Origin of the sequence: Kitasatospora sp. NPDC058444, from assembly GCF_042721415.1 — a bacterium.
Classification (GTDB): Bacteria; Actinomycetota; Actinomycetes; order Streptomycetales; family Streptomycetaceae; genus Kitasatospora.
This window is the reverse complement of record NZ_JBHXLL010000022.1, coordinates 1-44,518: the sequence shown is the minus strand read 5'-3', so window position 1 is coordinate 44,518 and position 44,518 is coordinate 1. Positions and strand designations below refer to the sequence as shown.

The 44,518-nt window shown below is 73.8% G+C and carries 44 protein-coding genes and 1 tRNA gene; 24 read left to right on the top strand and 21 right to left on the bottom strand.

Annotated elements, in window-relative coordinates; all coding sequences use genetic code 11:
* Positions 1 to 170: 170 nt before the first annotated feature.
* On the bottom strand, positions 171 to 1,667 hold the full coding sequence (locus ACFWP2_RS22845) for a PP2C family protein-serine/threonine phosphatase (RefSeq protein WP_380454214.1): 1,497 nt from the start codon (positions 1,665 to 1,667) through the stop codon (positions 171 to 173).
* A gap of 235 nt (positions 1,668 to 1,902) precedes the next feature.
* Between ACFWP2_RS22845 and ACFWP2_RS22840 the strand changes: the two genes are divergently transcribed.
* Positions 1,903 to 2,466, top strand: a complete 564-nt coding sequence (locus ACFWP2_RS22840) for an O-acetyl-ADP-ribose deacetylase (RefSeq protein WP_380454212.1) — start codon at positions 1,903 to 1,905, stop codon at positions 2,464 to 2,466.
* A 270-nt stretch (positions 2,467 to 2,736) separates the two neighbouring features.
* On the opposite strand, the gene ACFWP2_RS22835 is transcribed toward ACFWP2_RS22840, so the two are convergent.
* Entirely contained in the window at positions 2,737 to 3,570 is an 834-nt protein-coding gene (locus ACFWP2_RS22835; RefSeq protein WP_380454210.1) for a class I SAM-dependent methyltransferase, read from the bottom strand.
* Between the two features lie 218 nt (positions 3,571 to 3,788).
* Between ACFWP2_RS22835 and mshA the strand changes: the two genes are divergently transcribed.
* Positions 3,789 to 5,159 carry a D-inositol-3-phosphate glycosyltransferase gene (mshA, locus tag ACFWP2_RS22830; RefSeq protein ID WP_380454378.1) on the top strand — a complete coding sequence of 457 codons (1,371 nt, stop codon included), beginning with the start codon at positions 3,789 to 3,791 and terminating at the stop codon, positions 5,157 to 5,159.
* Positions 5,160 to 5,262: 103 nt separating this feature from the next.
* A complete protein-coding gene (locus tag ACFWP2_RS22825; RefSeq protein WP_380454208.1) occupies positions 5,263 to 5,799 on the top strand; it encodes a YbjN domain-containing protein in 537 nt (178 codons plus the stop codon).
* 33 nt (positions 5,800 to 5,832) lie between these two features.
* Here ACFWP2_RS22825 and ACFWP2_RS22820 read toward each other — a convergent pair whose 3' ends face one another.
* Entirely contained in the window at positions 5,833 to 7,158 is a 1,326-nt protein-coding gene (locus ACFWP2_RS22820) for an MDR family MFS transporter (RefSeq protein ID WP_380454206.1), read from the bottom strand.
* 148 nt (positions 7,159 to 7,306) lie between these two features.
* Between ACFWP2_RS22820 and ACFWP2_RS22815 the strand changes: the two genes are divergently transcribed.
* Positions 7,307 to 8,065: a phosphoglyceromutase gene (locus tag ACFWP2_RS22815; protein WP_360343661.1), complete on the top strand. Its 759-nt coding sequence runs from the start codon at positions 7,307 to 7,309 to the stop codon at positions 8,063 to 8,065.
* A gap of 273 nt (positions 8,066 to 8,338) precedes the next feature.
* Positions 8,339 to 8,935 carry a lytic polysaccharide monooxygenase gene (locus ACFWP2_RS22810; protein ID WP_380454203.1) on the top strand — a complete coding sequence of 199 codons (597 nt, stop codon included), beginning with the start codon at positions 8,339 to 8,341 and terminating at the stop codon, positions 8,933 to 8,935.
* 100 nt (positions 8,936 to 9,035) lie between these two features.
* Here ACFWP2_RS22810 and ACFWP2_RS22805 read toward each other — a convergent pair whose 3' ends face one another.
* Both ACFWP2_RS22805 and phoU read right to left on the bottom strand, forming a co-directional pair.
* A complete protein-coding gene (locus tag ACFWP2_RS22805; RefSeq protein ID WP_380454201.1) occupies positions 9,036 to 9,215 on the bottom strand; it encodes a hypothetical protein in 180 nt (59 codons plus the stop codon).
* A gap of 246 nt (positions 9,216 to 9,461) precedes the next feature.
* Positions 9,462 to 10,151, bottom strand: a complete 690-nt coding sequence (gene phoU, locus ACFWP2_RS22800) for a phosphate signaling complex protein PhoU (protein ID WP_380454199.1) — start codon at positions 10,149 to 10,151, stop codon at positions 9,462 to 9,464.
* A gap of 314 nt (positions 10,152 to 10,465) precedes the next feature.
* Here phoU and ACFWP2_RS22795 point away from each other — a divergent pair, with 314 nt between their 5' ends.
* Both ACFWP2_RS22795 and ACFWP2_RS22790 read left to right on the top strand, forming a co-directional pair.
* The gene (locus ACFWP2_RS22795) at positions 10,466 to 11,962 is read left to right on the top strand and encodes a sensor histidine kinase (protein ID WP_380454197.1); all 1,497 of its coding nucleotides are present in this window, start codon (positions 10,466 to 10,468) and stop codon (positions 11,960 to 11,962) included.
* A gap of 2 nt (positions 11,963 to 11,964) precedes the next feature.
* The gene (locus ACFWP2_RS22790) at positions 11,965 to 12,660 is read left to right on the top strand and encodes a response regulator transcription factor (protein WP_031069385.1); all 696 of its coding nucleotides are present in this window, start codon (positions 11,965 to 11,967) and stop codon (positions 12,658 to 12,660) included.
* Positions 12,661 to 12,759: 99 nt separating this feature from the next.
* Here ACFWP2_RS22790 and ACFWP2_RS22785 read toward each other — a convergent pair whose 3' ends face one another.
* Entirely contained in the window at positions 12,760 to 13,425 is a 666-nt protein-coding gene (locus ACFWP2_RS22785) for a DUF461 domain-containing protein (RefSeq protein ID WP_380454194.1), read from the bottom strand.
* Between the two features lie 429 nt (positions 13,426 to 13,854).
* Here ACFWP2_RS22785 and ACFWP2_RS22780 point away from each other — a divergent pair, with 429 nt between their 5' ends.
* From ACFWP2_RS22780 to ACFWP2_RS22750, 7 genes are all read left to right on the top strand, one after another.
* Positions 13,855 to 14,337: a CarD family transcriptional regulator gene (locus ACFWP2_RS22780; protein ID WP_014136563.1), complete on the top strand. Its 483-nt coding sequence runs from the start codon at positions 13,855 to 13,857 to the stop codon at positions 14,335 to 14,337.
* A 297-nt stretch (positions 14,338 to 14,634) separates the two neighbouring features.
* Positions 14,635 to 15,390, top strand: coding sequence for a 2-C-methyl-D-erythritol 4-phosphate cytidylyltransferase (gene ispD, locus ACFWP2_RS22775; protein ID WP_380454376.1), 756 nt, complete (start codon positions 14,635 to 14,637; stop codon positions 15,388 to 15,390).
* Positions 15,380 to 15,907 (top strand): 2-C-methyl-D-erythritol 2,4-cyclodiphosphate synthase, encoded by a 528-nt coding sequence (gene ispF, locus ACFWP2_RS22770; protein ID WP_380454192.1) that lies wholly within the window; start codon positions 15,380 to 15,382, stop codon positions 15,905 to 15,907. Before ispD ends, ispF begins: the two co-directional genes overlap by 11 nt.
* Positions 15,908 to 16,106: 199 nt before the next feature.
* Complete coding sequence (locus ACFWP2_RS22765) at positions 16,107 to 16,499, top strand: PPOX class F420-dependent oxidoreductase (RefSeq protein ID WP_360343640.1); 393 nt, start codon at positions 16,107 to 16,109, stop codon at positions 16,497 to 16,499.
* Between the two features lie 97 nt (positions 16,500 to 16,596).
* Complete coding sequence (cysS, locus tag ACFWP2_RS22760) at positions 16,597 to 17,991, top strand: cysteine--tRNA ligase (protein ID WP_380454190.1); 1,395 nt, start codon at positions 16,597 to 16,599, stop codon at positions 17,989 to 17,991.
* Between the two features lie 137 nt (positions 17,992 to 18,128).
* Positions 18,129 to 19,121, top strand: a complete 993-nt coding sequence (gene rlmB, locus ACFWP2_RS22755; protein ID WP_380454188.1) for a 23S rRNA (guanosine(2251)-2'-O)-methyltransferase RlmB — start codon at positions 18,129 to 18,131, stop codon at positions 19,119 to 19,121.
* 246 nt (positions 19,122 to 19,367) lie between these two features.
* On the top strand, positions 19,368 to 21,032 hold the full coding sequence (locus tag ACFWP2_RS22750; RefSeq protein ID WP_380454186.1) for a DoxX family membrane protein: 1,665 nt from the start codon (positions 19,368 to 19,370) through the stop codon (positions 21,030 to 21,032).
* A gap of 143 nt (positions 21,033 to 21,175) precedes the next feature.
* On the opposite strand, the gene ACFWP2_RS22745 is transcribed toward ACFWP2_RS22750, so the two are convergent.
* The 3 genes from ACFWP2_RS22745 to ACFWP2_RS22735 form a co-directional block, all read right to left on the bottom strand.
* Positions 21,176 to 21,976 carry an NDP-sugar synthase gene (locus ACFWP2_RS22745; RefSeq protein WP_380454184.1) on the bottom strand — a complete coding sequence of 267 codons (801 nt, stop codon included), beginning with the start codon at positions 21,974 to 21,976 and terminating at the stop codon, positions 21,176 to 21,178.
* 142 nt (positions 21,977 to 22,118) lie between these two features.
* Positions 22,119 to 22,574 carry a hypothetical protein gene (locus ACFWP2_RS22740; RefSeq protein ID WP_380454182.1) on the bottom strand — a complete coding sequence of 152 codons (456 nt, stop codon included), beginning with the start codon at positions 22,572 to 22,574 and terminating at the stop codon, positions 22,119 to 22,121.
* A 159-nt stretch (positions 22,575 to 22,733) separates the two neighbouring features.
* Entirely contained in the window at positions 22,734 to 23,825 is a 1,092-nt protein-coding gene (locus ACFWP2_RS22735; protein ID WP_380454180.1) for an ABC transporter ATP-binding protein, read from the bottom strand.
* A 283-nt stretch (positions 23,826 to 24,108) separates the two neighbouring features.
* Between ACFWP2_RS22735 and ACFWP2_RS22730 the strand changes: the two genes are divergently transcribed.
* Positions 24,109 to 24,182 (top strand) — tRNA-Thr (locus ACFWP2_RS22730).
* A gap of 74 nt (positions 24,183 to 24,256) precedes the next feature.
* Here the strand turns inward: ACFWP2_RS22730 and ACFWP2_RS22725 are convergent.
* The 6 genes from ACFWP2_RS22725 to ACFWP2_RS22700 all read right to left on the bottom strand — a co-directional run bounded on the left by ACFWP2_RS22725 (position 24,257) and on the right by ACFWP2_RS22700 (position 29,836).
* A complete protein-coding gene (locus ACFWP2_RS22725; RefSeq protein ID WP_380454178.1) occupies positions 24,257 to 25,462 on the bottom strand; it encodes a sensor histidine kinase in 1,206 nt (401 codons plus the stop codon).
* Positions 25,459 to 26,157, bottom strand: coding sequence for a response regulator (locus ACFWP2_RS22720; protein WP_380454374.1), 699 nt, complete (start codon positions 26,155 to 26,157; stop codon positions 25,459 to 25,461). Before ACFWP2_RS22720 ends, ACFWP2_RS22725 begins: the two co-directional genes overlap by 4 nt.
* A gap of 134 nt (positions 26,158 to 26,291) precedes the next feature.
* Positions 26,292 to 27,140 (bottom strand): hypothetical protein, encoded by an 849-nt coding sequence (locus ACFWP2_RS22715; RefSeq protein ID WP_380454176.1) that lies wholly within the window; start codon positions 27,138 to 27,140, stop codon positions 26,292 to 26,294.
* Positions 27,141 to 27,410: 270 nt separating this feature from the next.
* Entirely contained in the window at positions 27,411 to 28,160 is a 750-nt protein-coding gene (locus ACFWP2_RS22710) for a class F sortase (RefSeq protein ID WP_380454174.1), read from the bottom strand.
* 82 nt (positions 28,161 to 28,242) lie between these two features.
* A complete protein-coding gene (locus ACFWP2_RS22705; RefSeq protein WP_380454172.1) occupies positions 28,243 to 28,686 on the bottom strand; it encodes a hypothetical protein in 444 nt (147 codons plus the stop codon).
* Between the two features lie 352 nt (positions 28,687 to 29,038).
* Positions 29,039 to 29,836 (bottom strand): hypothetical protein, encoded by a 798-nt coding sequence (locus tag ACFWP2_RS22700; protein WP_380454170.1) that lies wholly within the window; start codon positions 29,834 to 29,836, stop codon positions 29,039 to 29,041.
* A gap of 235 nt (positions 29,837 to 30,071) precedes the next feature.
* Here ACFWP2_RS22700 and ACFWP2_RS22695 point away from each other — a divergent pair, with 235 nt between their 5' ends.
* The 3 genes from ACFWP2_RS22695 (at position 30,072) to ACFWP2_RS22685 (ending at position 32,548) form a co-directional block, all read left to right on the top strand.
* A complete protein-coding gene (locus ACFWP2_RS22695; RefSeq protein WP_380454168.1) occupies positions 30,072 to 31,370 on the top strand; it encodes an MFS transporter in 1,299 nt (432 codons plus the stop codon).
* Positions 31,371 to 31,538: 168 nt separating this feature from the next.
* Positions 31,539 to 31,772, top strand: coding sequence for a hypothetical protein (locus ACFWP2_RS22690; RefSeq protein WP_380454166.1), 234 nt, complete (start codon positions 31,539 to 31,541; stop codon positions 31,770 to 31,772).
* A gap of 227 nt (positions 31,773 to 31,999) precedes the next feature.
* Positions 32,000 to 32,548: a methylated-DNA--[protein]-cysteine S-methyltransferase gene (locus ACFWP2_RS22685; protein ID WP_380454164.1), complete on the top strand. Its 549-nt coding sequence runs from the start codon at positions 32,000 to 32,002 to the stop codon at positions 32,546 to 32,548.
* 95 nt (positions 32,549 to 32,643) lie between these two features.
* Here ACFWP2_RS22685 and ACFWP2_RS22680 read toward each other — a convergent pair whose 3' ends face one another.
* Positions 32,644 to 33,786: an ATP-grasp domain-containing protein gene (locus ACFWP2_RS22680; RefSeq protein WP_380454162.1), complete on the bottom strand. Its 1,143-nt coding sequence runs from the start codon at positions 33,784 to 33,786 to the stop codon at positions 32,644 to 32,646.
* A 330-nt stretch (positions 33,787 to 34,116) separates the two neighbouring features.
* Between ACFWP2_RS22680 and ACFWP2_RS22675 the strand changes: the two genes are divergently transcribed.
* Complete coding sequence (locus ACFWP2_RS22675; RefSeq protein ID WP_380454160.1) at positions 34,117 to 35,535, top strand: family 2B encapsulin nanocompartment shell protein; 1,419 nt, start codon at positions 34,117 to 34,119, stop codon at positions 35,533 to 35,535.
* A gap of 222 nt (positions 35,536 to 35,757) precedes the next feature.
* Positions 35,758 to 36,807 (top strand): family 2 encapsulin nanocompartment cargo protein polyprenyl transferase, encoded by a 1,050-nt coding sequence (locus tag ACFWP2_RS22670; protein WP_380454157.1) that lies wholly within the window; start codon positions 35,758 to 35,760, stop codon positions 36,805 to 36,807.
* A 93-nt stretch (positions 36,808 to 36,900) separates the two neighbouring features.
* On the opposite strand, the gene ACFWP2_RS22665 is transcribed toward ACFWP2_RS22670, so the two are convergent.
* Positions 36,901 to 37,941: an NAD-dependent epimerase/dehydratase family protein gene (locus ACFWP2_RS22665; RefSeq protein ID WP_380454155.1), complete on the bottom strand. Its 1,041-nt coding sequence runs from the start codon at positions 37,939 to 37,941 to the stop codon at positions 36,901 to 36,903.
* Between the two features lie 376 nt (positions 37,942 to 38,317).
* Between ACFWP2_RS22665 and ACFWP2_RS22660 the strand changes: the two genes are divergently transcribed.
* Positions 38,318 to 39,652: a DUF1254 domain-containing protein gene (locus ACFWP2_RS22660; RefSeq protein ID WP_380454153.1), complete on the top strand. Its 1,335-nt coding sequence runs from the start codon at positions 38,318 to 38,320 to the stop codon at positions 39,650 to 39,652.
* Between the two features lie 183 nt (positions 39,653 to 39,835).
* Here the strand turns inward: ACFWP2_RS22660 and ACFWP2_RS22655 are convergent, their stop codons facing one another.
* On the bottom strand, positions 39,836 to 41,275 hold the full coding sequence (locus ACFWP2_RS22655; RefSeq protein ID WP_380454151.1) for a hypothetical protein: 1,440 nt from the start codon (positions 41,273 to 41,275) through the stop codon (positions 39,836 to 39,838).
* A 486-nt stretch (positions 41,276 to 41,761) separates the two neighbouring features.
* On the opposite strand from ACFWP2_RS22655, the gene ACFWP2_RS22650 reads away from it, so the two are divergent.
* A complete protein-coding gene (locus ACFWP2_RS22650) occupies positions 41,762 to 42,265 on the top strand; it encodes an N-acetyltransferase (protein WP_380454149.1) in 504 nt (167 codons plus the stop codon).
* Between the two features lie 59 nt (positions 42,266 to 42,324).
* On the opposite strand, the gene ACFWP2_RS22645 is transcribed toward ACFWP2_RS22650, so the two are convergent.
* From ACFWP2_RS22645 to ACFWP2_RS22635, 3 genes are read right to left on the bottom strand one after another with little or no spacing between them, the layout of a single operon-like run.
* Positions 42,325 to 42,522 (bottom strand): DUF397 domain-containing protein, encoded by a 198-nt coding sequence (locus tag ACFWP2_RS22645; protein WP_380454147.1) that lies wholly within the window; start codon positions 42,520 to 42,522, stop codon positions 42,325 to 42,327.
* A 33-nt stretch (positions 42,523 to 42,555) separates the two neighbouring features.
* Positions 42,556 to 42,753 carry a DUF397 domain-containing protein gene (locus tag ACFWP2_RS22640; RefSeq protein WP_380454145.1) on the bottom strand — a complete coding sequence of 66 codons (198 nt, stop codon included), beginning with the start codon at positions 42,751 to 42,753 and terminating at the stop codon, positions 42,556 to 42,558.
* A gap of 2 nt (positions 42,754 to 42,755) precedes the next feature.
* Complete coding sequence (locus ACFWP2_RS22635; protein WP_380454143.1) at positions 42,756 to 43,625, bottom strand: helix-turn-helix domain-containing protein; 870 nt, start codon at positions 43,623 to 43,625, stop codon at positions 42,756 to 42,758.
* 167 nt (positions 43,626 to 43,792) lie between these two features.
* On the opposite strand from ACFWP2_RS22635, the gene ACFWP2_RS22630 reads away from it, so the two are divergent.
* Both ACFWP2_RS22630 and ACFWP2_RS22625 read left to right on the top strand, forming a co-directional pair.
* Positions 43,793 to 44,161 carry an ATP-binding protein gene (locus ACFWP2_RS22630; RefSeq protein ID WP_380454141.1) on the top strand — a complete coding sequence of 123 codons (369 nt, stop codon included), beginning with the start codon at positions 43,793 to 43,795 and terminating at the stop codon, positions 44,159 to 44,161.
* Entirely contained in the window at positions 44,158 to 44,400 is a 243-nt protein-coding gene (locus ACFWP2_RS22625; RefSeq protein ID WP_380454139.1) for a hypothetical protein, read from the top strand. Before ACFWP2_RS22630 ends, ACFWP2_RS22625 begins: the two co-directional genes overlap by 4 nt.
* The last annotated feature ends 118 nt before the right edge of the window (positions 44,401 to 44,518 follow it).

The following is a 44,518-nucleotide window of genomic DNA, read 5'->3' as shown; positions in this document are numbered from 1 at the left end:
GGGGGTCTCCCCCGGGGCCGCGGCGGGGGGGGGCACCCCCCCCCCCGCCCCCGCCGCATGTCCGGCCGCATGTCCGGCCGCATGTCCGGCCGCATGTCCGGCCGCATGTCCGGCCGCATGTCCGGTAGCTGCCCGGTCGCGCGTCAGGCCGCCCGGCCGCTGACGTTCAGTCAGCCGAGGACCAGCTGCACCGGGTTGCGCTCCAGCAGCAGCACCGCGACGTCGTCGGTCAGCGCCCCGCCGTTCAGCTCCTCGACCTCCGCGATGGCGCTGTCGACCAGCCGCCCCCGGGTCAGCCCGGCGGCCTGGTGGTCGCCGACCAGGTCCGCGAGCCCGTCCTGGCCCAGACGGCGGGACCCGGCCCCGACCCGGCCCTCGATCAGCCCGTCGGTGTAGAGCAACAGCCGCCAGCCGGCCCGCAGTTCGACCTCGTGGGCGGGCCAGGCGGCCTGCCCGTCGTGGCACGGCAGCAGGCCCAGCGCGGGCCCGGCGAGGTCGGAGGGCAGGGTGACCGGCTCGTGGTCCCGGCCGAGCAGCAGCGGCGCCGGGTGCCCGGCGAGGTAGAGCCGGGCCCGCTCGCCGGTGCCGAGCGAGTCGAGGCCGCTGCCGGCGCCGCCGGGCTCGATGACCAGCATGCAGAGCGTCGCGAAGATCTCGTCGCTGCGCCGCTCGTGCTCCAGCACGTGCTGGAGGGTGGTGAGCAGGGTCTCGCCGGTGAGCCCCGCGAAGACCAGGGTGCGCCACGCTATCCGGAGCGCGACGCCGAGCGCGGCCTCGTCCGGGCCGTGGCCGCAGACGTCGCCGATCACGACGTGGACGGTGCCGTCGTCGGTGCGCACGGCGTCGTAGAAGTCACCGCCGAGCAGCGCGCGGCGGCGGCCGGGGCGGTAGCGCCGGGTGAAGGAGAGCCCGGCACCGTCGAGCAGCGGGGTGGGCAGCAGGTGGCGCTGGAGCCGGGCGTTCTCCTGGCCACGCAACTCGGCTTCGACCAGGCGGCGCTGGGACTCGTCGGCGCGCTTGCGCTCGACGGCGTAGCGCAGGGCGCGGGCGAGCAGCGGGCCGTCGGTCTCGTGCTTGAGCAGGAAGTCCTGGGCGCCGGCGGCGACGGCGGCCGCGCCGAGTTCGGCCCCCGCGGCGTCGGTGAGCACCACGACCGGGGTGTGCGGGGCCCGGCGGAGCAGTTCGTGCAGGCCCTCCAGCCCGTCCGAGGAGTCGGAGGGGTGCGGCAGGTCGGCGGGCGAGGCGAGGTCGAGGAGCACGCAGCCGAACTCGGGGGTGCGGGAGCGCCCGCGCCGGGCCCAGGGCGCGGGTGGGACGAGCAGTTCGGTGGCCTGGTCCAGGCCGCGGGCCCAGTGGATCTCGATCGAGGTGCCGCTGTCTGCGACCGCGGCCTTGATCAGCTGGGCGTCCGAGGCGTCGTCCTCGATGACCAGCAGGCGCAGCGGCGCGCCGTCGGCGGGCCCGTCCGCGGCCGCGGGGCCGGCCGGGTCGGAGATGTGGGACGGGTGGGAGGCGTGCGCGGCCCGCGAGCGGGGGTGCGGTATCGGGGGAGCCGCCGTGGCCGGTCCGGTCGTGGCGCGGCCGCGGGCATGGCCGACGGGGGCGCCGTCGTGGGCGCCCGGCAGGTCCGCGGCACCAGGTGCCCGCCCGTCTCCCGTTGCGGGCATCGGTGGTTCCTCCCTTTCCCCGACTGCGTAACGGCCGGCGTCCGTCCGCAGTGCCCGCCTGGCACCGCGCGTCGGGGAACTTCTCGCGACCATAACGTGATCTCCGGGGATTTCTCTGGCCGACCGGCGCCGTTGTGGTTATTGCCACGCCGGTGGAGGTGCGGTGACTGGACTCGGACGACGACTCGGTTCCCGTCCCGGCGGCCGTCGGGCGGCCCGGGGCAGGGAGTGGGCGATGGCGGAGCGGATCACCCTGGTGGAGGGTGACATCACGGAACAGCCCGTGGACGCGGTGGTGAACGCCGCCAACTCGTCCTTGCTGGGTGGTGGCGGGGTGGACGGCGCGATCCACCGCAAGGGCGGGCCGCAGATCCTGGAGGAGTGCCGCCGGCTGCGCGCCTCGCACTGGGGCAAGGGGCTGCCCACCGGGCGGGCGGTGGCGACGGCGGCCGGACGGCTGCCGGCCCGGTGGGTGGTGCACACCGTCGGGCCGGTGTACCGGGCGGAGGAGTACGAGGAGCGGGCGGAGCTGCTGGCCTCCTGCTATCGCGAGTCGCTGCGCACCGCGGCGGCGCTCGGCGCGCGCACGGTGGCCTTCCCGGCCGTGTCGGCCGGGATCTACGGCTGGCCGCCGGCGGACGCGGCCCGGATCGCGCTCGGCACCGTCGCGGAGGTGCTGGACGGCGGTGACGCGGAGGCGGGCGCGGAGCTGGCGGAGGTGCGGTTCGTGCTGTTCGGGTCGGAGATGTACGAGGTGTTCGAGCGGGCCCGGCGGGAGCTGTCCGAGCGGGACGCCTGACCGGACGGGCGGAGCGTGGGCCTGCCGAGCGGCGTGTGGTGTCGCCGCTCGGCCGGGTCCATGGTGGCCTGCTGAGGCGTCAACACGCCAGAGATATTCGATAACTCGTTCGAGTGAATGCGTCGGGTCGCTCACCAGCTCCGGCGCTCGCTGGCACGTGCGCGCTCCCGCGCCCGCGCCCGCTCCCGCTCCCGCTCCCGCGCCCGCTCCCGTGCCCGTCCCGAACCTGTGCCCGCTCCCGCTCCGCGCCAGTACGGCGCCGGCCCGTCGCTACGGCGCGAGCGCCGACCAGGGCAGCGTGACCTCGCCCTGCCGCCACCGTCCGCGCGCGTCCACCAGCGGCCAGCTGCCCGCCAGCGCCGTGCAGGCCGCCACCCAGCGCTGGCGCGCCCCGAACGCCCCGTACGGCGCGGCCGCCGCCCAGGCCCGGTCGAAGTCGGTCAGGAAGGCGTGCACCGGCCGCCCGGGCACGTTGTGGTGGATCAGCGCCTTCGGCAGCCGCTCGGCCAGGTCGGAGGGCTGCCCGAGGCCGCCCAGCCGGGCCGCGAAGGTCACCGTCCGGGGCCCCTCCGGGCCGAGCGCGACCCAGACGTGCCGCCGCCCGATCTCGTCGCAGGTGCCCTCGACCAGCAGCCCGTCCGGGGCGAGCCGCGCGCACAGCCGCTCCCACACCCCGGCGACCGCCGCCTCGTCGTACTGCCGCAGCACGTTGGCGGCCCGGATCAGCTGGGCCGGCGCGCCGCCGTCCAGCGGCACCTCGAAGCCCCCGCGCCGGAAGGTGAGCAGCGGCGGCTCGGCGTACGGCAGCGCGGCCGTGACCCGCTCCGGCTCGATCTCGATCCCGACCACCCGGATGTCCGGCCGCACCGTGCGCAGCCGCCCGGCCAGTTCGACGGCGGTCCACGGTGCCGCGCCGTAGCCGAGGTCCACCGCGACCGGCGGGCGTCCGGCGGCGCGCAGCGCGCGGCCGAGGGTGTGGGCGATCCAGCGGTCCATCCGGCGCAGCCGGTTGGTGTTGGTGGTGCCCCGGGTGACCGTCCCCACCGGGCGTCCGGTCCGTCCGCGGGCGGGCGCGGCGGGAACGGGGTCGAAGGAGGCAGCCATGCCCAGAAGGGTAGTCGGGCCGCCGGCGGCACCGCGCTGACCTGGGGCGATGGCGGCCGCACCGGCCGGTGGGAGGGGACGGGAATGCCGAACGCGGTCCCTGTGGTTGGCACACTGGTGGTGATGTGTGCCCGGGACGGGGCAGCGCACACCGGACAACGGGCGGCCCGGGTACGGACCGCCTTGACGGGCAGCACAGAGGAGGCTTCAGCCAGGTGATCCAGCACCCCGTCCGTTCGGTACGCCGTGCCCAGCCCGCCGTCCCCGCGCGCGGCCGGCTCCAGTCGCTCGTTCCCGGCCGTCGCCGCCCGCGCCGGATCGCCATGCTGAGTGTCCACACCTCGCCGCTGCACCAGCCCGGCACCGGGGACGCCGGCGGGATGAACGTCTACATCGTCGAGCTGGCCAAGCGCCTGGCCGCGCTCAACATCGAGGTCGAGGTGTTCACCCGGTCGATCTGCTCGGACGACGCGCCGACGGTCGAGCTGGCCCCGGGCGTGCTGGTCCGCCACGTCACCGCCGGGCCGTACGAGGGCCTGGTCAAGGAGGACCTGCCGGCCCAGCTGTGCGCCTTCACCCACGGGGTGCTGCGGACCGAGGCGGGCCACCGCCCCGGCCACTACGACCTGGTGCACTCGCACTACTGGCTCTCCGGGCAGGTCGGCTGGCTGGCCGCACAGCGCTGGGGGGTGCCGCTGGTGCACACCATGCACACCATGGCGAAGGTCAAGAACGCCGCGCTGGCCGAGGGCGACACGCCCGAGCCCGCGGCCCGGGTGATCGGTGAGACCCAGGTGGTGGAGGCGGCCGACCGGCTGATCGCCAACACCACCGAGGAGGCCGCCGAGCTGGCGCTGCACTACTCCGCCCGGCCGGACCAGCTGGCCGTCGTCCACCCCGGGGTCAACCTGGACGTCTTCCGGCCCGGCGGGCCGCGGACGCCCGCCGCCGCCCGGGCCCGGCTGGGCCTGCCGCAGGACGCCGCGGTGCTGCTGTTCGCCGGCCGGATCCAGCCGCTGAAGGCCCCGGACGTGCTGCTTCGGGCGGTCGCGGCGCTGCTGGGCCGCCGCCCGGAGCTGCGCGAGCGCCTGGTGGTGCCGGTGGTCGGCGGCCCGTCCGGCACCGGACTGGCCCGGCCGGAGAGCCTGCACAAGCTGGCCGCCCAGCTGGGCATCGGCGACGTGGTGCGGTTCCACCCGCCGGTCGGCCAGCCGCAGCTGGCGGACTGGTACCGGGCGGCGACGGCGCTGGTGATGCCCTCGTACAGCGAGTCCTTCGGGCTGGTCGCGCTGGAGGCGCAGGCCTGCGGCACCCCGGTGGTGGCGGCCGCGGTCGGCGGCCTGCCGGTGGCGGTGCGGGACGGCGAGACCGGCACCCTGGTGCAGGGGCACGACCCGGTGGACTGGTCGTACGCGCTGGAGCCGTACGTGACCGACCGGGCCCTGGTGGCCCGGCGCGGCGAGGCGGCGGCCCGGCACGCGGCCGGCTTCGGCTGGGACACCGCCGCGGCGACCACCGCCGAGGTGTACGCCGGCAGCATGGCCCGCCCGGCCGGGCGGCTGGCGGCGGCCCGTCGCCGGCTGGCCTGAGCGCCGGCCGGCCTGAGCGCCGACCGGCCGTGGTGCCACGGCGGCCGTGGTGCCGGCGGCCTGGGGCTGCGCCGCCCCGGTACCGGCGAGTAACGTCACCTCCATGGCAATCCGCACCAAGGACGAGGCCCTGACCCTCCTGCGCACCGCCCTGGACGACGCCGGGGTGGCCTGGGAGCCGGCCGCCACCGACCCGTACACGCTGGTGGCGGCCCTCCCGGGCACCCGGAAGCTGAGCACCACCTGCGCCCTGCGGGTCGGCGACCACACCCTCTCGGTGAACGCCTTCGTGATCCGCCGTCCGGACGAGAACCACGAGGCCGTCTACCGCTGGCTGCTGGAGCGCAACACCCGGCTGTACGGCGTCGGCTACGCGATCGACGTGCTCGGCGACGTCTACCTGGCCGGCCGGCTGCCGCTGGAGGCGCTCACCCCGGAGGTCGTGGACCGGCTGCTCGGGACGGTGCTGGAGAACGCGGACGAGCCGTTCAACACCCTGCTGGAGCTGGGCTTCGCCACGGCGATCCGCCGGGAGTGGGAGTGGCGGACCAAGCGCGGGGAGTCCACCCGCAACCTGGCCGCCTTCGCCCACCTGGCCGCCCCGAAGGAGCGGCCGGCGGCCGCCCCGGACGCGGACTGACCCCTTCCGGGCTTTCCGGCCCGGCCCTTCCGGTCAGGCGCCCGTCGGAGCCTTCCCGGCCGGCTCCACCACGGCCGCCGGGGCCGCCGGGGCGGGCGCCGGGACCTCCGTGATCACGGGCGGGCGACGCCCCGCCGCGCCGGTCCGGCGGGCCAGCACCACGTACCCGAGCGCGGTGACCGTCCCGACCACCCCGCAGGCCGTCCAGAGCGCCGCCGGCCCGGCGTACTGGAGCAGCAGCCCGCCGCCCGCCGGGCCGAGGAACGAGGCGAGCGACCAGGAGAGGCTGTGCACGCCCTGGTAGCGGCCGCGCCCGTGGGTCGGGGCCAGCTCGGCGACCATGCCCATCATCACCGGCGTGTGGAGGATCTCGCCGACGGTCCAGACCGCCACCGAGAGCGCGAACAGCCAGGCCGAGGATCCGGCCAGCGCGGCCAGCCCGAAGCCCCAGCCGGTGAGCAGGCAGCTGGCGATCAGCAGCCCGGTCCGCGAGCGGCCCTCCATCCAGCGGGTGAGCGGGATCTGCAGGACCACGATGAGCAGCCCGTTCAGGCCGATGACCAGGCCGTACTCGCTGGGTGCGATGCCGGCGGCGCCCATGTCGACGGCCAGCGTGGTGCTGCCCTGCTGGAAGACCAGTGCGAGCATCAGGGTCAGCCCGACCAGCGCCATGAACGGGGCGTCCCGGAACACCGAGAGCAGGCTGACCGGCGGTTCGGCGGAGCCGCCCGCGGGGCCGGGCGCGGCCTGCGGCTTGGTCTCCGGGATCCGGAGGAAGATCACCACCGCGCAGACCACGGTGGTGAGCGCGTCCAGCAGGAAGAGCGTGAGGTAGCCGTGGGAGGCGATCAGTCCGGCGACGGCGGCCGAGAGGCCGAAGCCGATGTTGATCGCCCAGTAGTTCAGCGAGTACGCGCGGACCCGGTCCTCGGGCGGCACCAGGTCGGCGATGATCGCCGAGGTGGGCGGCCGGGTGGCGTTGTTGCACAGGCCGACCATGAAGGCCACCGCGGCGATCGCCACCTGGCCGTCCGCGAAGCCGAGCACGGAGGTGAACAGCGCGGTGCCCAGCTGGGCGCCGAGCAGTGTGGGGCGGCGTCCGATCCGGTCGGCCAGTACGCCGGCGAGGATCGCCGCGACGGCCGACCCGAGGCCGAACAGCGAGGCCACCAGGCCCGCGTAGAAGGGCGGGTAGCCGCGTTCGGCGGTCAGGTAGAACGCCAGGAACGTCACGACGAAGGCGCCGAGCTTGTTCACCAGCGTGCTCACCCAGAGCCACCAGAACTGCCGCGGCAGTCCGCCCACCGTCTCCTGCACCACTCTTCGGATCCGGGGATGGGCGACCAGGGCGAGGGGCATGTGGGGGCTCCCGGGGGCTGGCGTCCGCTGAGCGGTGAGGCAGGCCCGGTCAGCCGACGCATGTAAGTGTCAGATGCGCGGGGCACAGATTACACACCGGCGGAAGGTCCCCACCAGGGGTTTTTCCGCCCCCACTAAGCTGGGGGCCATGGCTGACACGACGTACCGACTCATCCTGCTCCGCCACGGCGAGAGCCAGTGGAACCAGAAGAACCTGTTCACCGGTTGGGTCGATGTCGACCTCAACGAGAAGGGCGAGAAGGAGGCCGCCCGCGGTGGCGAGCTCCTGGCCGCCGAGGGCCTGCTCCCCGACGTGCTGCACACCTCGCTGCTGCGCCGCGCCATCCGCACCTCGCAGATCGCCCTGGACAAGGCCGACCGGCACTGGATCCCGGTCAGCCGCAGCTGGCGGCTGAACGAGCGCCACTACGGTGCGCTCCAGGGCAAGGACAAGGCCCAGACCCTGGCCGAGTTCGGCGAGGAGCAGTTCCAGCTGTGGCGCCGCTCGTACGACACCCCGCCGCCGGTGCTGGCCGACGACTCCGAGTACTCGCAGGCCGGTGACGCCCGTTACGCCGAGATCCCGAGCGAGCTGCGTCCGCGCACCGAGTGCCTGAAGGACGTCGTCGAGCGGATGCTCCCGTACTGGTACGACGCCATCGTCCCGGACCTCGCCGCCGGCCGGACCGTCCTGGTCACCGCCCACGGCAACAGCCTGCGCGCGCTGGTCAAGCACCTCGACGGCGTCTCCGACGAGGCCATCGCCGGCCTGAACATCCCGACCGGCATCCCGCTGGTGTACGAGCTGGACGCCGACTTCAAGCCCGTCACCCCGGGCGGCCGCTACCTCGACCCGGAGGCCGCCGCGGCCGCCATCGAGGCCGTCAAGAACCAGGGCAAGAAGTAAGCCGCTTGCCGGAACGGCCCCGCCCCCGGTCGAACCGGGCGGCGGGGCTTCGTTCGTTTTCGGTCGGCTCTGGGCCAACCTGCTTGCCCGGCGCGGGAGTTGGGCAGTAGGCGGGAAAGTGGTTCAGACCATTGACGGGCTCAGTCGGCGGCTCCTACGGTGAGCGCACCGGACTGGCGCAGGCATGCCGGGATCTCCCCTCCGGGCCGCCGCACCCCCACGCGCGCGTCTGCGCCCCGGCGCACACTCCATCCACCCCCACGGAGGAGCACCATGCGCACACGCCACATCGTCGGGGCGGCCGCCGCCGCGCTGGCGATCCCGCTGACCCTCGCCTTCCCGGCCTCGTCCCACGGCTGGATCTCGACCCCGCCCAGCCGCGCCGCGCTCTGCGACACCCACGTGGACGGCGTCCCGTGGGACTGCGGCGACATCCAGTGGGAGCCGCAGAGCGTCGAGGGCACCAAGGGCTTCCCGGCCCTCGGCCCCTCGGACGGCACCATCTGTGCCGGCGGCAACGCGCGCTTCGCCGAGCTGGACGACCCGCACGGGGGCGCCTGGCCGACCACGCCGGTGACGGCGGGCCAGCAGCTGACCTTCTCCTGGACGTTCACCGCCCGGCACGCGACCACCGACTTCCGGTACTACATGACCAAGCCGGGCTACGACGCGAGCCGGCCGGTCACCCGCGCCAACCTGGACCTGACGCCCTTCCTGACCGTCCCGTACGGCGGGAAGCAGGTGCCGAGCACGCTCAGCCACACCGCGACCGTCCCGAGCGGGCGCACCGGCCACCAGGTGGTCGTCGCGGTCTGGACGATCTCCGACACCGGGAACGCCTTCTACTCCTGCTCCGACGTCCGGTTCTGACCGGCGGGCCCGCCTGCCGTGCGGCGGGCGGGAGAACGAAGGAGGTGCACGGCCGCCGGTGGGCCGTGCACCTCAGGGGACTCCTCGGGCGGCGTCGCGCTCAGTGGCCGCCGCAGCAGCCGCCGTCGGCGCCGCCGCACTGGCAGGGCGCACCGGACTGGCAGCCGCAGCCGCAGCCCGGGCCGCAGCCGCAGCCCGCGGCGAGGATCGGAAGCAGCTTCGGGGCGGATGGCTCGACGGTGTCGTGGGCGGTAGCCGGTCGGGTCGGGTTGGCCTTCATCGAGCTTCCCTCCTTGTGACGGGCACAGTCCTGTGCCCCCAATGTCGAGTGAAGCCGCCGAACGGAGGGGGCGTCAACGGGCGCGCAGTGGTGGGGCGCACGGAAGCCCGTGCGCCCGCACCACCCTCGTCACAGGTTTACTCACCCCTCGGGGTGAGCCCCGACCGGCGGCGCCCCGACCGGCGGTGCCCCGACCGGCGGTGCCCCGACCGGCGGTTCCGGGACCGATGGTGCCGGGAGCGGCGGTCAGTCGATCGGCGCGGCCTCGGCGGCCTCGGTGGCGGCCACGAACTCGGCCACGTGCTCGCCCGTCACCAGGTACACCACGCGCTTGGCGACCGACACCGCGTGGTCCGCGAAGCGCTCGTAGTAGCGGCCGACCAGGGTGATGTCGACGGCGGTCTCGATGCCGTGGTGCCAGCGCTCGTCGATCAGGTGCGACAGCAGCTCGCGGTGCAGGCTGTCGATCGCGTCGTCGTCCTGCTCCATCTCCAGGGCCTTGTCGACGTCCTTGGTCGCGATGACCAGGCCGGCCTTGGCCACCAGGCGCTGGGCGAGCTGGCCCATCTCCAGGACGGTGGAGTGCAGGTCGCTCGGCACGGCGGTGTCGGGGTAGCGCATCCGCGCGACCTTGGCGACGTGCCGGGCGAGGTCGCCGCAGCGCTCCAGGTCGGCGCTCATCCGCAGCGAGGTGACGACGATGCGCAGGTCGGTGGCGACCGGCTGCTGGCGGGCGAGGAGGTCGATGGCCCGGTTCTCCAGCTCGTGGTGGAGTTCGTTGACCTTCTCGTCGGCGGCGATCACGCTCTCCGCCAGCGACAGGTCCGCGTCGAGGAGGGCGGTGGTGGCCCGGCCCATCGCCGATCCGACCAGCCGGGCCATCTCGACCAGGCTGTCGCCGATCGCATCGAGTTCCTCGTGGTACGCGTCGCGCATGTTCTCTCCTCAGAAGCTGTGTCGGTGGCGGTGCCGACCGGTCAGTCCGTACGACCGTCGTTCCTTCGTTCCGGCGTTCGGGTGACCGCTGCTGGTGGCGCGCATCGTACGCGCACACCCGAGCCGGTGGCCGCTGTTCGGCACACCGATCTCTCCCACACGGGCTGCCCGGCCAACTTTCCGCCGCCAGGGCGACGGTGCACGGCCGCTACGGTGAATCGGCGGCCACCTGAAGGTGAATTCTCGGCAACGCGTGGTCGATGCCTTGACCCAGTGCCTGGGGACTGCCCTGGCCGTACGCTTACGCTGGCCACATGGACGTGAACGTGGCCGCCGCCGCTGCCTGCGCCATAGCCGGGCTCGGCGTCGGCCTCACCGCCTCCATCGCTTTCCGCTGGAGCGAGCGCGAGCAGGCCAAGGGCAGGTACAGCGCAACCGGCGGCAGGAACCCCGGCCGGTACCAGTCACTGGGCACCGGCAACCCCGAGCCGCCGCTGCCGCCCGGGGTCGACACCGTGCTCTCCGTGCTCCGCTCCTGCGCGATCGTGCTGGGCGAGGGCGACGAGGTGGTCAAGGCCAGCTCGGCGGCGTACGCGATGGGCCTGGTGCGCGGTGGCGCCGTCGCCGTGGACCAGATGCTCGCGCTGGCCCGCTCCACCCGCCGGGACGGCGAGATCCGCCAGGTCGAGCTGGAGGTGCCCCGGCCGGGCGCGGCCCGCGCGGCGGAGCCGCTCGCGGTCTCCGTCCGGGTGGCCCCGCTGGGCTCCCGGCTGGTGCTGGTGCTGGTCGAGGACCAGACCGAGCGGCGCCGGGTGGAGGCCGTCCGCCGGGACTTCGTGGCCAACGTCAGCCATGAGCTCAAGACCCCGGTCGGCGCCCTGTCGCTGCTCTCCGAGGCGGTCGTGGACGCGTCCGACGACCCGGAGGCGGTGCAGCGCTTCGCCGGCCGGATGCAGGTGGAGGCGGCCCGACTGGCCAGCCTGGTGCAGGAGATCATCGACCTCTCCCGGGTCCAGGACGACCGGCTGATGGTCGACCCGGAGCCGGTCGCGGTGGACGAGCTGATCGCCGAGGCGATCGACCGCTGCCGCCAGCAGGCCGCCGCCAAGCAGATCCTGATCGCGGCGGGCGGCATCGCCGGCCTCTACCTGCACGGCAACCGCGGCCAGCTCGCCGCCGCGCTCGGCAACCTGGTCGAGAACGCCGTCAACTACAGCCCGCCCCGCACCCGGGTGGCCATCGCCACCCGCCGGATCTCCAGCGCCGCGGCGCTCGGGGAGGCGGACGGCGAGCTCATCGAGATCTCGGTCACCGACCAGGGCATCGGCATCTCCGAGAAGGACCGCGAGCGGGTCTTCGAGCGGTTCTACCGCGTCGACCCCGCCCGCTCCCGGGCGACCGGCGGCACCGGCCTGGGCCTGTCCATCGTCAAGCACGTCGCGGCCTCGCACGGCGGCACCGTCTCGGTGTGGAGCGTCGAGGGCCAGGGTTCGACCTTCACCGTCCGCCTGCCCGCCGGGCAGGCACCCACGGAGGACCAGCCCGACGACGAGTTCGACGAGTTCGACGACGAGCCCGACGCGTTCGACGAGCCAGGCGAGCCCGACGCGCCCGACGCGCCCGGCGACGCGCCGGACCGCGCGCCGGACCGCGCACCGGACCGCGCGCCGGACGACGGCCCCGCCGGCCCCGCCGCCGCCCCCAGAACCCTCACCACGGCCCGTACGGCTCGTACGGACCGTTCGCTCCCCGCCGGGGAGCGGGAACCACACCTGTCAGACACAACCCCTCAGCTTGCCCCGGAGGCCTGATCGTGACCCGAGTACTGGTGGTCGAGGACGAGGAGTCGTTCAGCGACGCCCTCTCGTACATGCTCCGCAAGGAGGGCTTCGAGGTGGCCGTCGCCGCCACCGGCCCCGACGCCCTGGAGCAGTTCGAACGCAACGGCGCCGACCTCGTCCTGCTCGACCTGATGCTGCCGGGCCTGCCCGGCACCGAGGTCTGCCGCCAGCTCCGGGTGCGCTCCAACGTCCCGGTGATCATGGTGACCGCCAAGGACAGCGAGATCGACAAGGTCGTCGGTCTGGAGATAGGCGCTGACGACTACGTCACCAAGCCGTACTCCACCCGCGAGCTGGTCGCGCGGATCCGCGCGGTGCTGCGCCGCCGCGGCGAGGACGGCGGTGCGGGCGACAACGGCGGCGGCCCGGGCGCCCTGGAGGCGGGCCCGGTCCGGATGGACGTGGACCGCCACGTGGTGACCGTGGACGGCGCCAAGGTCGACCTGCCGCTCAAGGAGTTCGACCTGCTGGAGATGCTGCTGCGCAACGCGGGCCGGGTGCTCACCCGGATGCAGCTGATCGACCGGGTGTGGGGCGCGGACTACGTCGGCGACACCAAGACCCTGGACGTCCACGTGAAGCGCCTGCGGGCCAAGATCGAGCCGGACCCGGGCGCGCCGCGCTACCTGGTCACCGTCCGCGGCCTGGGCTACAAGTTCGAGCCGTAAACCGTCCCGACCACGCGGAAGGCCCCCTCCGGCAGCCGGAGGGGGCCTTCGCGTCGCTCCGGCGGGCCCGCCCGGGCCCGCCGGAGCGGGGTGGGTTCGTCAGTGCGCGGCCGGGACGGCCGGGGCGGTGGTGCCGACCGGGACGGTGGCACCGGTGGTCGGCGCACCCGGGGTGGCGGTGGCGCCGGGGGCCGTGGCGCCGGGGGTGGCGGTCTTGGCCGGGGTGGCGGTCGGCGACGGGGTCGGCCCGTAGCCGGGGTAGAGGCCGTTGCCGTGCTCGCCCGAGTCCGGGCTCACGGAGGCCTCGGCCGAGACCTTCTGGCCGTCCTTGAAGGTGAAGACGGTCGAGGCGTAGCCGCCGACCTGGACGGTCGCGGAGGCGACGTGGGCGGACGGGTTGCCCTGGCCGCCGATCGCCACCGCGCCACCGGCCGGGATGACGATGCCGGACTGCGGAGCGCCGGCGGCGTCCGCGAAGGTGGCAGCGGCACCGCCGACGGTGACGGACTGGAGCTCGGCCGGGGTGTCCGCGGTGTTCGCGATGTTCACGACCACGTTGGCGGCACCGGTGTAGTCGCCGGCGGTGTTCACCGGGGTGACGACCACGATGTTGTTCAGCCGGAGGTTCGCCCCGAGGGTCGCCGCCGCGTTGTCGGGCTTGATCTGCAGGGTGTCCGGCGTGTTGCCGGCGGCGCAGGAGGACAGCGAGGCGATGGCGATGGCGGCGATGGCGGCGATGCTGCCGCGTCGAAGGCTGCGGCTCACGGCGGCGGCTTCTCCCTAGGTCACGTGTCGGTAGGTCAGGTCTCAGATTATCGACCTCACTTATGCGCTCCTCACGGGGTGGTCCCCGTGTCGCACTCCCGGGGGCCGTCGGGGGGCCGTCCGGCGGCAAATCCGACATGTCCAGGTCACTCGATGGACAAGCTTCGACCAAGATCGAATAACGATTCGGCCGCGACCCGAAAAGGGGTGAAAGCTCAAGATCCAATCATGGTTGCGGGGGTGTTGCGCAAGGGTTTCGACGAACCCCGGAACCGCCTCCGACCTGCGGGAAGCCGTTCTCGAACACCGGTCGCAGCACGTCATGGGGGTCCTTGTCAAGCCCCGAGACCGGCCCTGACCTGCGAAAACGCCCTTCGGGTGTGCCGAGAAGCGTGTTATTCTGGAAAGCCACGGAAGGGGTCCTGTCACATGACGTTCAAGGTTGGCGACACGGTGGTCTACCCCCATCACGGGGCCGCGCTGATCGAGGCCATCGAAACTCGCCAGATCAAAGGTGTGGACAAGACCTACCTGGTGCTCAAGGTGCAGCAGGGAGACCTGACGCTCCGCGTGCCCGCCGAGAACGCGGAGTTCGTCGGTGTGCGCGATGTAGTCGGCCAGGAGGGTCTGGACCGGGTCTTCGAGGTGCTGCGGGCGCCGTACACGGAAGAGCCGACCAACTGGTCCCGTCGCTACAAGGCGAACCTGGAGAAGCTCGCCTCGGGTGATGTCATCAAGGTCGCCGAGGTCGTTCGCGACCTCTGGCGCCGCGAGCGCGAGCGCGGCCTCTCGGCCGGCGAGAAGCGGATGCTCGCGAAGGCGCGCCAGATCCTCGTCAGCGAGCTCGCGCTGGCGGAGAACACCAACGAGGACAAGGCGGAGACGCTGCTCGACGAGGTCCTCGCCTCGTAGCGCGCGCCACCGCAGTGCGGTCGGGCTGCCGCCCAACGCTCACAGCGCCCGGTGCCGGCGCGCCGCTCCTCGGACGAACCGTCCGGGAGTGGTGCATTGGCACTTCGGGCGCTGAGGCATGTCCGGACCACGCCACCCGCCCTAGCCGGCCCAGACCTGCAAGACCGTTTCTGCCCCCGTTGTCGAGCGGGGCTTGCGGAGCTGTGCGGCGGGCGGTGGACCATGGTTCTTCGGAAGGGGCCCGGTGCGCCCGCCGGGCACGCCATGGCCATACCCACTTCGCCGAAGGAGTGAAACCTGAACGCGTCAGGAGCAGTCGCAGCAGCAGTGGTGCCCGCCGCCGGACGCGGTGAGCGGCTGGGGCCGGGAGCCCCGAAGGCCCTGCGGGAACTGGGGGGCGTGCCGCTCCTGGTGCACGCCGTCCGGGCCCTGGCCCGCAGCCGGGCGGTCGGCCTGGTCGTGGTCGCCGCGCCCGCCGACGGGGTGGCCGAGGTGGTCGCCCTGCTGGACAGCAACGGGCTGGACGACAAGGACATCCGGGTGGTGGCCGGCGGGGCGACCCGCCAGGAGTCCGTCCGGCTGGGCCTGGCCGCGATCCCGGACGAGGTCGGGATCGTGCTGGTGCACGACGCGGCCCGCCCGCTGGTCCCGGTCGAGGTGGTGGACGCCGTCGCGGCCGCCGTCCGGGCCGGGGCGCGGGCCGTGGTGCCGGCGGTGCCGCTGGCCGACACGGTGAAGCGGGTCGAGCCGAACCCGGGCGGCCCCGAGCCGGTGCTCGACACGCCCGAGCGCGCCACCCTGCGCGCGGTGCAGACCCCGCAGGGCTTCGACCGCGCCACCCTGGTCGAGGTGCACGCCAAGGCGCTGGCCGAGGAGAGCGACGGCACCGCCGACGCGCCGCCGGTCACCGACGACGCCGGCCTGGTCGAGCGCTACGGCGGCCGGGTCGTCGTGGTGCCTGGCCACGAGGAGGCGTTCAAGGTCACCCGTCCACTGGACCTCGTGCTCGCCGAGGCCGTACTCGCCCGCCGGAGGGCCGCCGATGCCTACTGACCCGCAGACCCCTGTGATCCCGCAGACCCCCGTGATCCCGCTGATTCCGCGCGTCGGGATCGGCACCGACGTGCACGCCTTCGAGGCCGGCCGCCCGCTGTGGGTGGCCGGGCTGGAGTGGCCGGACGCCGGGGTCGGGCTCTCCGGCCACTCGGACGCGGACGTCGCCGCGCACGCCGCCTGCGACGCGCTGTTCTCGGCCGCCGGGATCGGCGACCTCGGCGCCCACTTCGGCACCGACCGCCCGGAGTGGGCCGGCGCGTCCGGGGTGAAGCTGCTCGGCGAGGCGGCCCGGCTGGTCCGCGAGGCGGGCTTCGAGATCGGCAACGTCGCCGTCCAGGTGATCGGCGTGCGGCCGAAGATCGGCAAGCGGCGGGCCGAGGCGCAGGCCGCGCTGTCCGAGGCGGCCGGCGCCCCGGTGTCCGTCTCCGGCACCACCACCGACGGACTGGGCCTGACCGGCCGGGCCGAGGGCCTGGCCGCGATCGCCACCGCCCTGGTGTACGAGCGGCGCTGAGCCGGTCGTGCCGGGGGGGCGTGCGAGCGGCGCCGAGCCGGTCGTGCCGGGGTTGGGAAGAAGAGGGTGAACGGGCGGGAAGAAATCGCCCCTGACGGGTGTTCACCCGTTGTCCTCGGGGCCCGAGTCGCTAGTGTTCGGCTCGGGCCCGTGCGGGGCTTCCGCTCGGGCCGCGCCCCGCGACGAGAAGAGGTTTCCGATGGGTGTCGAACTCGCCGACAAGGTCAAGGAACTGCTCGACAGCAAGAGCTTCGCCGTGGTCTCCACGGTCCAGCCCGACGGGAGCCCGCAGGCTTCGGTGGTCTGGGTCACGCGGGACGGCGACGACATCCTCTTCTCCACCGTCCAGGGCCGCCGCAAGCACCTCAACCTGGTCCGGGACCCGCGGGTGTCGCTCCTCATCAACTCGACGGACAACCCGTACGAGTACTTCGAGGCGCGCGGCGAGGCGACGATGACCACCGAGGGCGGGCGGGAGCTGATCGACGAGCTGTCCCACAAGTACATGGGCAAGGACTACGGCTTCGACGGCCCGGAGGACGTCCGGGTGGTCGTCCGGATCTCCCCGCGCAAGGTGGTCGGCAACATCTGATCCACCCGCCCGCCGTCCGGCGTTTCCCCGGGACCGCACCCCCGTTGTCCCGGGGAATGTGGCGGGGCACCCCCCGTCGCCCACTACGCTTGACGCTGTGAGCATTCGTCTGTACGACACCAGCACCCGCCAGGTACGCGACTTCGTCCCGCTTGTACCGGGTTGTGTCTCGATCTACCTGTGCGGCGCTACCGTCCAGTCGGCGCCACACATCGGGCACATCCGGTCCGGGCTCAACTTCGACATCATGCAGCGGTGGTTCGCCTACCGCGGCTACCAGGTGACCTTCGCCCGGAACGTCACCGACATCGACGACAAGATCATCGCCAAGGAGCGCGAGCTCGGCACGCCGTGGTGGCAGATCGGCTACGAGAACGAGCGCGCCTTCAACGACGGTTACGACGCGCTGGGCTGCCTGCCGCCGACCGTCGAGCCGCGGGCCACCGGGCACATCCCCGAGATGATCGAGATGATGCGCGGGCTCATCGAGAAGGGCCACGCCTACGCGGTCGACGGCAACGTCTACTTCGACGTGCGGTCGTACCCCGACTACCTGGCGCTCTCCAACCAGAAGCTGGACGACCTGCGCCAGCCCGAGGGCGAGGGCGAGACCGGCAAGCGCGACCAGCGCGACTTCGCGATGTGGAAGGCCACCAAGCCCGGCGAGCCCAGCTGGGAGACCCCGTGGGGCCGCGGCCGTCCGGGCTGGCACCTGGAGTGCTCGGCGATGGCCCACAAGTACCTGGGCCCCGCCTTCGACGTCCACGGCGGCGGGCTCGACCTGATCTTCCCGCACCACGAGAACGAGATCGCCCAGTCCAAGGCCTACGGCGACGACTTCGCCAACTTCTGGGTGCACAACGCCTGGGTCACCATGGCCGGCGAGAAGATGAGCAAGTCGCTGGGCAACTCGGTGCTGGTCTCCGAGATGGTCCGGACGTGGCGGCCGATCGTGCTCCGCTACTACCTGGCCGCCCCGCACTACCGCTCGATGATCGAGTACAGCGAGGAGTCGCTGCGCGAGGCCGAGGCCGGCTTCGGCCGGATCGAGGGCTTCGTCCAGCGCGCCGTCGAGCGCTGCGGCACGGTCGACGCGGCGCCCGAGGTGCCGCCGGCCTTCGCCGAGGCGATGGACGACGACTTCGGCGTTCCGCAGGCGCTGGCCGTCGTGCACACCGCCGTCCGCCAGGGCAACAGCGCCCTGAACGCGGACGACAAGGAGAGCGTGGTGGCGCGACTGGCCGAGGTCCGTGCGATGCTCGGTGTACTGGGCCTCGACCCGCTCGACCCGCACTGGGCCGGAACGGAGCGCGGCGAGGACCTCCACGGCGTGGTCGACTCGCTGGTCCGCCTGGTCCTGGACCAGCGGCAGGCGGCGCGCGAGCGCAAGGACTTCGCCACCGCGGATGCCATCCGCGACCAGCTCGGCCTGGCCGGGCTGGCGATCGAGGACACCCCGTCCGGCCCGCGCTGGACGATCAACAGCCAGTAACCCCATCCGACGATCGGGGTGATGGGTGGGCCGTACCGGACCGGTGCGGCCCTCCCGCATGACGTACGCATGTCGTCGGCCGCCACCGGGCAACACCGGGGCGGCCGGGGCATGCCGGACAGACAGGAAGTACAGCCATGGCCGGCAACAGCCAGCGCAGGAACCGCCGCAACCCCGGATCGAAGAAGGGCGCGTCTGTCGGTACCGGCGGGCACAGCCGGAAGGCCCTCCAGGGCAAGGGCCCGACCCCGCCCGGCGCGGAGCGCAAGGGCCACCCCAAGCAGCGCGCCGCCAACGCCGCGCTCAAGCGCGAGCGGGACGCCAAGGCCCGGGCCGGCATGCGCCGGGCCGGTGCCGGCGGCCGCGGTGGCCGCGGCGGCGCGGGCAGCGCCGAGCTGGTCTTCGGCCGCAACTCGGTGGTCGAGGCCCTGCAGGGCGACGTGCCGGCCAACGCGCTGTACGTCCAGCAGTTCATCGACACCGACGACCGGGTCCGCGACGCCTTCCAGGCCGCCAACGACCGCGGCATCCCGCTGATGGAGGCCCCGCGGGCCCAGCTGGACCAGATGACCGGCGGGATGAACCACCAGGGCCTGGTGCTCCAGGTGCCGCCGTACGAGTACGCGCACCCCGAGGACCTCCTGGCGGACGCCGCCGACGCCGGCCAGGACGCGCTGATCATCGCGCTGGACGGCGTGACCGACTCGCGCAACCTGGGCGCCGTGGTCCGCTCCGCCGCCGCCTTCGGCGCGCACGGCGTGGTCATCCCCGAGCGCCGCGCGGCCGGCATGACCGCCGGTGCCTGGAAGACCTCCTCCGGCGCCGCGGCCCGGCTGCCCGTCGCCCGGGCCACCAACATGACCCGCGCCCTGGAGGCCTACCAGAAGGCAGGCCTGATGGTGGTCGGCCTGGCCGCCGACGGCGAGGCCGAGATCGGCGACCTGGAGCTGCTGACCGGTCCGGTGGTGATCGTCGCCGGCAGCGAGGGCAAGGGCCTGTCCCGGCTGGTCTCGGAGACCTGCGACATGCGGGTCCGGATCCCGATGTCCGGCCTGACCGAGTCGCTGAACGCCGGTGTCGCGGCGGGCATCGTGCTGTACGAGGCCGCGCGGCTGCGCGCCAAGCGCTGAGGACTGAGCGCTTGGCGTTGAACGCTGAGCGCTTGGCGCTGAGCACTGAGCGCTTGGCGTTGAACGCCGAGCGTTGAGCACGGGCGGGGTAGGGATCGCAGGCGATCTTCCGAATTCCCCGCAATCCGAGTGGAAGGCGATCGGGCCCTGATCGGGCCCGATCGCTTTTTTCATGATCACTTCAACTATGCGCCGGACGCCCACCCGGGAGAGTGTCCTAAGCGGCCGTCACCCGGTTAGACGGGCGTGGACACCAGAACACCTCGGCGCCCCCTGTTCGGCGACGGCAGCACCGGGATAGACGCGGGCCCCGGCCTCAACACCGTCAAGGTGGAGTCCGACCCTTCGCGGCTCAGCAGCACCCAGGCGAGCTTCCGGCTCCGGCTCGGTGCCCCCGTGGCGCCGCTGATCGAGGCCCCGGCCGGACTGCTGTCCACCGGTGCCGCGTTCGGCGACCCCTACGCCAACCAGGGCCTGATCCGCCGTCCGCTGGTCACCCCGCAGGTCGTCGTGCCCGCCTCCGCCGTCCCGGCGCTGGCCGGGGCCGGGGCCGGCGGCGGGCCGCGCCGCAAGGGCCGGGTCACCGCCGTCACCTGGACCGGCCAGGCACCCCCCGGAGACCTCGCGGCCACCCAGCTGCTGGAAGCGGTGCGCGTGGGCGGCACCCCGGCCGGCGGTGTCCGCCTGGTCGAGGCGGACACCCAGCTGCTCCCCTCCCTCGCGGGCGCCCGGGCCCTCCCGCGCCAGCCCCGCGAGGGCGCCGGCACCGCCACCGACGCGGGCGTCGGCCCGATCGGCGAGCCGCACGGCTGGAGCCCGAGCGGCGAGCTGCCCGAGGTCTCCGCCGCCGACGCCGAGGGCAAGCAGCCCTGGTACCCGGGCCGCCGGGTCGACCTCGGCCTGGTGCTGCTGCCGCTGCGCGCCGTCCTCGGCTCGCTCTCGGTCTACGCCGGGTTCAGCAAGCTCTGCGACCCGGTGTACTTCGACGGCGGCGAGCGCGGCTCGATGATGCGCTGGCTCTCCTCGCTGCACCCCTGGAAGGTCGCCGAGCCGCTGCTGGCCTTCGCCATGGCGCACCCGGTGGGCGCCGGCCTGGTGGTGTCGTTCACCCAGATCGTGGTCGGCGTGCTGACCGTCCTCGGCCTCTGGCAGCGGCTCGCCGCCGCCGCGGCGACGGCGCTCTCCGCCGCGCTGCTGTTCACCGTCAGCTGGCGGGCCGTCCCGGTCTACGACACCCCGGACCTGATCTTCCTCGCGGCGTGGAGCCCGCTGCTGATCGCCGGGGCGCCGTTCGCCTCGCTGGACGGGCGGCTCAGCCTGGAGGCCTGGCGCCGGTTCGGCGCGGACGCGTCCGGGGCGCTGCGCCGCCGGGTGCTGCGCCGCGGCGCCGTGGTCACCACGGTCGTCGTCGGCCTGACCCTGCTGCTCGGCTCGATGCTCGGTGCCGCCGTCCGCACCGGCGCCCGGGCGCACCAGGCGCCGGACCGTCCGGCCACCGACTACGGCACCCCGGTCTGGCCGTCCGGCGGCCCGTCCGGCGCCCCCGGCGGGAAGGGCACGTCCACCACGCCCCCGCCCGCCGCCCCGCGCCCGGCCACCCCGACGCCGAGCGCCACCGCCCCCGCCACCACGCCGCCCGCCAAGTCGGCCACCCCGACGCCGAGCGGCAAGGGGCACTCCGGCAAGGCGGACGCCGGGTCGGGCGCCTCCCCGGCCGCGCCCGCGCCGTCCGGCGGTTCCGGCGGCACCGCGCCCGCGTCGCGCAGCACCCCGGGTGCCGGCGGCGCGGGGGCGGGGTCCAAGGCCAGCCCGAGCTCCGGCGGGCTGCTGGGCGGGGTACTGGGCAGCGCGCCGCTGGCCGACCTCTCCGGCGGCCGGACCTCCCACCCGGGGGCGCCGACCGCGACCTGAGGCCCCGGTGACGGCGATCGGCCGGGTGCTCCGTGGGGGAGCACCCGGCCGATCGCCGTGTGCGGGCCTGCCCGCGACCGCGCGCCTGCCTGTCTGCCTGCCCGCCCGCCCGCGGCCGGGTGCGGGCCGTTGTGGTCTGCCGGCTAGCGGGGCGCCCGGCCGGCGCCGGAGGCGAGCTCCTTGGCCGCCTCGGTGAGGTCCTTGGCGGTGTCGATGGCCCGCCAGTACACGCCCTGCGGCAGCTGGTAGCCAGCCAGCCGCTTGCCGCGGGCGAGCTGGGGGAAGGTGGTGCGCTCGTGGTCGCCCACGTCCGGCAGCAGCTCGGCGAACTCCGGGCTGAACACGTACAGGCCGGCGTTGATCAGGAAGGGCGAGGGCGGGGCCTCGATGAAGTCCAGCACGTTGCCGAACTGGTCGGTCTCCACCGCGCCCCACGGGATCCGCGGCCGGGCCAGCGCGAGCGTCGCGACGGCGTCCCGCTCGTGGTGGAAGGCGGCCATCTCGCGCAGGCTGAAGCGCGTCCAGATGTCGCCGTTGGTGGCGTACCAGGGCTCGTCCGGGCGGGGCAGCGCCTTGGCCGCGTACTTGAGCCCGCCGCCGCGCCCGAGCGGCTCCGCCTCGACCACCGTGCGCACCCGCAGCGGCAGGTCCGCCTTGTCCAGCCACTCCTCCAGCACGTCGGCGAGGTGCCCGCAGGAGATCACGACGTCGGTGACGCCCTCCTCGGCCAGCCAGGCCAGCTGGTGGCCGAGGATCGGCGTGCCCGTCCCCGGGATCTCGACCAGCGGCTTGGGACGGTCGTCCGTGTAGGGGCGCAGCCGGGAGCCCTGGCCACCGGCCAGGATGACGGCCTGGGTGACGGGCGTCGTGGTCGGCCGGGCCGCGTGGGGCTGCGGGGGCCGGGCGGACGGGAGGTCGGCGGTGGGGCCAGAGTCAGCGGTCATGCCTGAACCATAAGGCGGCGGACGGGGGTGTCCGCCGCCTCCGGGACCGGCTCTCCTCCGTCCCGCCGGATCCGCGGCGGGACCCCTCAGGCGCCTGGATCCCCTGCGGGTCCCCTCGGGCCCCTCAAGCCCCTCAGGCCTCTCAGCCGACGACGCCGGCCGCGAACGACCCGTCGCAGACCGGGCGGGCGAAGGAGCGGGCCCGCTGGACGTCGCCCTGGTACTTGCGCACCGCCGCCTTGCCCAGCTCGCCGGCCAGCGAGGTGCAGTACGGCGTCAGCGAGGGCTGCTCGCGCATCGAGCGCTCCAGCAGGTCGAGCGCGGCGGACGGGTTCTTCGCGCGGAGCTCGTCCAGCAGGGCCACCCGCAGCGAGTCCTGCGGGGTGAGCCCGTCCGAGGCCTTGGTCGCGGCGCCGGCCGCGTTGTTGGAACGCCCGATCCCGGCGCCGTCGCCACTGGACGCCGCCACGACCTGCTGGTCGAGCCCGGTCGGCGGGGCCCACGGGACCCGGGTCACGGCGAGGGTGCCGGTGGTCACCAGGACGACCGGCAGGGTCAGGGCGACGGTCTGGCCGATACGGCGCACTAGCTGCTTCACCCTCAGGAGAGTAGCGGTGGGTGCGGGCAGGATCGCCCTCCGTTACACCATCGAGTGACACACTGTCCGGTTTCGTCCCTCCATCGTGTTGACGCGGGGACGGACGGAGCCCGCCGGACCACGGGGGTCCGACGGGCTCCGGGACGGCGCGAGGTCGCGTCAGTTGCTCAGGCGCAGGCCGGAGCTGGTGGAGAAGACGTGGGTCTCGTTGGCGATCGGCACGACGTGGATGGTCTCGCCGCGGGCCGGGATCTGGCGGCCGGGCACGCGGACGACCAGCTCGTGGTCCTGGCCGCCGATCTGGGTGGTGCCGTAGACGAAGCCGTCCGAGCCGAGCTCCTCGACCACGTTCACGGTCACCGCGACGCCCTCGATGCCGCCCGACGGGACGACCTCGAAGTGCTCGGGGCGGATGCCGACGGTCACCGTCTTGTCGCTGCCGGCGCCGGCCAGGTCCTCGCGGGAGATGTTGACGACCGAGCCGCCGAACTTCACGCCGCCGTCCACCAGCGGCACCTCGACCAGGTTCATGGCCGGCGAGCCGATGAAGCCGGCCACGAAGAGGTTGGCGGGCTTGTCGTACATGTTGCGCGGGGTGTCGACCTGCTGGAGCAGACCGTCCTTGAGCACCGCGACCCGGTCGCCCATGGTGAGCGCCTCGGTCTGGTCGTGGGTGACGTACACCGTGGTGATGCCCAGGCGGCGCTGGAGGCCGGCGATCTGGGTGCGGGTCGAGACGCGCAGCTTGGCGTCCAGGTTCGACAGCGGCTCGTCCATCAGGAAGACCTGCGGCTGGCGGACGATCGCGCGGCCCATCGCGACGCGCTGGCGCTGACCGCCGGAGAGCGCCTTCGGCTTGCGGTCCAGCAGCGTGGTGAGGTCGAGGATCTTCGCGGCCTCCTCGACCTTGGTGCGGATCTCCGCCTTGTTCACGCCGGCGATCTTGAGCGCGAAGCCCATGTTGTCGGCGACGGTCATGTGCGGGTAGAGCGCGTAGTTCTGGAACACCATGGCGATGTCCCGGTCCTTCGGCGGCAGGTGGGTGACGTCGCGGTCGCCGATCCGGATCGCACCGGCGTTGACGTCCTCCAGACCGGCCAGCATGCGCAGGCTGGTCGACTTGCCGCAGCCCGAGGGGCCGACCAGCACGAGGAACTCGCCGTCCGCGATCTCCAGCTCCAGCGCGTCCACCGAGGGCTTGTCCGCCCCGGGGTAGATACGGGTCGCCTTGTCGTACGTGACAGAAGCCATGGTTGTTGCTCTCCTTCACCGGCAGGAACGTGCCGGACGATCCGAGTAAAGGGGGGTGTCGGTGCTCCGCCGACCCGAGCAGTGGTCTGAACCACTGCACGAACCGGCTCCCGGCGACGCTACCTGCGCGTCCGCGACTTGTCAGCCCCCACCCGCCCCGATTTCGGCATCGGTTCCATCACGCCCACCCATCCCACCAACCCCCGGATATCCCCCCATCCCGTCACCCGAGCCCGGTAGACTGCCCCCGGTGCCGCCGTGATCCATCGCGGACGGCCACCGTGCCTCCTTAGCTCAGCTGGCCAGAGCACCGCTCTTGTAAAGCGGGGGTCGTCGGTTCGAACCCGACAGGGGGCTCCGTAGCGGAGACGCCAGAAGGGCCAGCTTCACCGGGGGGATCCGGTGGGGCTGGCCCTTCGTTCGTGGCGGGGTCAGTTCGGGGGGAGGGTGAGGGTGGCGAGGGCGCCGCCGGTGGGGTGGTTGGTGAAGGTCAGGGTGGCGCCGATGACGCGGGCGTGGCCGGTGGCGATGGTGAGGCCGAGGCCGTGGCCGCGGCCGCGTTCGGGGGCGTTGGTGCGGAAGCGCTGGGGGCCGTGGCGGAGGAGGTCCTCGGGGTAGCCGGGGCCGTGGTCGCGGACGGTGATCCGCGGGCCGTCGACGTGCAGGTGGATCGGGCCGGCGCCGTGGCGGTGGGCGTTGAGGAGCAGGTTGCCGAGGATGCGGTCCAGGCGGCGCAGGTCGGTGCGGACCTGGCGGTCGGCGGTGATGTCGACGGTGACGTCCAGGCCGGTGAGGGAGACGGTGCGGCGCGCCGCGCGTTCCAGGGGGACGGCGGAGAGGTCGGGGGACTCGGCGTCGGCGTCCAGGCGGGAGACCTCCAGGAGGTCCTCGACCAGGCCGCGCAGTGCCTGGACCCGGTTCTGCACGAGCTGGGTGGGGCGTCCGGGCGGGAGGAGTTCGGCGGCGGTGACGAGGCCTGTGAGCGGGGTGCGCAGCTCGTGGGCGACGTCCGCGGTGAAGCGCTGCTCGTCCTCCAGCCGCCGGTGCAGGGTGCGGGACATCAGGTCGACGGCGGCGGCGAGGTCGGCCACCTCGTCCCTGCCGTCGACGAGTTCGCCGATCCGGGTGTCCGTCCCGCCCGCCGCGATGCCCCGGGCGGCGGTGGCCGCGGTGCGCAGCCTGCGGCTGATCCGGTCGGCGACGAGCACCCCGGCCAGCACGGTGGTGAAGACCGCGGCGACGACGGTGAGCAGGATGATCCGGTCCAGGTCGGCGATGGCCTGCCGGTCCTGGGTGAAGTCCACCCGGACGGACAGCACCCCGTTCTGCACCGGGCCGGCCGCCCACATCGACTCGCCGGTGCCGTCGGTGGCGAGCAGCGAGCCGTGCCGGCCGCCCTCGGCGAGGGCGCGCAGCCGGTCGGGCAGGGCCGGGTCGTTGACGGCGGCGCCGCGGCCGGCCACCTCGCCGCTGCGGCCGTAGCCGGCCAGCGCGGATTCGAGGCCGGCGAGGGCGGAGGAACGGGCCTGGTCGACGTGCTGACGGATCATCGCCTGGTGGACCAGCAGGCCGACGGCCACCGCGACCAGGACGGCGATGGCGGCGACGGCGGTGGCGATCTGGCGGCGCAGGGTCATGCCGGGCGCCGCAGCTTGTAGCCGAACCCGCGGACGGTCTCGATCCGGCCGGAGCCGATCTTGGCGCGCAGCCGCTGCACGTGGACGTCCACGACCCGGGTGTCGGCGCCCCACTCGTAGTCCCAGACGCGTTCGAGGAGGGTGGAGCGTTCCAGCACGATGCCGGGTGCGGCGGTGAACTCCAGCAGCAGCCGCAGTTCGGTGGGGGTGAGCGGGACGAGGCGGCCGTCCACCCGGACCTCCATGCTCTCGGTGTCCACCTGGAGACCGTCGAAGCTGCGCACGGACGGGGTGGGGGTGGGTGTGGGGGCGGGAGCAGGGGTGGGCGCGGTGGCGGTGACGGGGGATGCCTGGGGGGCCTCGGGGGCGTCCGGGGGCGGTGGGACGATCCGGATGCGGCGCAGCACCGTACGGATCCGGGCGACCAGTACGGCGCTCTCGAAGGGCTTGACCACGTAGTCGTCCGCCCCGGCCTCCAGCCCGGAGACCACGTCCACCGGGTCGGTCCGGGCGGACATCATCAGGATCGGCAGCTGGCTCTCCTCCCGGACCCGGCGGCAGAGGCCGACCCCGTCGAGCAGCGGCAGCATGACGTCCAGCAGGAGCAGGTCGGGCCGGACGGCGTGGAAGGCCTCCAGCCCCTCCAGGCCGTCGGCCGCCGTGGTGACCGGGAAGCCGTAGCGTTCCAGGGCCATCCGGGTGGCCTCGCGGATCACCTCGTCGTCCTCGACCAGGAGGATGTGCGGGTGGGCGGAGGTGCCGGCGGCGGGGGTGCCTGCGGGGGTGGTGCCGGTGGTGGGGGTGCCGGTGGCGGGGGTGCCGGTGGGGGTCATCGCTTCGCTTCCGGGAGCACGGCTGGGGCGGAGGGTGCCGAGGGCACGATGGGCGCCGAGGACGCGAAGGGTGCGAAGGGCGCGACGGGCGCGACGGGCGAGGAGGACGGCCGGGCGGCGCGCGGGGAGGGGACGACGACCCCGGGGGCCGGCTGCTTCGGCGCGAACGGGGTGGGGCGTACCGGTGCCGCGCCGGACTCGGGCGCGGCGGTGTCCGGGCCGGTGGGCGGGAGCAGGCCGACGCCCTCGTCCTTGCGTTCCTTCAGGACGAGCCTGTTGGTGTTCCACTGGTAGAGGCTGGTGGTCCGGGCGTAGGCGCTGGTCGGCTCGTACAGCCACAGGTCGGTGCCGACGGTCGCGGCGCTGAACGCCGGCTGGACGTGTACCTGGAGGACGGGCAGCAGGCGGTCCCCGGCGAGGGCGTAGACGTGCAGCACGACCCGACCGGGGGTGGTGACGACGGTGATCAGCTCGGGCTGCCCGTCCCCGGAGAGGTCGCGGAACTCGGGGACGCGGATCTCGCACCCGGCGCAGGAGTCGAGCGCCTGGCGCTCCTCCGGGCCCGCGTTCGGGTCCTTCGCGAGGACGGCGCGCACGTCGACCGCGGTGATGTCGTGCCCGGGGACCGTCAGGTCCGGTACGGGCTGCGGCGGCTCCTGGGTGGCGCCGGCCGGGGTCGTGGCCGGCGGCGGGGAGGTGGGCAGCTTCGGCCAGAGCGGCTGGGGCACCGGCGGCGGTGTGACGGCCCGGGTCGGGCCCTGGTCGCGCAGGTCGCCGGGGGTGGCCCGGCCGAAGGCCAGGGCGGCGAGGGCGAGGACGACGACCAGGCCGGCCAGGGTGGCCACCTGGACGGCGCCAGGCCGGCGGCGGGGCGGTGGTGTCCGTGTCGGTGTCGGTGTCGGTGCTGCCACGGTCGGTGTCCGTCCTCCTGATCTGCGGTGACGCTCCGGTCGTAGCTTCGCTGACCGCCCAGGTGGTAGGTCGCGCGGACGGCGGCCGGCGGTTCCGCGCGGCCGTGCTCCGTGCGGGCCGTGCGGGCCGTGTGGCCCGCACTGGCCGGCCGTCAGGTCCTCGGGCCGGCCGTCAGGTCCTCGGGCCGTCAGGTCCTCGGGCCGTCAGGCCAGGTCCGCCAGCACGATGATGTTGTCCGTCCAGTGGCCGTCCGAGCCGATCCGTCCGCCGCAGGTGATCAGCCGGAGTGCGGGCGCGGGCGTGTCGCCGTACACCTGCTCGGTCGGGAAGTGGTCCTTGGCGGCCTGGAGCAGCGTGCGGACCTTGAAGTCCACGGTGCCGCCGTCCGCGCGCCGGATCCGGATCAGCTCGCCGGGCCGCAGTTTCGGCAGCTGCTTGAAGACGGCCGGGCCGTGCGCGGTGTCGTAGTGGCCGATGAGCACGGCGGGGCCGGTTTCGCCGGGGGTGGGGCCGTTGCGGTACCAGCCGACCTCGTCGCCCCGGTCGGCCGACGGTACTTCGACCGTGCCGTCGGGGTTCAGGCCGAGGTCGGCCACCGGTGCGTCCACCCCGACGGAGGGGACCAGCAGGCGGGTCGGCGGCGAGGCCGGGTACGGCTTCGGGGCGGTGGGCGCGGTGGGCGCGGTGGGAGCGGTGCCGGTCGTGGCCGACGTGCCGGTCGTGCCCGTCGTGCCCGGGGCCGCGGCCGGAGTGTCGGTGCCGTGCCCGGAGGTCTCGACCCGCACCACCGGGGTCTCCCGGCCGGACAGCGCGAGCGAGGTCCCGAGCACCAGGCAGAGCAGGCCCGCGGTGCCGAAGGCGGTGCGGCGCAGCGGGCCCGGGCCGGGCCGGGCGGCGCGGCGGCGGCCCCGCCGGTGGTCCTTGGCGCGCCGACGGGTGGCGGTCCCCGCCACCGGGGCGGCCCCGGCGCCGCTTCCCCGACTGGCCGGGTTCGGGGAAGCGGCGCCGGGGTGCCCGGCGGTCTCGGGACCGGTGTCAGCCGCGCGCACCGGCGCGGCGGCGCAGGACGGCGAAGCCCAGGGCCGCGGCGCCGACGGCCGCGACGGTGCCGCCACCGGCGAGCATCAGGCCGGAACCGTCGGAGGCGGTGGAGCCGTCACCGGCCTGCGCGGCGCCCTTGGGCACCTCGCGGACCTGCGGCGGCTGACCGCCGGCGGGCGCGACCGGGACGGGCGGGACGGCGCCCTTGGGGACGGCCACGGCGGGCGAGGCCTCGGGCTTCGGGGCGGACGGGGTGGGCACGGCGGTCTTCGGCGACGCGTCGCCGCTCGGGGCGACGACGCCGGGGGCGGACGGCTTCGGCGCGGCGTCGGCCCAGGCCTGCCCGCCGCTGAGGGTGGCCATCAGCGCGGCGCCGGTCAGGGCGCAGACCGCGAGGACGCGGCGGGCGGGCGAGTGGTGGGTACGGCTCCTGCTCATGCGGGGTCTCCATCATCTGCATCGATCGGTACATGGGTGGCGCGCCGGTCCGCGGTGCGGTTCGCGGGGCCCGGTGTGCTGGTGTCGCGGGGGCGTACGTCGTCGGCGCCGGACGCGTACGTCCTCGTCGCGGACGCCTCCGGCCGGTGCGGCCGGTTCGACTGGTTCGACCGGCTCGATTGGTTCGGCCGGCTCGACCGGTGCGGCCGGTGGCGTCGAGGACGACGGTAGGAGGGCCGTGTCGCGGTCCTCGGCCGGTCGTGTCACGGCCGCCCATCGGCTGCGTAACGGCGCGGCGGCGGGCTTCGAGCCTGCCGCCCGAAGCCCGCCGCTGACGCCCCGAAGCCGTCCGCTACCGCCCTGACCGCAGGCGGCGGAGGGTCCAGTCCGGGCCGAGTGGGCGGGTGTGGGCGGTGAAGAGTTCGGCGGCCCGGCGGTAGGAGAGGCGGGCGTGGCCGGTGTAGGGGCAGCGGTCGCGGGTGGGGGTGCCGGCGGGGGCGCGGCGGTCGGTGAGGAAGAGCGGGCCGGTGGCGCGGCCGGCCACCAGGAGGGGGAGCAGTCGGGCGGTGCCGGACTGCCAGTGGAGGGTGGTGTGCCCGGGGCGGGTGCGGCGGCGGGGCAGGTCGAGGTGGTCGGTGTCCAGGGTGAGGACGGTCTCGATCGCGGCGCCGGACTCGTGCAGCAGGTGCCAGAGCGCCTGTTCGCGCAGCGGCGCGCGGAGGGCGAACAGGGCGCGCAGCTCCTCGGGGGTCAACGGGCCGGTGGCCGTCGCGGGTCGGGGCAGTGGGCGGGCGGTCAGGTCGGTGGTCGGGTCGCCGTCGAGCCAGCCCCGGGCCCGCCACCAGGCGACGGCGGCGCGCAGGGTGGAGAGCTCCCGGTTGAGGGTGCGCGGGTCGGTGTCGGCCGCGCGCCGGGCGGCCGCGGCGCGCAGCCGTTCGGCGGCGTCCGGGTGGTCGAGTAGGGCGAGCGGCAGGACGGGCGGCCGGGCCCGCCGCCGTTCGGGGCCGGTGGGGGCGGGCCGGTCGGCGAGCGCCCAGGCCCAGGTGTCCAGCGCGATCCGGTAGATCCGCCGGGAGCCGTCGGCGAGTCCGGAGGCGGCGAGGTAGCGCTCGACGGCGACGGCGTACTCGACCGGCGGGAGGCCTGGCACAGTTCCTGCCGCAGTTCCTGTCACGACCGCCACCATCGCCTTCTTCCGCAGTAAATCAGCCCGACAAGTCTGCTTGAACCATAGCCGGAATTCGCAGTAAAGGGCAGGTGGAGAGGTATGAGAGAGGGGATTTACTGCGGCAGGTCGATCGGCTCGGAAAATTGATTCGAAAAGGCTCAAGTTTTTCGCCGGAAACTCTTGTAGCGCCCCTCGCCGAACCGCAGACTTGCTGCACATGGCAGCGCAGACCGAACGGATCCCGGCCCGCAGAAGGCGTCCGGGAGGCCGTCTCGCCGTGCTCGGCGAACGCGAGTTCAGATGGTTCTTCCTCGGATACACGACCTCCCTGGTCGGCTCCTCGATGGCGCCGGTCGCGGTCGCCTTCGCGGTGCTCGACGGCGAGGGCGGCAGTGGCGGTGCGGGCGGTGCCGGCGGTAGCGGCACAGCCCTGGGGTGGGTGATGGCGGCCCGGATCCTCCCGGTGGTGCTGGTGCTGCTGGCCGGCGGAGTGATCGCCGACCGGCTCGGCAGCCGCCGGGTGATGCTGGGCTCGGACCTGTTGCGCGGCCTGGTTCAGGCGCTGTTCGCCGGGCTGCTGGCGGCCGGGCCCGCGCCGGTCTGGGCGATGGTCGTGCTGGTGGCGCTCTGGGGCGTCGGCGAGGGGCTGTTCATGCCGGCCTTCGGCGCGATCGTGCCCGACCTGGTCCGCCGCAAGGAGCTGATGGCGGACGCCAACACCCTGCTGGGGCTGGCCCGTTCGGTGTCCACGGTGGTCGGCCCAGCCGCCGCCGGGCTGGTCACCGCCGCCTGGGGCCCGGCGACGGTGCTGCTCGTCGACGCGGTGACGTACGGCGTCGGCGCCTTCGCGCTGGCCAGGCTGCGGCTGCCGCTCCGGGCGGCGGCGGGCGGCGGGGATTCCATGATCCGGGACGTGCGGGCCGGCTGGTCGGAGTTCACCTCCCGCCCGTGGCTGTGGATCACCACCGTGCAGATGGGCCTGTTCAACCTGCTGGTCTGGGCGCCCTTCCTGGTGCTCGGACCGCTGCTCGCGCAGCGGGACCTCGGCGGCGCCCGGGCTTGGGGCCTGGTGATGGGCGGGTACGGCGCGGGCGCGGTGCTGGGCGGCCTGCTGCTGCTCGGCCGGACGCCCGCCCGTCCGCTCGCGGCGGCGTCCGTGGCGGCGCTGGCCTGGGCGCTGCCCTCCGGGGCGCTCGCGGCCGGGGCGGGGCTGCCCTGGGTGGTCGCCGGCGCGCTGGTGGCGGGGGCCGGTTCGGCGGTCTGCGGGACGCTCTACAACACCACCACGCAGAAGTGGGTACCGGTGGAACTGCTCGGCCGGATGACGGCCTTCGGCGTCCTGGGCTCCTTCGCCCTCGGCCCGCTCGGACTGGCGGCGGCCGGCCCGCTGGCGGAGCGGTTCGGCGCGGATGCCGTGCTGCTGCTCGGGGCGGTCTGGCAACTGGCGGCCGGGGCCGTAGTGTTGGCCGTACCGGCGGTACGGAACCGCCGCTGGGAGGAGGGCCCGGACAGCTGACCAACCCCTCGGACGGCTTCGGGGCGCACCCCCGGCCCGCCGCGCACCGCGCCCGGCCGGCCCCGGAGCGCGACCGGCTGCCCCTCCCGCGCACGCAGGCCTCCGCGGCGGGCGGGGCGGCCGACCCGGCCGTACGGTGGAGGGCGGGGGAGACGGAGGAGGTCGATCATGCCCGGCTCGCTCACCATCAGCCACCACGGATCCGCGGTCACCCTGGACCACGCGGACGCGGAGCGGCTCGCCACCGTCATGGCGGACCTGGCGTACCTGCTGGAGATCCCGGGGCCGACCCGGATCAGTGACGAACAGCTGGCCGTGCTGTGCGAGGGCCGTGCCCCGGACCGTGCCGATCTGGTGCACTGGTGCGCTTCGCTCGCCCGCGGGCTGAAGGGGCAGCTCTGACCGGAGTCGCCCGGGGCACGGGGCGCTCGCCGCAAGGGCGCTCGCCGGACGACCGCCGCCCGCCGGACGATCACCGGCCGTCATCCGACCGCCGCTCGCCGGACGACCGCCCGCCGGACGACCGTTCGCCGGACGACCGCCCGCCGTACGATGGCGCGTGGGGCGGGGACGCCTCCCGGGTGCCGGGTCGGCCGGTGGCCGGTCCGGCGGCGGGTGGGGGCCCGAGCGTGTCGCAGTCCTGGTCGATGTCCTGGCTCACCGTGCCCACGCCGCTGCCCAGCGGGCCGATGCACATCGCGGTGACCCCGCTCGGAGTGGCCTCTGCCGGTTACACCGGGCCGCGCGAGGCCGAGGCGCCGGCGTGCACCGACGAGTCGAAGATCACCGCCGTCACCGAGCGGATCGGCGCCTACCTGGCGGGCCGCACCCGCGAGTTGGGCCTGCCGGTCGACTGGAGCCTGAGTTCCGGCCCGCACCGCGCGGTGCTGCAGACGCTCTGGCGCGAGGTGCCGTACGGCCGGACCATCACCTACGGTGAACTGGCCGCCCTCAGCGGGGTGTTCGGGGACGTCACGGAGCCCGGCCTGGCCGCCCGCACGGTGGGGCAGATGATGGCGGCGAACCCCGTCCCCCTGCTGGTGCCCTGCCACCGGGTGGTGGCGGCGGACGGGATCGGCGGCTTCGGCGGCGGCCGGGTCGGGATCGAGGTGAAGCGCTGGCTGCTCACGCTGGAGGGCGTGCTGGAGCCGACCCTCGACTGGAACGGTCCGCTGTAACGGCCCGCAGTAACGGCCCGCTGTAACGACGCTTGCGGGCGGCGGAGTTGCGGCGGGGGTTGCAGCGGCGAGGGGCTCGCCGCTGCCGGCGGTCGTCACACCTGGGCGGGCGACACCCCCGCCCCCGACGACACCCGTCCGGCCGCCCGGTGCGGCAGCACCGGCTGGATGCCGGGCACCAGGGTGTACTCGATGCCACGCACGTCCGGTCCCGTCCCCGGGTACCGCGGCCGCTCCCCGAGCGCCAGCCGTACCGCGTCCCACGGCAGGTTGAGGCCGCACAGCCGCAGCTGGTGGAGCCCGGCGGCGGGGCGGGTGTTGACGTCGATGACCACCGGGCGGCCGTCGAGGCTGCGGAACTGGATGTTGGACAGGTACGCCATCCCGGTCGCCCGGACCAGTCGCCGGACGGGCTCCAGGTAGCACTCCTCGGTGGTGAAGCCCCGGCGTCGGCCCTCCTTGGTGCGCCCGACCGCGGTGAGCGGGTTGCCGTCCCGGTCGGCGAGGCAGTCCACCGACACCTCCGGTCCGTCCAGGTAGGGCATCACCAGCAGGTCCGCGGGCTCGCCGCCCGGGCCGCCCTCGGCCGGGGTGGCGGCGCCCTCGGCCAGAGCGCCCCCGGCCAGAGCGCCCCCGGCCAGGGCGGCGGCGACCTGCTCGACCTGCACCCGGTGGTCCCAGCCGACCAGCCGCCGGGCGTCGTAGGGCTTCCGGGTGAGCACCCGGAAGCCCGCACCGCCGGCGCCGGCGGTGGGCTTGAGGCAGGCGGTGCGGCCGGTGCCCTCGATCCGCTCGACGGCGTCCCACAGTTCGGCGGGGGTGCGCACCCGCCACCAGGGCGGGGTGGGCAGCCCGGCCCCGGCGATCGCCGCGTAGCCGTCGGCCTTGCTGGTGAAGGCGGCTATCGCGGTGGCCGGCGGGCAGACCAGCGCGGTGCCGATCGCCTCGAACTCCGGCCGGGCGAGGGCGATGGCGAGCTGGTGCAGCTGCGGGACGAAGACGTCGATCGCGTGCCGGGCGCAGTAGTCCAGGGCGTAGTCGACGTAGCCGGCGTAGCCGTCCGCGGCCGGGTCGGCGGGCTCCGGGGCGCCGTGGTCGGCGGCGGCGAGCACGGGGGAGTCCGGGTCGCCGTGGGTCGCGTGGACCACCACGGGGCGCGGGGCGTCCCGCAGTTGTTCGATGAAGAAGACGTTCTCCGCGTAGGTGCGGTTCAGCCAGACACGTACGGGCGCGCTCATGTGACCTTCTCGGTAAGCGAGTTGACGAAGGGTCAGGGCACCCTAGCGGCCCGTTCGAACGGCCTGGACGGCAGGGGTCCCCCTGGCGGGTCCTGGCGCGGGGTGGCGCGGGCCGGGGTGTCGATGGGGGAGGATGGGGCACGGCGCGCCGATATGTTCGAATAAATAGTCGAACGCATATCGATCGGCTGATCTATTCGTACTATTTGTTCGGCCATTCAGAACCACTCGAACGAGTGATTGCGGGGCGCCCCTGAATGGGCCCACCATGAAGCTGCAACACGCATGTGCAAGGCGACGCTTCATTGGGATATGCGAAGGGCTCCCCTCATGTCGACCGAAACCAATGCCGGTATTCCCGCGCCAGGTGCGCAGTCGGAGATCCGGCAGCAGCAGAGTCTGAGCACGGCGGGCGCGCGGAACCTCGCGACGACCACCAAGTCCGCACCGCAGATGCAGGGCATCAGCCCGCGCTGGCTGCTCAGGAGGCTGCCCTGGGTGCAGGTGTCCGGCGGCACCTACCGGGTGAACCGCCGTCTGCGCCACTCGGTCGGCCGCGGCCGGGTGAGTTTCGTCAAGACCGGCGCCGAGGTGCGGATCGTCCCGCCCACGCTGGCCGAGGTGCCGGTGCTGCGCGGCTTCCAGGACGAGGCCGTGCTGGAGGAGCTGGCCTCGCGCTTCGTGCAGCGGGACTTCGCCGCGGGCGACATCCTGGTGCAGGCCGGGGCGCCGATCACCGAGGTGTTCCTGATCGCGCACGGCAAGCTCGACCGGCTGGGCACCGGCAAGTACGGCGAGGAGACGGTGGTCGGCACCCTCGCCGACGGCGACCACCTCGGCGACGAGGCGGTCCGGCAGGACGGCGGCGACTGGCCGTACACCGTCCGCGCCGCGACCTCCGGCACCGTGCTGACGCTGTCCTGGCCCGCCTTCCAGGAGCTGCACGACCGCTCCGAGGCGCTCCAGCTCCAGGTCATCGAGTACCTGAACGGCTTCCAGCAGGCGCAGAACAAGCACGGCGAGGCCGCGATCGACCTCTCCGCCGGCCACCTGGGCGAGTACGAGCTGCCCGGCGCCTTCGTGGACTACGAGCTCAAGCCGCGCGAGTACGAGCTGAGCGTCGCGCAGACGATCCTCAAGGTGCACACCCGGGTCGCCGACCTCTACAACCAGCCGATGAACCAGACCGAGCACCAGCTCCGGCTGACCATCGAGGCGCTGCGCGAGCGGCAGGAGCACGAGCTCGTCAACAACCCCGAGTTCGGCCTGCTCAGCAACGCCGCGTACGACCAGCGGTTCCAGACCCACTCCGGCCCGCCCACCCCGGACGACATGGACGAGCTGCTCAGCCGCCGCCGCAGCACCAAGATGTTCCTGGCCCACCCCAGGGCGATCGCCGCCTTCGGCCGGGAGCTCAACAAGCGCGGCCTCTACCCGGGGACGGTCGAGGTCGAGGGCAAGCAGATCATGTCCTGGCGCGGCGTCCCGGTCTTCCCGTGCAACAAGATCCCGATCGAGGGGGGCACCAGCTCGATCATCGCGATGCGCGTCGGAGAGGACAACCAGGGCGTCATCGGCCTGCACCAGACCGGAATTCCGGATGAATACCAGCCGAGCCTTTCGGTGCGGTTCATGGGAATCGACGAGAAGGCCATCATTTCCTACCTGGTGAGCGCCTACTACTCCGCCGCGATCCTGGTGCCGGACGCGGTCGGCGTCCTGGAGAACGTGGACATCGCGCAGTACTGACGGATCGCGCGGTACTGACGGATCACGCAGTACCGGCGGTTCGCGGGGCCGCTCGCGGAGCCGCGCCGCCAGTCCGGACCGCCCGGCCGGGGCCGCCCGTCCGCCCCGGCCGGGCGGGTGCGCCCCGGCATCGCAGTCCCGGCACCGCAACCCCGCCACCGCAATCCCGGCCCGCCGTCGGCGGGCCGTCCCACGACAGGCGCCCGACAGGGGGAGACACCCATGACCAGTCCCACGCTGGAGCGGGACCACAAAGAGGGGCACGAGGCGGCGGACATCCTCGCCCGGACCCGCACCCTGGTCGACCCGGTCCTGCGGGCCGCCGTCGACTCGCTGCCCGGCACCATGCGCAAGGTGGCCGGCTACCACTTCGGCTGGTGGGAGGCGGACGGCACCCCCGCCGAGGCCTCCGCCGGCAAGGCGATCCGGCCGGCCATGGTCCTCGCCGCCACCCAGGCCCTGGGCGGCAAGCCCAACGAGGCCGTCGCCGCGGCCGCCGCCGTGGAGCTGGTGCACAACTTCACCCTGCTCCACGACGACGTCATCGACCGGGACGACACCCGGCGCCACCGGCCCACCGCCTGGCGGGTGTTCGGCACCACCGAGGCCATCCTGGCCGGGGACGCCATGCACTCCCTCGCGCTGCGCCTGCTCGCCGAGGACACCCACCCGGCCGCCCACGGCTCGATCCGCCGGCTCGCGGACTGCGTGGTCGAGCTCTGCGAGGGCCAGCAGATCGACTGCGCCTTCGAGCGGCGCAACGACGTCTCGCTGCCCGAGTGCCTGGCGATGGCGGAGGCCAAGACCGGTGCGCTGCTGGGCGCGGCCTGCGCGATGGGAGCCCTGTACGGGGGCGCCTCCGAGGAGGCGGCGCAGGCGCTGGACGGCTTCGGACGGGAGATCGGCCTGGCCTTCCAGCTGATCGACGACCTGATCGGCATCTGGGGGGATCCGGCGGTCACCGGCAAGCCGGTCGGCGCGGACCTCGTCGCCCGGAAGAAGTCGCTGCCGGTGGTCGCGGCGCTGGGTTCCGGCACCGTCGAGGGCAAGCGGCTGGCCGAGCTGTACGCGATCGAACGCCCGTTGAGCGCCGAGGAGTTGGCGCAGTGCGCGGCGGCCGTCGAGGCGGCCGGCGGGCGCGGCTGGGCGCAGGGCGAGTCCTGCGAGCGGATGGCCGCGGCGATGGCGCAGCTGGCCGCCGCCGTCCCGGAGCCGGCCGCGGCGGACGAACTGCTGGCGCTCGCCGAGCTGGTGACCCGCCGCACGCACTGAACGTGACGGCCAGGAGTGGGAAGTCGGCCCGGTCGACTTCCCATTCCTGGTGCCCGGGGCCGCCGTTGCCCGCCGAGCCGGGCGGATCGCAGATCAGCCGAAGGCGGCCAACAGCCGCCGCTCCTTGGCGGGTTCGATGCCCTGCCGCACCGCCGCCCCCGGCCGCCCCTTGCGCCCCTCGGCGTCGGTGTCCTCGGCCGGCCCGCGCCGCCGCAGCCACTCCCAGGTGTCCCGCGCCGTCTCGGCGAACGGGCGGCAGCGCAGCCCGGCGACCTCCGCCCGGCCGGTGTCGGCCAGCCAGGTGCCCGCCATCTCCGGCAGGTCCGGTGCCCAGAGGGGGAGTTCGGTCCACGCTTCGACCCGGTCCGGCCCCTCGGCGAGCAGCGGCCCGTCCGGCACCCAGACCAGCTCGGTGTCCGCGGCGCCCGCGACCTCCCGGCAGGTCGCCAGCCACTCGCCGAAGCGCAGTCGCCCGGGCGGCGCCGTGGTGACGTAGCGCCCCGCCGTCCCGGCCGACAGCCGGTCCAGCCCGAAGGCGGCGAAGTCACGGACGTCGATCACCTGCATGGTCCGCCGCGGATCCCCCGGGGCGAGCACCCGCCCGCCGCGCGCCATCCGCTCAAGCCACCAGGGCAGCCGGCCGCCGAACTCGTACGGTCCGACGAGCAGCCCGCTGTTCAGCACCAGCGTGCGCTCGGCGCCGAACCCCGCCAGCACGGCGCGCTCGCAGCCGGCCTTCAGGGCGGTGCCGGGCGGTTGGCCGGGCGGGGTGTCGGCGGGGCAGGGGTGCAGCGCGGAGTCCTCGTCGATCACCCGGGCGGGCCAGTCGGCGAAGGCGTGCACGGAGGAGACGAAGGTGTAGTGGCCGGCCCGTTCGCGCAGCAGCCGGGCGCTGAGCGCGGCCTGGGCGGGCTGTTGGGCGGAGGTGTCGACGACGGCGTCCCAGCTGCGGCCGTCCACCAGCCGGGCGAGGTCCCCGGCGCTGTCGCGGTCGCCCCGGACGGCCTCGACGCCGGGCAGGTCGGCGGCGCTGCGGCCGCGGTTGAAGGTGGTCACCCGGTGGCCCCGGGCGAGGGCCTCGGCGGCGTAGGCCCGTCCGAGGAAGGACGAGCCGCCAAGCAGAAGGATCTTCATACCGAGGACTCTCCCTCGGCCGCACCGCCCGTACGCCCGGATTAGCGGTCAGCAGATCTCGGTCGGCACCTCGGGCCGGAGGCCGCCGCAGGGTGTCCGGCAGCCCGACGTGCCGCCCCACCCGGCCCCGCTTAGCATCCGAGGTGTACCGCGGTCGGCGACCGGACCCGGTCCGGCGCCCGCCCGGAGCACGGGCCCGGAGCACGGGCCCGGGGCACGGCCCGGACGGTCGGACCCGTCGGCCGCCACCGGTACGAACGGCCCGCCGACGCCGAGCAACCCGGCCCACGCCGAGCGCCCGGCCGACGCCGAGCAACCGGCCGACGCCGAGCACCCGCCGACCGGCTGCCCGCCCGCCCCGGACGAAGGACCCGCGATGAACCAGCCCGAGCTGGAGGCCCTGGCCGCCGACGCGTACGTCTACGGCTACCCGCTGGTCGCCGGCCTCACCATGGTCGAGCGCTTCACCCGGGGCGGCCTGGGCACCCTGCCCGCGGCGCCGTTCAACCAGCTCAGCCACGCCACCCGGCTGGCCGGTCCGGCCGACCACTTCGTCTCGGTCAACAACGACACGGTCTACTCGATCGCCCAGCTCGACCTCTCCGAGGGCCCCCAGGTGCTGCGCGTCCCGGACACCGCGGGCGCCTACTACGTCCTGCAGGTCATCGACGCCTGGACGGACAACGTCGCCTACCTCGGCCGCCGGGCCACCGGCACCGGCGCCCAGACCTGGCTGATCGTCCCGCCCGACTGGCACGGCACCCCGCCGGACCCGAACCGGGTGATCGAGCTGCCGACCACCGTCGGCACCCTCGTCGCCCGCTTCGCCTGCACCGGGCCGGACGACCTGCCCCGGGTCCGGGCCCTCCAGTCCGCCCTGGAACTGGAGCCGTTGGAACCCGGCGGCCTGGTCGCCGGACTGCCCGAACCGGACGGGGACGTCCCCGAGCGGCTGGCCTTCTTCGAGCGGCTGCGGGTCTGGATGCAGGCCTTCCCGCCCGCCACCACCGACATCGAGTACCAGCGCCGCTTCGCCCCGCTCGGCCTGCTGGACGACGGCGCCTCGCCGTACCGCGCGGCCGCCCCCGAATGGACGCTGGCGCTGGCCAAGGGCCTGGCGGCCGGCCGCGAACGGGTCGAGGACGCCACCCGCCCGCCCGAGGACCACCCGCCCGGCGAGTGGCGCGGCGCACTCCACCTGTTCGACTACAACACCGACCACCTGGGCCCCGGCACCCTGGACGACCCCGAGTGGCGCATCCCCGACCGCCGCGCCGCCTACCTCAGCCGGGCGGCCGCCGCCCGGGCCGGCCTCTGGGGCAACCACGCCTACGAGGCCTCGTACGCGATGACCTACGACGACTCCGACGGCCGGCCCCTCACCGGCGTCCACGACTACACCCTGCGCTTCGAACACCCGCCCCCGGCCGGGGCGTTCTGGTCCGTCACGATGTACTCCGTCCCCGACTACTACCTGGTGGAGAACCCGATCGACCGCTACTCGATCGGCGACCGCACCCCCGGACTCGTCCACGGCGAGGACGGCTCCCTCACCCTGTTCCTCCGGCACGACCAGCCCGAGGACCCGGCCGCCGCCGCCAACTGGCTCCCCACTCCGCCCGGCGAGTTCCGCCCCATCCTGCGCATCTACCAGCCCGAGCCCGCCGTCCTGGACGGCAGCTACCAGGCCCCGCCGATCCACCGGGCCTGACGCCCGCCCGCGCGCCGCCACGCCCCGGCCCCCTGGGCCCTCCCGGTGGCGTGCCGGGTTGCCGCCTCGCACGAGAAGTCGGTCTGGTCGACTTCTCGTGCATCCTCGGTCCGGTCCCGGGCGCCTCCGCATCAACCCGCCCGTGCCCGCCCCCTGTTGCGGCCGACACTGCGGCGCTCCTGGCTAGAACGGAGGCTCCTGGGCGAGCTCGCCCACCGGGGCCCAGGGATCGTCCTGCTCGCGCAGCTCCGCCGCCTCCCGCTCCCGCCGCTCGGCGGCCGCGCGCTTCTCGGCGATCGCGGGGATGGCGGCGAGGGCCTCGGCCGGGCGGCCGTGCCTGACCAGCATGTCGGCCAGGTCGCGGTCGGCCGAGTCATGGGTGGACGAGCGGAGAAGCGCGAGGGCCTCCTCCAGCCGCCCGTCCTGCTCCAGCAGCCCCGCCAGCGCGGTGTCCCACTCGCCGGGCTCCCGCTCGTTGAGGGCGGTGGCCTCCGAGATGCCCTCCGCGTGGCGGCCCGCCTCGCCCAGCAGCCAGAGCCGCAGGTGGAGGACGTCGTCCGGGTGCCCCTCGGCCCACGCGCCGGTGAGCCCGTCCAGGAGTTCGAGCGCCCGGCCGGGCCGACCGTCCTCGACGAGCAGCTCCAGCGCCCAGTGCAGGAGGTTCCAGCAGTCGTAGTAGTCGTAGGTGGGCCGGCCGGTCTCGACGGCTTCGTCGATCCTTCCCTGGCGGACCAGCAGACGCATCAGCGCCACGCGGTCCTTTGGGTGGTCGTGGGCCTCGATCGCCTCGAGCAGCAGCGCCTCCGCTTCGGACGCCCGCCCCGCGTCCTCCAGCGCCTTCGCGTACACGTCGAAGGCGGAGCGGTGTTCCGCGGCGGCCAGGGCTCCCAGCTCCTCGATCAGGCCCAGCCGGGCGAGGAGCTGCGCGTAGTGCTCCGGGACGTTGACGGGATGAGGCCGCCCCGAGGCCGTCTCGGTGTGCAGGACCTCGACGGCCTCGTCCGTACGCCCGGCCCGTTCCAGGACCCGGGAGACCAGGAGCAGCACGTGCCACCGGTCCGTCCGGTCCGTCCCGCACGATTCACCGCAGTGCCCGCATTCCGCGCTCTCGGCACGCTCCATGCGCTCCCCCTCCTGCGCGAGCAGGTCCAGAACCCGGTCGTCACGCCCCTGTCCCTCGGTCACCTCGACCAGGCGGGCCCGGAGCCAGAACTCCCCGAGATGGGGCGTGAGCACGTCGATGGCCTCGTCGGCCCGCCCCGCCTTCGACAGCAGCTCGGCGTAGCGCGCGCACACGTGGCCGTCGCCCAGCTCGGCCGCGTCCGGGCGCACCATCGCGAGCGCCTCGGCACCCTCGCCCCGCCGGATCATGATCTCGGCGGTGAGCCACTCGGCGGCCCGCCAACCGATGTCCGTGAACGGGTCCATCAGCGCCAGCGCCCGATCGAACTCCCCGGCCGCGCACAACTCCCGAGCAGCCGCCTCCGCGCAGTTCCAGTCCCCGCGCTCCTGCGCCGCCCGGATCAGCAGCTCCAGCTCCCCCAGGTCGAGGAGGGCCCGCACCATCCGAGGGGAGACGCCGCCGTTGTGGCTCGCCTGCCAAGAGAGATCATCGATGTTCACGCGCGCAGCCTACGAACCGCCGCCGACAGCCCCGTTCGTAGAAGCCCTCGAACCCGACGGTCAGACTTCGCCGAGACGGCTCATCGGCCCGTCCCGCCGGCGAGCTGGGCCGCGACCTCGCGTGAGAAGTCGGCCGGGCCGACTTCTCGTGCATTCTCGGTCTGTGTCCGGGCAGGTCCCGGGGCCCCGACCTCCGCATCCACCGGCCTGCGCCTGTTGCCCTGGCGCCCGGGCACCTCGCATGTGCGCGCTGGGCCCCCACGTTGCACGAGAAGTCGGTCTGGTCGACTTCTCGTGCACCCACGCCGGTTCGGGTTGTGGGATGGAATCTGTAGACCGGTCTACATGACCACTGATGCTGGCCCGCTTGAGCGTGAGAAGTCGGCCGGGCCGACTTCCTGCGCAGCGGCGGGGTGGCGGGCTGTCCGGTGGGTGCGGGGAAAATCAAGGGGAGCAGGCGCCGGGGCGGTGCTACGGTCGGGCGCCATGAGCTGGCTTCCCGATGACTTCGTCCATCCCCTCCAGGTGCCGCTGCCGGGCGGGGCCCATCACCTGCGGCCGGTCCGGGAGACGGACGCGCCGATGGACTACCCGGCCGTGATGGGCTCGCGCGAGCGGCTGTGGACCATCTTCGGTCCGGCCTGGGGCTGGCCCGCCGCCACCATGACCTTCGAGGCCAACCAGGCCGACCTGCTGCGGCACGAGAAGGAGATCGCCGCACACCAGTCGTTCAACTACGCGCTGCTCGACGCGGAGGAGACGGCCCTGCTCGGCTGCATCTACATCGACCCGCCCGCGAAGGCCGGCGCGGACGGCGAGATCTCCTGGTGGGTGGTGGACGACCTGGTGGGCAGCGAGGTCGAGCGGGCCATGGACGCGCTGGTGCCGCAGTGGATCGCCGCAGAGTGGCCGTTCGCGCAGCCGCGCTTCCTCGGCCGCGGGATCTCCTGGTCGGACTGGCTCGCCCTCCCCGCACACCCCGACGCGTGAGCTGACTCGGAGCGCCCGTGCCCCGGCCCGCCGCCGGGGCACGGGGATGGGGACGGGGATTAGGCTTCGAGGAAGTGGTCGAACTCGCCGGCCTTGGCGCCGTGGAGCCAGGCGGCGAGCTTGGCGGGGGTAGTCGTGACGATCTGGGTGGGGTCGTCGGACTCGCGAAGGCAGACGCAGCCGTCGACAGAGGCCACTTCGATGCAGTTGGCCTCCTCGCCGCTGAAGCTCGACTTCTGCCAGACGAACTGGTGCATGACTACCTTCCCTGGCTGGTACACGCGGACGGGTCAGGCTTCGAGGAAGTGGTCGAAGTCGCCGGCCTTGGCGCCGTGGAGCCAGGCGGCGAGCTTGGGGCGGGTGGTGGTGACGATCTGGGCGGGGTCGTCGGACTCGCGGATGTGGACCAGCTCACCGGCGGAAGCGATTTCGACGCAGTTGGCCTGGTCGCTGCTGAAGCTGGACTTCTGCCAGTTGAGCTGGTGCATGACTATCTTCCCTGGACCTTGTAGCGGATGTGTTGGATCAAACCCAGCGAGTCCCGATGGGCGGGCGATGACGCGGACGTGGCCGAAGACAGGGGAGGAAGAGCCAAGGCCCTGAGTCGGTCGAACTTCCGGTCAAATGTTGTCACGACCTCAGGGTCTCCAATGAAGTTCGAGCCATGCGGATGCTCAAGTAGAACCGTGCCGAGCCGGGCGTGAGCGCCACGGATGAGCAGGAAGGGTGAGTCGTTCGACGCGAAGACGGTGCAGTCGAACGGGAGGATCTGGATCGTGACGTTGGGCAGCCTGCTCATCTCGATCAGGTGATTCAGCTGGTCCCACATGACAGCTGCGCCGCCGTACATCATGTGCAGGGCTGCTTCGTGGATCACGGCACGGTACTGAGGGGCGTTCTTGCCCGTCAGTACCTTGTGACGTTCATGGCGGAACTCGATCTTCTTCTCGGCGTATCCCTGGATGACCTCGCTGTAGGCCTTGGTCTGTAGGAGGCCAGGGATCAGGAGGGATTCGTAGTTGTCCAGGCCCATTGCACGCGACTCGGCCTCGGCCAGGTCGAGTGAGCTTCGCGTGACGTGTGACTTGAACTCGGTCCACCAACCCTTGCCCGAGCTTTCGCTCATCGCGGCGAGGCCGGCCCGGTATTCGGAGTCCGTGATCTCGCACAGGTCGAGCCAGATGTTCAGTCTCGGAAGGTTTAGGCCCATCCGGCCAGATTCGATGTGGCTGACCGCCGGCCCCTTCACACCGATCGCCTGTCCGATCTCCAGCGCTGAACGTCCAGCGGCATCGCGTACACGGCGGAGCTCCTCGCCGAACCGGCGCTGACGTTCGCTGATCCCACTCCCGAATGCCATGGGCGTACCTTCCGTTGCGGATCGTCACCTACGGAAAGTGTAGGGCCATGTGCGGAGCGTGTTGCCAACTTTGCTGGGAATCCCCTAAAGTTTCACTGCACTGCTCGCCGGATGAGGCGTCAGGTCTCTCTGTGCGTAGCTCATTTGAGCTGATGGGAGATTCCCCCATGTGTGACCCCAACCTCAACTCCCCCTCCCTCACCGTGTCCCGCGAGGTGTTGCGCGACGCGATGTTGCGCGCCGGGTACCCCACCCCGGCCATCGGTGACGCCGAACTCGCCCTGATGGAACTGGTCGTGAACGCGTGGCGGCACGGGTTGACGGCCTCGCCCGTCGTCACGGTCGTCTACTCCGGCCGCACCCTCCGCGTCACCGTCGCGGACCGCAGCTCCGAGCTGCCGCAGCCTCAGAAAGCCAGCATGCTCGCCGAGTCGGGGCGGGGGTTGCAGCTGGTCGAGGGGCTCATGCACCGCTGGGGTGTCGAGCCGCAGAAGCTCGGGAAGCGGGTCTGGTTCGAGCTGGACTCCGTCGCGTGAACGCCCTCCACCCCATCCATCCAGCCGATCCGGCCATTCACCACCTCGCCCGTCGCGATCTCGCCGACCTGATCGTGGAACTCCGCACCGAGGGGCGCGAGTTCGGGCTCCTCTGGCCGTCCGCCGAGCCGGGCGAGACCATCCTGAACGGCCAGCTCCTCGTCTCCCTCGGCAATGTTCCGGCCAGCACCCTGATCAATCTGCTCGCGCTCGTCCGCGAGTTCAGGCGGCACCGGTAGCAGGCGCGGGGGGGGGCCCCCCGGCGGGGGGGGGCCCCGCCGGCGCAAAGAGTTTGGCGGTCGCCCGCGGCGGGGGGGTGGAGCCAGGGCACCCCGGGCGCGGCCGGTGAGTGGGCCG

Coding starts and splice junctions, on each gene's coding strand:
- ACFWP2_RS22675 (WP_380454160.1), top strand. CDS start 34,117: ATGTCGACCGAAACCAATGCCGGTATTCCCGCGCCAGGTGCGCAGTCG.
- rlmB (WP_380454188.1), top strand. CDS start 18,129: ATGGCCGGCAACAGCCAGCGCAGGAACCGCCGCAACCCCGGATCGAAG.
- ACFWP2_RS22680 (WP_380454162.1), bottom strand. CDS start 33,786: ATGAGCGCGCCCGTACGTGTCTGGCTGAACCGCACCTACGCGGAGAAC.
- ACFWP2_RS22805 (WP_380454201.1), bottom strand. CDS start 9,215: ATGAAGGCCAACCCGACCCGACCGGCTACCGCCCACGACACCGTCGAG.
- ACFWP2_RS22845 (WP_380454214.1), bottom strand. CDS start 1,667: ATGCCCGCAACGGGAGACGGGCGGGCACCTGGTGCCGCGGACCTGCCG.
- ACFWP2_RS22780 (WP_014136563.1), top strand. CDS start 13,855: ATGACGTTCAAGGTTGGCGACACGGTGGTCTACCCCCATCACGGGGCC.
- ACFWP2_RS22735 (WP_380454180.1), bottom strand. CDS start 23,825: ATGGCTTCTGTCACGTACGACAAGGCGACCCGTATCTACCCCGGGGCG.
- phoU (WP_380454199.1), bottom strand. CDS start 10,151: ATGCGCGACGCGTACCACGAGGAACTCGATGCGATCGGCGACAGCCTG.
- ACFWP2_RS22660 (WP_380454153.1), top strand. CDS start 38,318: ATGAACCAGCCCGAGCTGGAGGCCCTGGCCGCCGACGCGTACGTCTAC.
- ACFWP2_RS22630 (WP_380454141.1), top strand. CDS start 43,793: ATGTGTGACCCCAACCTCAACTCCCCCTCCCTCACCGTGTCCCGCGAG.
- ACFWP2_RS22705 (WP_380454172.1), bottom strand. CDS start 28,686: ATGAGCAGGAGCCGTACCCACCACTCGCCCGCCCGCCGCGTCCTCGCG.
- ACFWP2_RS22825 (WP_380454208.1), top strand. CDS start 5,263: ATGGCAATCCGCACCAAGGACGAGGCCCTGACCCTCCTGCGCACCGCC.
- ACFWP2_RS22795 (WP_380454197.1), top strand. CDS start 10,466: ATGGACGTGAACGTGGCCGCCGCCGCTGCCTGCGCCATAGCCGGGCTC.
- ACFWP2_RS22695 (WP_380454168.1), top strand. CDS start 30,072: ATGGCAGCGCAGACCGAACGGATCCCGGCCCGCAGAAGGCGTCCGGGA.
- ACFWP2_RS22670 (WP_380454157.1), top strand. CDS start 35,758: ATGACCAGTCCCACGCTGGAGCGGGACCACAAAGAGGGGCACGAGGCG.
- ACFWP2_RS22820 (WP_380454206.1), bottom strand. CDS start 7,158: ATGCCCCTCGCCCTGGTCGCCCATCCCCGGATCCGAAGAGTGGTGCAG.
- ACFWP2_RS22835 (WP_380454210.1), bottom strand. CDS start 3,570: ATGGCTGCCTCCTTCGACCCCGTTCCCGCCGCGCCCGCCCGCGGACGG.
- ACFWP2_RS22725 (WP_380454178.1), bottom strand. CDS start 25,462: ATGACCCTGCGCCGCCAGATCGCCACCGCCGTCGCCGCCATCGCCGTC.
- ACFWP2_RS22650 (WP_380454149.1), top strand. CDS start 41,762: ATGAGCTGGCTTCCCGATGACTTCGTCCATCCCCTCCAGGTGCCGCTG.
- ACFWP2_RS22635 (WP_380454143.1), bottom strand. CDS start 43,625: ATGGCATTCGGGAGTGGGATCAGCGAACGTCAGCGCCGGTTCGGCGAG.
- ACFWP2_RS22765 (WP_360343640.1), top strand. CDS start 16,107: ATGGGTGTCGAACTCGCCGACAAGGTCAAGGAACTGCTCGACAGCAAG.
- ACFWP2_RS22645 (WP_380454147.1), bottom strand. CDS start 42,522: ATGCACCAGTTCGTCTGGCAGAAGTCGAGCTTCAGCGGCGAGGAGGCC.
- ACFWP2_RS22720 (WP_380454374.1), bottom strand. CDS start 26,157: ATGGCCCTGGAACGCTACGGCTTCCCGGTCACCACGGCGGCCGACGGC.
- ACFWP2_RS22640 (WP_380454145.1), bottom strand. CDS start 42,753: ATGCACCAGCTCAACTGGCAGAAGTCCAGCTTCAGCAGCGACCAGGCC.
- ACFWP2_RS22745 (WP_380454184.1), bottom strand. CDS start 21,976: ATGACCGCTGACTCTGGCCCCACCGCCGACCTCCCGTCCGCCCGGCCC.
- ispF (WP_380454192.1), top strand. CDS start 15,380: ATGCCTACTGACCCGCAGACCCCTGTGATCCCGCAGACCCCCGTGATC.
- ACFWP2_RS22810 (WP_380454203.1), top strand. CDS start 8,339: ATGCGCACACGCCACATCGTCGGGGCGGCCGCCGCCGCGCTGGCGATC.
- ACFWP2_RS22815 (WP_360343661.1), top strand. CDS start 7,307: ATGGCTGACACGACGTACCGACTCATCCTGCTCCGCCACGGCGAGAGC.
- ACFWP2_RS22690 (WP_380454166.1), top strand. CDS start 31,539: ATGCCCGGCTCGCTCACCATCAGCCACCACGGATCCGCGGTCACCCTG.
- ACFWP2_RS22840 (WP_380454212.1), top strand. CDS start 1,903: ATGGCGGAGCGGATCACCCTGGTGGAGGGTGACATCACGGAACAGCCC.
- ACFWP2_RS22665 (WP_380454155.1), bottom strand. CDS start 37,941: ATGAAGATCCTTCTGCTTGGCGGCTCGTCCTTCCTCGGACGGGCCTAC.